The 49945-nt window shown below is 72.7% G+C and carries 37 protein-coding genes; 25 read left to right on the top strand and 12 right to left on the bottom strand.

What is annotated here, in order from left to right; all coding sequences use genetic code 11:
• Nucleotides 1-61: 61 nt before the first annotated feature.
• The 6 genes from MPTA5024_RS21870 to MPTA5024_RS21845 all read left to right on the top strand — a co-directional run bounded on the left by MPTA5024_RS21870 (nucleotide 62) and on the right by MPTA5024_RS21845 (nucleotide 11738).
• On the top strand, nucleotides 62-3274 hold the full coding sequence (locus tag MPTA5024_RS21870; protein WP_198167322.1) for a BTAD domain-containing putative transcriptional regulator: 3213 nt from the start codon (nucleotides 62-64) through the stop codon (nucleotides 3272-3274).
• 192 nt (nucleotides 3275-3466) lie between these two features.
• Complete coding sequence (locus MPTA5024_RS21865) at nucleotides 3467-4372, top strand: TauD/TfdA dioxygenase family protein (protein WP_036327494.1); 906 nt, start codon at nucleotides 3467-3469, stop codon at nucleotides 4370-4372.
• Nucleotides 4373-4618: 246 nt separating this feature from the next.
• Nucleotides 4619-6766, top strand: a complete 2148-nt coding sequence (gene glgX, locus MPTA5024_RS21860; protein ID WP_036327492.1) for a glycogen debranching protein GlgX — start codon at nucleotides 4619-4621, stop codon at nucleotides 6764-6766.
• Between the two features lie 142 nt (nucleotides 6767-6908).
• Nucleotides 6909-9089 carry a malto-oligosyltrehalose synthase gene (gene treY / locus MPTA5024_RS21855; protein ID WP_036327489.1) on the top strand — a complete coding sequence of 727 codons (2181 nt, stop codon included), beginning with the start codon at nucleotides 6909-6911 and terminating at the stop codon, nucleotides 9087-9089.
• Between the two features lie 58 nt (nucleotides 9090-9147).
• Nucleotides 9148-10851 (top strand): malto-oligosyltrehalose trehalohydrolase, encoded by a 1704-nt coding sequence (treZ, locus tag MPTA5024_RS21850; RefSeq protein WP_198167321.1) that lies wholly within the window; start codon nucleotides 9148-9150, stop codon nucleotides 10849-10851.
• Nucleotides 10852-10979: 128 nt separating this feature from the next.
• A complete protein-coding gene (locus MPTA5024_RS21845) occupies nucleotides 10980-11738 on the top strand; it encodes a sensor histidine kinase (protein ID WP_051458499.1) in 759 nt (252 codons plus the stop codon).
• A 4-nt stretch (nucleotides 11739-11742) separates the two neighbouring features.
• Here MPTA5024_RS21845 and MPTA5024_RS21840 read toward each other — a convergent pair whose 3' ends face one another.
• Entirely contained in the window at nucleotides 11743-12615 is an 873-nt protein-coding gene (locus MPTA5024_RS21840) for a helix-turn-helix domain-containing protein (protein WP_051458498.1), read from the bottom strand.
• 159 nt (nucleotides 12616-12774) lie between these two features.
• Here MPTA5024_RS21840 and MPTA5024_RS21835 point away from each other — a divergent pair, with 159 nt between their 5' ends.
• The 4 genes from MPTA5024_RS21835 to MPTA5024_RS21820 all read left to right on the top strand — a co-directional run bounded on the left by MPTA5024_RS21835 (nucleotide 12775) and on the right by MPTA5024_RS21820 (nucleotide 16615).
• The gene (locus MPTA5024_RS21835; RefSeq protein WP_036327485.1) at nucleotides 12775-13710 is read left to right on the top strand and encodes a hypothetical protein; all 936 of its coding nucleotides are present in this window, start codon (nucleotides 12775-12777) and stop codon (nucleotides 13708-13710) included.
• Between the two features lie 120 nt (nucleotides 13711-13830).
• Nucleotides 13831-14763: an NADP-dependent oxidoreductase gene (locus tag MPTA5024_RS21830; RefSeq protein ID WP_036327483.1), complete on the top strand. Its 933-nt coding sequence runs from the start codon at nucleotides 13831-13833 to the stop codon at nucleotides 14761-14763.
• A gap of 38 nt (nucleotides 14764-14801) precedes the next feature.
• Nucleotides 14802-15761, top strand: coding sequence for a hypothetical protein (locus MPTA5024_RS21825; protein ID WP_157099640.1), 960 nt, complete (start codon nucleotides 14802-14804; stop codon nucleotides 15759-15761).
• A gap of 74 nt (nucleotides 15762-15835) precedes the next feature.
• Nucleotides 15836-16615, top strand: coding sequence for an SAM-dependent methyltransferase (locus tag MPTA5024_RS21820; RefSeq protein WP_036327481.1), 780 nt, complete (start codon nucleotides 15836-15838; stop codon nucleotides 16613-16615).
• 376 nt (nucleotides 16616-16991) lie between these two features.
• On the opposite strand, the gene MPTA5024_RS21815 is transcribed toward MPTA5024_RS21820, so the two are convergent.
• From MPTA5024_RS21815 to MPTA5024_RS21790, 6 genes are all read right to left on the bottom strand, one after another.
• Nucleotides 16992-17351: a hypothetical protein gene (locus MPTA5024_RS21815; RefSeq protein WP_036327479.1), complete on the bottom strand. Its 360-nt coding sequence runs from the start codon at nucleotides 17349-17351 to the stop codon at nucleotides 16992-16994.
• Nucleotides 17352-17374: 23 nt separating this feature from the next.
• The gene (locus MPTA5024_RS21810) at nucleotides 17375-18052 is read right to left on the bottom strand and encodes a uracil-DNA glycosylase (RefSeq protein ID WP_036327475.1); all 678 of its coding nucleotides are present in this window, start codon (nucleotides 18050-18052) and stop codon (nucleotides 17375-17377) included.
• Nucleotides 18053-18277: 225 nt separating this feature from the next.
• The gene (locus MPTA5024_RS21805) at nucleotides 18278-19171 is read right to left on the bottom strand and encodes a carbohydrate ABC transporter permease (protein WP_036327472.1); all 894 of its coding nucleotides are present in this window, start codon (nucleotides 19169-19171) and stop codon (nucleotides 18278-18280) included.
• Complete coding sequence (locus MPTA5024_RS21800; RefSeq protein WP_036327470.1) at nucleotides 19168-20604, bottom strand: ABC transporter permease; 1437 nt, start codon at nucleotides 20602-20604, stop codon at nucleotides 19168-19170. The genes MPTA5024_RS21805 and MPTA5024_RS21800 overlap by 4 nt, the downstream gene beginning before the upstream one ends.
• Before the next feature lie 12 nt (nucleotides 20605-20616).
• The gene (locus tag MPTA5024_RS21795; protein WP_198167320.1) at nucleotides 20617-21939 is read right to left on the bottom strand and encodes an ABC transporter substrate-binding protein; all 1323 of its coding nucleotides are present in this window, start codon (nucleotides 21937-21939) and stop codon (nucleotides 20617-20619) included.
• A 2-nt stretch (nucleotides 21940-21941) separates the two neighbouring features.
• The gene (locus tag MPTA5024_RS21790) at nucleotides 21942-23204 is read right to left on the bottom strand and encodes an ABC transporter substrate-binding protein (RefSeq protein ID WP_036327468.1); all 1263 of its coding nucleotides are present in this window, start codon (nucleotides 23202-23204) and stop codon (nucleotides 21942-21944) included.
• Between the two features lie 132 nt (nucleotides 23205-23336).
• On the opposite strand from MPTA5024_RS21790, the gene MPTA5024_RS21785 reads away from it, so the two are divergent.
• Complete coding sequence (locus MPTA5024_RS21785) at nucleotides 23337-23843, top strand: PadR family transcriptional regulator (protein WP_036327466.1); 507 nt, start codon at nucleotides 23337-23339, stop codon at nucleotides 23841-23843.
• A gap of 71 nt (nucleotides 23844-23914) precedes the next feature.
• Nucleotides 23915-24736, top strand: coding sequence for a helix-turn-helix transcriptional regulator (locus tag MPTA5024_RS21780; protein WP_157099639.1), 822 nt, complete (start codon nucleotides 23915-23917; stop codon nucleotides 24734-24736).
• A 7-nt stretch (nucleotides 24737-24743) separates the two neighbouring features.
• Here MPTA5024_RS21780 and MPTA5024_RS21775 read toward each other — a convergent pair whose 3' ends face one another.
• Entirely contained in the window at nucleotides 24744-25964 is a 1221-nt protein-coding gene (locus MPTA5024_RS21775; protein ID WP_036327463.1) for a cytochrome P450, read from the bottom strand.
• A gap of 205 nt (nucleotides 25965-26169) precedes the next feature.
• Here MPTA5024_RS21775 and MPTA5024_RS21770 point away from each other — a divergent pair, with 205 nt between their 5' ends.
• Complete coding sequence (locus MPTA5024_RS21770; RefSeq protein ID WP_036327460.1) at nucleotides 26170-26916, top strand: ABC transporter ATP-binding protein; 747 nt, start codon at nucleotides 26170-26172, stop codon at nucleotides 26914-26916.
• 5 nt (nucleotides 26917-26921) lie between these two features.
• Nucleotides 26922-29276, top strand: a complete 2355-nt coding sequence (locus MPTA5024_RS21765; RefSeq protein WP_232326590.1) for an FtsX-like permease family protein — start codon at nucleotides 26922-26924, stop codon at nucleotides 29274-29276.
• 18 nt (nucleotides 29277-29294) lie between these two features.
• On the opposite strand, the gene treS is transcribed toward MPTA5024_RS21765, so the two are convergent.
• On the bottom strand, nucleotides 29295-31007 hold the full coding sequence (treS, locus tag MPTA5024_RS21760; protein ID WP_084369904.1) for a maltose alpha-D-glucosyltransferase: 1713 nt from the start codon (nucleotides 31005-31007) through the stop codon (nucleotides 29295-29297).
• A gap of 174 nt (nucleotides 31008-31181) precedes the next feature.
• Complete coding sequence (locus MPTA5024_RS21755; protein ID WP_036327458.1) at nucleotides 31182-32879, bottom strand: hypothetical protein; 1698 nt, start codon at nucleotides 32877-32879, stop codon at nucleotides 31182-31184.
• Between the two features lie 276 nt (nucleotides 32880-33155).
• Between MPTA5024_RS21755 and MPTA5024_RS21750 the strand changes: the two genes are divergently transcribed.
• Nucleotides 33156-33977: an NPP1 family protein gene (locus tag MPTA5024_RS21750; protein WP_084369903.1), complete on the top strand. Its 822-nt coding sequence runs from the start codon at nucleotides 33156-33158 to the stop codon at nucleotides 33975-33977.
• 46 nt (nucleotides 33978-34023) lie between these two features.
• Here the strand turns inward: MPTA5024_RS21750 and MPTA5024_RS21745 are convergent, their stop codons facing one another.
• Complete coding sequence (locus MPTA5024_RS21745; protein ID WP_232326589.1) at nucleotides 34024-35286, bottom strand: ATP-binding protein; 1263 nt, start codon at nucleotides 35284-35286, stop codon at nucleotides 34024-34026.
• 252 nt (nucleotides 35287-35538) lie between these two features.
• Between MPTA5024_RS21745 and MPTA5024_RS21740 the strand changes: the two genes are divergently transcribed.
• The 7 genes from MPTA5024_RS21740 to MPTA5024_RS21710 all read left to right on the top strand — a co-directional run bounded on the left by MPTA5024_RS21740 (nucleotide 35539) and on the right by MPTA5024_RS21710 (nucleotide 45033).
• Nucleotides 35539-37563 carry a glycosyltransferase gene (locus MPTA5024_RS21740; protein WP_036327456.1) on the top strand — a complete coding sequence of 675 codons (2025 nt, stop codon included), beginning with the start codon at nucleotides 35539-35541 and terminating at the stop codon, nucleotides 37561-37563.
• Nucleotides 37564-37592: 29 nt separating this feature from the next.
• Nucleotides 37593-38324, top strand: coding sequence for an anticodon-binding protein (locus MPTA5024_RS21735; protein WP_036327455.1), 732 nt, complete (start codon nucleotides 37593-37595; stop codon nucleotides 38322-38324).
• Between the two features lie 74 nt (nucleotides 38325-38398).
• A complete protein-coding gene (lysA, locus tag MPTA5024_RS21730; protein ID WP_036327454.1) occupies nucleotides 38399-39808 on the top strand; it encodes a diaminopimelate decarboxylase in 1410 nt (469 codons plus the stop codon).
• A gap of 46 nt (nucleotides 39809-39854) precedes the next feature.
• Nucleotides 39855-41156 carry a homoserine dehydrogenase gene (locus MPTA5024_RS21725; RefSeq protein ID WP_036327453.1) on the top strand — a complete coding sequence of 434 codons (1302 nt, stop codon included), beginning with the start codon at nucleotides 39855-39857 and terminating at the stop codon, nucleotides 41154-41156.
• Between the two features lie 117 nt (nucleotides 41157-41273).
• Complete coding sequence (locus MPTA5024_RS21720; protein WP_157099638.1) at nucleotides 41274-42191, top strand: polysaccharide deacetylase family protein; 918 nt, start codon at nucleotides 41274-41276, stop codon at nucleotides 42189-42191.
• Nucleotides 42192-42286: 95 nt separating this feature from the next.
• Nucleotides 42287-43396: a glycosyltransferase family 2 protein gene (locus MPTA5024_RS21715; protein ID WP_036327452.1), complete on the top strand. Its 1110-nt coding sequence runs from the start codon at nucleotides 42287-42289 to the stop codon at nucleotides 43394-43396.
• Nucleotides 43393-45033 (top strand): glycosyltransferase family 2 protein, encoded by a 1641-nt coding sequence (locus tag MPTA5024_RS21710; RefSeq protein ID WP_036327443.1) that lies wholly within the window; start codon nucleotides 43393-43395, stop codon nucleotides 45031-45033. Before MPTA5024_RS21715 ends, MPTA5024_RS21710 begins: the two co-directional genes overlap by 4 nt.
• A gap of 121 nt (nucleotides 45034-45154) precedes the next feature.
• Here MPTA5024_RS21710 and MPTA5024_RS21705 read toward each other — a convergent pair whose 3' ends face one another.
• On the bottom strand, nucleotides 45155-46789 hold the full coding sequence (locus tag MPTA5024_RS21705; protein WP_232326588.1) for a glycosyltransferase: 1635 nt from the start codon (nucleotides 46787-46789) through the stop codon (nucleotides 45155-45157).
• A gap of 193 nt (nucleotides 46790-46982) precedes the next feature.
• Between MPTA5024_RS21705 and thrC the strand changes: the two genes are divergently transcribed.
• The 3 genes from thrC to MPTA5024_RS43690 form a co-directional block, all read left to right on the top strand.
• Nucleotides 46983-48041, top strand: a complete 1059-nt coding sequence (thrC, locus tag MPTA5024_RS21700) for a threonine synthase (protein WP_036327441.1) — start codon at nucleotides 46983-46985, stop codon at nucleotides 48039-48041.
• A gap of 73 nt (nucleotides 48042-48114) precedes the next feature.
• Complete coding sequence (gene thrB, locus MPTA5024_RS21695) at nucleotides 48115-49038, top strand: homoserine kinase (RefSeq protein WP_036327439.1); 924 nt, start codon at nucleotides 48115-48117, stop codon at nucleotides 49036-49038.
• A 413-nt stretch (nucleotides 49039-49451) separates the two neighbouring features.
• The coding region (locus MPTA5024_RS43690) for a Rho termination factor N-terminal domain-containing protein (protein ID WP_036327437.1) at nucleotides 49452-49945 on the top strand (494 nt) is incomplete at its 3' end.

Raw genomic sequence — 49945 nt, 5'->3', positions numbered from 1 at the left:
CCGGAGGTTCCGGCCTTCCCGGGCGGATACGCTCGCGGGAGACGCGGACGAGGGAGACGTGGTGGAGTTCCGGCTTCTCGGACCGGTGACCGTCCTCGACGAGGAGGGAACGCCGCTCGACGCCGGGCCGTCCCAGCAGCGCGCCGTGCTGGCGCTGTGCCTGCTCGCCGCGCCGCGCCCGGTCAGCACGGCGGCCGTCATCGGCGCGCTGTGGCCCGGCGGCGCCCCGCGCGGCGCCGTCACCACCGTCCAGGCGTACGTGTCGAAGCTGCGCCGGGTCCTCGAACCGGGGCGCACCCGCAGGAGCGCGTCGTCCGTGCTGGTCAGCAGGCCGGGCGGGTACGCCATGGAGATCCCGGCGGGCGCGCTCGACCTGACCAGGGCGACCGCGCGGCTCGCCGAGGGCAGGCGGCTGCTGACCGCGGGCGACCATGCCGGCGGATCCCGCGAGCTGCGGCTGGCCCTCAGCGAGTGGCGGGGAGAGCCGCTGACCGGGTTCGAGAGCGAGGCGTGGGCCCGCGACGAGATCACCCACCTCACCGAGCTGCGGCTGACGATCCTGGAGGACGCGGCCGAGGCGGACCTCGCGCGCGGGCTCGGACCTGAGCTCGTGCCCGAGCTGGCCCGGCTCACCGGGGCCCACCCGCTGCGTGAACGGCTGCGCCGCCTGCACGCCCACGCGCTCTACCAGGCCGGACGGCAGGCCGAGGCGCTGGCGTTCCTGGCGGAGGGCCGCCGCGTGCTCGTGACGGAGCTGGGGCTCGACCCCGATCCCCGTTCCCGCGAGCTCGAACGGCGGATCCTCGCGCAGGACCCCTCGCTCACGCCCCGGGCCTCCGCCGCGCCCGTGGCGGCGGACGGCCGTCTGGTCGGACGCGCGGCCGAGCACGAGGTGCTGCGCCGGGCGGCCGGGGCGGGGGAGGACCGGATCGTCCTGCTCGCCGGGGAGCCCGGCATCGGCAAGACGGCCCTCGCCGATGAGGCGGCCCGCCTGGCGCCCCGCTCCGCGACCGGCCGCTGCTGGGACGGCCCGGGCGCGCCGCCCTTCTGGCCCTGGGCCCAGGCCGTACGGCGGCTCACCGGGCGCCGGGGCGAGCTGGCCGAGATGCTGGGGGCGAAGGGGGAGTTCGCCCTGTACGACGCGTTCGCCCGGCTGATGGGCGACGTCGGCCGGGTGCTGGTCGTGCTCGACGACATCCATTGGGCCGACCCGTCGTCGCTCCGGCTGCTGGAGTTCCTGGCCACGACCAGACCGTGCCCGGGGTTGACCGTGGTCGCGACGTACCGGGACACCGAGGTGGGCGCCTCGCTGGCGCGGACCCTCGGCACGCTCGTCCGGCTCCCGCAGGTCGAGCGGGTGACGCTGGGCGGCCTGGGGGAGGACGACGTCGCCGAGTACCTGCGCAGGGCGGGCGCCGACGCCGCCCGGGCGGCGGAGGTGGCCAGGCGGACCGGCGGCAACCCGTTCTTCCTCGGCGAGGTCGCCCACCTGGGGGAGGACGCGCCCGGCGCGGTCGCCGACGTGGTCGCGGCCCGGGTGGCGGCGCTGCCGCCGGGCGCCCCCGAGGTCCTGGCGGCCGCCGCGCTGCTCGGCCGCGAGGCGGGTCTGGACGTCCTGCTCGACGTGGCCGGGGTGCCGCGCGACGCGGCGCTCGACGTGCTCGACGCGGCGGTCCGGGCGCGGCTGCTCGTCGAGCGCGACCTGGTGTACCGGTTCGCTCACGACATCGTGCGCGAGGCCCTGCGCGACGGCCTCCCGCCGCTGGGCCGGCGCAGGGTCCACGCCCGGATCGCCGCCGCGCTCGAACGGCGCGGCGCCCATCCCGCGGAGCTGGCCCACCACTACCGCGAGGGGCTGCCGGTCTCCGGCACGCCGGAGGTGGCGATCGCCTGCGCGCGCCGGGCCGCCGCCCACGCGACCGCCCAGTTCGCCCACGAGGACGCCGCGGGGCACCTGCGGGAGGCCGTCGCGCTCGTCGACCGGCTCTCCCCGGCGGACCCGGCGCTCCACTGCGACCTGCTGCTGGACCTGGCCGACGCCCTGGCGGCGGCCGGGTCGACGGGCCGGGCGCACGCCGCGCTGCAGGAGGCGGCCGGGATCGCCGCGCGCCTCGGCGACGACGAGCGGCTCGCGCGCGCCGCCCTCGGCCGATCCGATCCGCTGTCCTGGGCCGGGTACGAGGAGTGGGCGGCGGGCGGCTCCCTCGCCGCCGGGATCGAGGCGGCCCTGCGGGCTCAGCGGGACGACCGCTCGCCCTGGCGGGCTCAGCTCCTCGCCGCCTCCGCGGTCACCGGCTACTTCTCCCGTCCCGTCGAGGAGAGCGTCGCCCTCGCGTCCGAGGCCGTACGACTGGCCCGGCGGCGCGGCGACGACCGGGCGCTGCTGCGCGGGCTCAGCGCGTACGAGATCCTGTCGCGCGGCGTGGCCGCGCACGCCGAGCGGCAGGCCGCGATCGACGAGATGGCCGAGGTCGCGGCGCGGACGGGCGACCTGGTCGCCGAGTGGCTGGCACGGGAGGCGGAGTACTTCGAGCTGGTCAAGCAGGGCGAGACGGCGGCGGCCGACCCCCTTCTTGAGTGGCTGACGGACACGGCCCGCAGGGTGCGGCAGCCCGCCCTGCTCAGCCTCGCGGCCTGGCTGTCCGCCGTGCGGGCCTACCTGGGAGGCGACCTCGACCGGGCGCTCGCGGAGGCCGTGGAGTCCGCGAGGGTCCATCCCGAGGGCGGCCTCGGGCGCGACGACGCCGAGCTGCGCGCTCGCGTCTTCCGCTGCGTGGTCGCACGGGCGCGCGGCGACGCGGCGCGGGCGCTCGACCTGGCCGGCCGCGCTCTGGAGGACCGCCCCGGCCAGCCGGGCTGGCGGGTGCTGCGCTGCGCCGCGCTGCTCGACCTCGGCAGGCGCGCGGAGGCCGCGGAGGCGTTCGCCGCACTGGCGCGCGACGGCTTCGCCGACGTGGAGGGCGACCTGGCGTACCGGTTCATCCCCGACCTGCTCAGCGAGGTCTGCCTCTCCTTGGCGTCCGCGGACGATCCGGCGGTCCGCGCCGCCGTGGACGCGGGAAGGGCGGCCGCGGACCTCCGGGACCGGCTCGCGCCGAACGCGGGACGGCTGCTCGGGTGGTCGGTGGCCGACCTCTGCCTCGGCCGCCTGGCGCTGGCCCTCGGCGAGCGGGAGGAGGCGGCCGCCCGCCTGCGGTCGGCCCTGGGCTTCGTCCGCCGGTCCGGCGCGCTCGTGTACGAGCGGGCCGTCCTCGACCTGCTCGCCGAGCTATAACCACAAAACCTACTTGCTTTGCATGGAATGTCGGGTTAGCGTCGGTCCCATGACGCCATCCGAGGGGCTCACCCGGCGCGGCCACGTGGACTTCTGCCGCGTGGCCGGCGCCCTGTGTCGCACCGCCTGATCCCCGCTCTCCCCTTCGTACGGCGAGGCCGTACTGGACGACAAAGGAAAGGCGCTCAAGACATGTCCGCTGACCTGTACATCTCTCCTGTCGCCGGCCGCATCGGGGCGACAGTCTCCGGCGTGAAGCTCGGAGGCGACCTGGACGGGGCCACCCTGAAGGAGATCGGGAACGCGCTGCTCCGGCACAAGGTGATCTTCTTCCGGGGGCAGGACCACCTCGACGCCGAGGGGCAGGTGGCCTTCGCCGGGCTGCTCGGCCCGCTCACGACGGCGCACCCGACCGTGCCCGCGCTCGACGGGCACCGCAACATCCTCGACCTCGACTACCGCGGCGGCCAGAAGGTGGACCGCTGGCACACCGACGTCACGTTCGTGGACCGGCCGCCGCAGGCGTCGGTGCTGCGCGCGATCGAGGTGCCGTCCGCCGGGGGCGACACCCTGTGGGCCAACACCGTGGCCGCCTACCTCGACCTGCCGGCCGAGCTGCGCGACCTGGTGGAACGGCTGCGCGCGGTGCACACCAACGCCTACGACTACGCGCGCGTCGCGTTCGCCGACGACCCGGAGCGGGCGAAGGCGCACGCCGAGGTCTTCGCCTCCACCGTGTACGAGACCGAGCACCCGGTCGTCCGGGTCCACCCCGAGACGGGGGAGCGGTCGATTCTGCTCGGCGACTTCGCGCGGCGGATCGCCGGCCACCCCTCCGACGTGTCGGAGGCGGTCATCCGGCTGATCCAGCAGCAGGTGACCAAGGCCGAGAACACGGTCCGCTGGCACTGGGCGCCCGGCGACGTCGCGGTCTGGGACAACCGGGCGACCCAGCACCGGGTGATCCACGACTTCGGCGCCCAGCCGCGGCGGCTGCAGCGCGTGACCGTCGCCGGGGACGTGCCGGTGGGCGTCGACGGGCGCCCCTCGACCGTCCTGCGCGGCGACGCCGCGGAGTATTCCGAGGTCGCGGCCTGATCCCGAGGAGATCACTGGGGTGAACGCCCATTTGCGGCGTTCACCCCTTTCCAATACCCGCAGTTAACGTGGCGGGACTGTCGAAGGCTTTTCTGGGCAGGCACGATGTCTTGTGAACCACTGTCACCTACACGATCTTGTGAGCGGGCACCCTGGGAGGGGGCTCGGCAGCGAGCGCGACCATAGAGCCGGTGGGCGCCGGGACCTTCCCGTGTGGACCGCCGGGCCAGAGGGCGAGGAGGTCCCGTGAGGGAGATCTGGCCGGGGGACTCCTATCCCCTCGGAGCGACCTACGACGGCGCCGGCACCAACTTCGCGCTGTTCAGCGAGGTGGCCGAGCGCGTCGAGCTGTGCCTGTTCGACGACCACGGCAACGAGGAGCGGGTGGCGCTCACCGAGGTCGACGGCTTCGTCTGGCACTGCTACCTGCCCGGGGTGGGGCCCGGCCAGCGGTACGGGTACCGCGTCCACGGGCCGTACTCCCCGGGCGAGGGGCTGCGGTGCAACCCCAGCAAGCTGCTGCTCGACCCGTACGCCAAGGCGGTCGACGGCGCGGTCCAGTGGGACCAGGCCGTGTACGGCTACCGCTTCGGCGAGCCGGACAGCCGTGACGACAGCGACTCCGCGCCGTACGTCCCGCGGTCGATCGTGGTCAACCCGTTCTTCGGCTGGGGGCACGACCGGCCGCCGGCGACGCCGTACCACGACACGGTGATCTACGAGGCCCACGTGCGGGGCCTGACGATCAACCACCCGAGGATCCCGGAGCGGATCCGGGGCACCTACGCGGCGCTCGGCCACCCGGAGATCATCGACCACCTGACGAGCCTCGGCGTGACGGCGATCGAGCTCATGCCGGTGCACCAGTTCGTCACCGACCACATGCTGGAGAAGCGGGGGCTGTCGAACTACTGGGGCTACAACACCATCGGCTTCTTCGCGCCGCACAACGCGTACGCCAGCTCGCAGGAGCGCGGCGGGCAGGTGCTGGAGTTCAAGGCGATGGTCAAGGCCCTCCACGAGGCCGGCATCGAGGTGATCCTCGACGTGGTGTACAACCACACGGCCGAGGGCAACCACCTGGGCTCGACCCTGTCCATGCGGGGCATCGACAACGCCAACTACTACCGGCTCGTCGAGGACGACCGCCGCTACTACATGGACACCACGGGCACCGGCAACAGCCTGCAGATGCGCAGCCCGCACTCGCTGCAGCTGATCATGGACTCGCTGCGCTACTGGGTGCGCGACATGCACGTGGACGGCTTCCGCTTCGACCTGGCCGCCTCGCTGGCGCGCGAGCTGCACGAGGTCGACCGGCTGAGCGCGTTCTTCGACCTCGTCCAGCAGGACCCGGTCCTGTCGCAGGTCAAGCTCATCGCCGAGCCGTGGGATGTCGGGCCCGGCGGCTACCAGGTCGGCAACTTCCCGGCCCGCTGGACCGAGTGGAACGGCCGCTACCGCGACACGATCCGTGACCTGTGGCGGGGCGAGCCGGCCGCGCTGCCCGAGTTCGCCTCGCGGCTGACCGGGTCGAGCGACCTCTACCAGGACGACAGCCGGCGCCCGGCCGCGTCGATCAACTTCGTCACCTGCCACGACGGGTTCACCCTGCAGGACCTCGTGTCGTACAACGACAAGCACAACGAGGCGAACGGCGAGGACAACCACGACGGCGCCGACGACAACCGCTCCTGGAACTGCGGGGTCGAGGGCCCGGCCACCGGGCCGGTGGCCCAGTTGCGCGAGCGGCAGAAGCGCAACTTCCTGACCACGCTGTTCCTGTCGCAGGGCGTGCCGATGCTGTCCCACGGCGACGAGATCAGCCGCACTCAGGGCGGCAACAACAACTCGTACTGCCAGGACAACGACATCAGCTGGGTGGACTGGTCGGCGATCTTCGACGAGGGCGACGGCTCGGTGGACGACGCCGAGGTCAGGGAGAAGCGGCAACTGCTCGAGTTCACCCGGCGGCTCGCCCGGCTGCGCCGCGACCACCCGGTCTTCCGCCGCCGCCGCTTCTTCTACGGCAGGCCGGTGCGGGGCTCGCACGACCAGCTCAGCGACATCGCGTGGCTCACGCCCTCCGGGACGGAGATGGCGGACGCCGACTGGCACAACGGGTACGCCAAGGCGCTCGCGGTGTTCCTGAACGGCGCCGCGATCACCGAGCCCGACCGCCGCGGCAGGCGGATCAGCGACGACTCGTTCCTGCTGCTGTTCAACGCGCACCACGAGGTGATCAAGTTCACCGTGCCCAAGGACTACGGCGAGATGTGGGCGACCGAGCTGGACACGGCCACGCCGATGCCGGGCGAGTCGCGCGTGTGCCGGGCCGGCGAGGGCGTGCCGGTCGCCGGCCGCTCGGTCCGGGTCCTGCGCCGCGTCGAGTGACGCCGGGCGCCGGTTGTCCACAGGGCGGCCGATCTCGGTCGGGCGTCCGATGAAAGGCACGTAGCCTGGGCGGAGGTCCTGTCCCGCCGCGGTTTCCGGTGCGCGGGCGGGGCGCCGGCCAGTCGACTCGAAGGGCGGTTCCGTGACATCCACCTACCGTGTCCAGCTCACGCCGGACTTCGGCTTCGCGGAGGCCGCCGACCTCGTGGACTACCTGCGGGAGCTCGGGGCCGGCCGTCTCTACCTGTCGCCGATCCTGCAGGCCGTCCGCGAGTCGCGGCACGGCTACGACGTCGTCGACCACGCCCGGATCCGCGACGAGTTCGGCGGCGAGGAGGGGCTGCGGGCGCTGGCTGCACGGGGGATGCCGCTGATCTCCGACATCGTGCCCAACCACATGACGGTCCCGCTGCCGGAGTCGGAGAACGTCCAGCTCTGGTCGGCCCTGCGTGACGGACCCGAGTCGCCGCACGCCCGCTGGTTCGACTTCCAGTGGCCGGTGGCGCTCCCCGTGCTCGGCGACGAGCCGGGCGGCCTCGTGGTCGACGGGCAGGTCCTGCGCTACTACGACCACGAGTTCCCCATCCGCCCGGGCACCGGGCACCTGCCGCTGCCGGAGCTGCTGGAGGCCCAGCACTACCGCCTGGTCAACTGGCGGGAGAGCCCGGGATACCGCCGGTTCTTCGACGTGTCGTCCCTGCTGGGCCTGCGCGTGGAGGACCCGGAGGTGTTCCGGGCGACCCACGCCGTGACCTTCCGCCTCATCGACGAGGGGGTCGTCGAGGGCCTGCGCGTCGACCACCCCGACGGCCTGGCCGACCCCCGCGGCTACCTGCGCCGGCTGCGTCCCCACGTGCCCGGGCCGCTGTGGGTGGAGAAGATCCTCATCGACGACGAGCGGCTCCCGTCCGACTGGCCGTGCGACGGCACGACGGGATACGACGCGCTCAACATGATCACCCGGCTGTTCGTCGACCCGTCCTCGCGCGAACGGCTGATCGAGACGTTCGCCCGCCACACCGGCGTGCAGGACGGCTACGAGGACGTGCGGCACGAGTCGAAGAAGCACGTCATCGAGCTGTTCTTCCGCGGCGAGGTCGACCGGCTGACCGCGGACCTCGGCGACCCCGGCCTGCGCGACGCCGTCGCCGAGCTGCTGGCCGCCATGCCCGTCTACCGGGCGTACGTCAACCCGGGGGAGCAGCCGCCGGAGGAGTCGGTGCGGCTGATCCAGGAGGCCGCCCGCGAGGCGGCGGCGCGCACCGACCCCGACGCCGTCGCCAAGACCGCCAACCTCGTCCTGTACGGCCCGCCCGAGGCGGTGACGAGGTTCCAGCAGACCTGCGGGCCGGTGATGGCCAAGGGCGTGGAGGACACCGCGCTCTACCGCTGGTATCCGCTGGCCTGCCTCAACGAGGTGGGCGGCGAGCCCGACCGGTTCGGGGTGTCGCCGGCCGAGTTCCACGCCTTCGCCGCCGGGCTCCCGCCCCGGACGATGACCACGCTGTCCACCCACGACACCAAGCGCTCGGAGGACGTCCGGGCCCGCCTCGCCGTCCTGTCGGAGATGCCGGAGGAGTGGGCGCTCGCCGTCGACTCCTGGGCGGCGTCGGTGTCCTTCGACCCCCGGCTCGACTACCTCGCCTGGCAGTCGCTCATGGCGGCCTGGCCCATCTCGGTCGAGCGCTTCACCGACTACCTCCTCAAGGCGGCCCGCGAGGCCAAGACCACGATCTCCTGGATGAACCCCGACCCGGCCTACGAGGACGGCGTCAGGGAGTTCGCCCGCCGGGCGATCGAGGTGTGCGGCTACTCCGTGGCCTCGTTCACCGAGGTCGTCGACCGGTACGCCCGGGTCAACTCGCTGGGCCAGAAGGTCGTCCAGCTGCTGATGCCGGGCGTGCCCGACGTCTACCAGGGCAACGAGATCACCGACTTCTCCCTGGTCGACCCCGACAACCGGCGGCCCGTCGACTTCGGGCGGCGGCGCCGGCTGCTCGCCGCCCCCGACGACAGCTGGGACGGCCAGAAGCTGCTCGTCACCACCACCGCCCTCAAGCTGCGGCAGCGGTTCGATCCCGAGGCGCCGTACACGCCGATCGAGGCGGGGGAGCACGCGATCGCCTTCGCCCGCGGCGACCGGGCGGTCGCGGTGGCGACCCGGCTGCCGGTCGGGCTGGAGCGGCGCGGCGGCTGGGGGAGCGAGACCCTCGCGCTGCCGCCCGGCCGCTGGCGCGACCTGCTCACCGGGGCGGAGCACACCGGCCGGATCCCCATGGCCCACCTGCTGTCCTGTTACCCCATCGCGATCCTGGAAGGGTGAATATCGCCGCACATCAGGGAAAGTGGGTGGGTGCACGGTTACGGCAGGGGGAGTGAGCATGTTCGAGGTCTGGGCGCCCCAGGCGACGCGCGTCGAGGTCGAGTACAGGGGCGACCGGCACGACATGACCTCGGGTGAGGGCGGCTGGTGGACCGCCCCCGGCGACGAGCACGGCCTCGACTACGCCTTCTACGTCGACGGCGACGGCCCGTTCCCCGACCCCCGCACCCGGCAGCAGCCGTACGGCGTGAACGGGCCGAGCCGGGTCCACGACCACGGCCGGTACACCTGGGGCGACCAGGACTGGCACGGCCGCGACCTGCGCGGTTCGGTCATCTACGAGCTGCACGTCGGCACCTTCAGCCCCGAGGGCACGTTCCGCGGGGCGGCCAAGAAGCTCGACCACCTGGTCGACCTGGGCGTCGACTTCGTGGAGATCATGCCGGTCGCCCCGGTGCCCGGCACCCGCAACTGGGGCTACGACGGCGTCGACCTCTACGCGGTGTTCGAGGAGTACGGCGGTCCTGACGGGCTGAAGAGCTTCGTCGACACCTGCCACCAGGCCGGCCTCGGGGTGATCCTCGACGTCGTCTACAACCACCTCGGCCCCTCCGGCAACTATCTGGCCAAGTTCGGGCCGTACTTCCACGACGCGAAGGGGTCCTACTGGGGCGACGCGGTCAACCTCGACGGCCCCGGCTCGGACGGCGTGCGGCGCTACTTCATCGAGAACGCGCTGCAGTGGCTGCGCGACTACCACATCGACGGGCTCCGGGTCGACGCCGTGCACGCGCTGCACGACAAGCGCGCCGTCCACTTCCTGGAGGAGCTGTCAGCCGAGGTCGACGCGCTGTCCGCGATCGTCGGCCGGCCGCTCACGCTGATCGCCGAGTCCGACCTCAACGACCCCCGCATGGTCACCCCTCGCGAGGCGGGTGGCCTCGGCATGCACGCGAGCTGGAACGACGACGTTCACCACGCCATCCACGCCGCCGTCACCGGCGAGACCCAGGCCTACTACCGCGACTTCGGGGCGCTGTCGGCCCTGGCCAAGGTGCTCACCTCGGCGTACTTCCACGACGGGACCTACTCCAGCTTTCGCGGGCGCAGCCACGGCCGGCCGGCGACGGGCGTCCCGGGCTACCGGTTCGTCTGCTGCGTACAGAACCACGACCAGATCGGCAACCGGCCCAACGGGGACCGGATGGAGCCCGAGCACCTCTGGGTCGCCGCCGGCCTGCTGCTGACCTCGCCGTTCACGCCGATGCTGTTCATGGGCGAGGAGTGGGGCGCCAGCACGCCGTTCTACTTCTTCACCGACCACTTCGAGCCGCATCTGGCCGAGGGTGAGGGCGAGCGGCGCCGGAAGGAGTTCGAGGGCTTCGGCTACGACTGGAAGGCCCCCGAGCCGGGCGACGAGGAGACGTTCCTGCGCTCCAAGCTCGACTGGAACGAGCTGTCGGAGGACGGCCACGCCTCGCTGCTCGGCTGGTACCGCGACCTGATCGCGCTGCGCAAGTCGCACCCCGACCTCGCCGATCCCCGCCTCGACCGGGTCGGGGTCCGCGTCGACGAGGACCGCCACTTCGTCGTGGTGGAGCGCGGCTCGCTGCGGGTCGTCGCCAACGTCGGCTCCCTCCCCGTCCCCGTACGGCTCTCGCCGGGCGCCACCCGGATCGTCCTCGCCTCCGACGAGGCCGTCCGCACGATCGACGGCGACGTCTACCTGCCCGCCCAGTCCCTCGCGATCGTCCAGGTCTGACGGAGCCGCTCCGGACCCTCGCTCGACCCGTCGTGCCGTCTGTGGCTTGCCCGCGAAAGCGGCAGAAGAGGCGGGTATGTAGCCCTTTGGGGTAATTCCTCTTGCCGGTCGGGGGAAGGAGCCCGGTGATGACATCACTCCGCCACCTGCGCGAGTGCCTCTGCGAACTCGATGAGCTGGAACGCAGCATCAAGCGCGGCATCGACACCATGTCGGGCAGGCTGTACCGGGCCATCGACTGGCAGCGGCGGTTCGAGGCCGACGTGTCCCACGAGCTGCGCACGCCCATCGCGGGGCTGCGGGCCCAGCTGGAGGAGGCCCGCCTGCATCCGGGTGAGATCGACGTGGACGACCTGCTCGAACGGGCGCTCAACGACGTGGAACGACTGCAGTCGCTGGTCGACGACCTCTACCTGCTGGCTCAGCTCCAGGCCGCCGCCCAGCCGGCCGAGCCCGTCCTGCTGGATCTGGGCGAGCTGGTCCGGACCGAGCTGGCCCGGCGCGCCGACCGGATCGACGTCAAGGTGCACGCCGAGCCGGGAGTGCTGGTGCGAGGCATGGTCGCGAGGCTCAGGCGGATGATCGCGGAGCTGCTCGACAACGCGCAGCGGCACGCGAGGACCCTCGTGCTCGTCCATGTCTGCCCCACCGGCGCGGCGGCGCAACTCGTCGTTGCGGACGACGGGGAGGGGATCGCCGAGGCGGACCGGGAGCGGATCTTCGACCGCTTCACCCGCCTGGACGCCGCCCGCTGCCGCGAGCGCGGCGGGACCGGACTCGGCCTGGCGATCGTGCGCAACATCGTGTACGGCCACGAGGGCGACGTGCACGTGGAGCGGTCGACGGCGGGCGGGGCGGCCTTCGTGGTCCGGCTCCCGCGAGCCTGACCGCTCATCTGCGGGGGCGGTCCTCGTCCCGTACGCGCTCCTCACGGGAGGCGGCGAGGGTGCCGAGCAGCGCGAGGGCGTCGGCTGAGGGGGATGCGGGCTCGGCCTGGTACACGACGAGCTGCTGTCCGGGGGAGCTGTTGACCGCGAACGCCTCGTAGTGGAGGTCGAGGTCGCCGACCTCGGGGTGGCGGAAGGCCTTGGCCTCGGACGTCTTACAGGTGAGGTCGTGGCGCCCCCACAGGCGCCGGAACGCACTGCTCTTCATCGACAGCTCGCCCACGAGCGCCGTGAGGCGGGGATCGTCGGGCATCCGCGCGGCCGGCGGGCGCAGGGCGGCCACCACGGATTGCGCGGCGCGCTCCCAGTCGCGGTAGAAGTCGTGGGCCGCGGGGTCGAGGAACACCATCCGGGCCAGGTTGTCGGCCTCGGCGAAGCAGCCCAGGAGCATGGCGGCCAGCCGGTTGCGGGCCAGGATGTCGTACGCGTGCCCGAGGACGAAGGCCGGGTGACGTGCCAGGTCGTCCATGAGCCGCAGCAGATGGGGGCTCACCTTCTCGCCGCGCGGTCGCACGTTCCGTGTGAGGGACCGGGCCAGCATCTCCAGCTTGGCCCGTGAGGGCTCGTCGAACCGGAGCGCGTGGGCCACGGCCCGCAGCACCTCGGGCGAGGGGTTGCGCTCCCGCCCCTGCTCCAGTCTCGTGTAGTAGCCGGTGCTCAGCCCGGCGCGCATGGCCACCTCCTCGCGCCGCAGGCCCCTCACCTGGCGGCGACCCTGGGAGACGATGCCGTACTGCTCCGGCTTGGCGAGCGCGCGCCGCTCCCGCAGGAACGCGCCCAGCGCATTCTCGCCACCGGCAACGTCCGGATTGTCCATGAATCCGAGGGTAAAGCGGTCGACTTGGTTGAAGGGGTCGCAAGGGAGGGTGCGCTTCACCCAGGATGCGTACCGGTTTTCCACAGAACCGTGTTCGGCGGGGAGGGGCCGGGAGCCGGAGAGGCACTCTGAGGTCTCCAGCGAACGGAGGAGGCCCGCATGAAGATCAGCTACTCGGTTCCGGCGGAGACGACGTCCGTGTTCGTCGTGGCCGCGGACCGCACGCCCACGGAGCTGTCGTCCATCGTGCCGTGGCGGATGGGACGGGCGCACCGGCGCCGGGCCATGGACGCGCTCGGCACGCCCCGGCTGGAGATCGAGGCGTACCGGCAGAGCCGGTCGCCCTGGCGCGGGACGGACCTGCCCGCCGGTCCCCATGAACAGGTCCACCGGGCCCGCTACCACGTCGTGGTGTCGAGCACCGCCCCCGTGACCGAGCAACCCGAGGCGGCACAGGCGGCCAGGGCGGCCGCCCGCGGGGTCGCCGAAGCCTACGGCGGGGTGATCGTCGATCCATTGACGGGAGCCGTGGTGGACCACTGTCCCGACTGCCCGGGGGAGCGGCAGGAGTTCCGGGTCGGCGACGACTGGCTCGGCTGGGCCGTGGACGTCGACGAGAGCCGCTCGGGCGCCGCCTGCGACCCGCTCGGCGCCGGCGTGTGCACGTGCCTGCGGGTGGCGAGCCGGGGTCTGAGCCGGTTCGGCCTCCCGGAGGTCGTCCTGGACGGCGGGCCCTGCCCGCACAGCCTGTGCGCCGTCGCGACCCTGCTCCCCGTCGCCGAGCACCTGCTCTCCGGCCATCTGGCCTGGCTCGCCCGCGAACCGCACACCCGCCATCCGCACGCCCGTGAACCGCACGCCCGTGAACCGCACGCCCGTGAACCGCACGCCCTCCTCCGGACGATCGACCGGCGGATTCGGTTGGCCGGCCGCGAGGTGGCCGAGGTCGCCGGGTCGCCCGATCCGGAGGGAGACCCGTTCCTGGTGCGGCTCACACCCGCCGTGGCCGGCCGCGCCTGCCTGAGGGTCGATCTCCCCGCCGAGGGCACCACAGGCGACCGCCCCCACCACACGCCCGGTCTCCTCGCCGCCTGACGCAGCCGTGGCATGGTTTCCCTGAGGTACCTATACCACCAAAAGGTGGCTTCTTTCGATTGGATACCGCGATCGCGCACGATTGACGCCGGCAGAGTTCCCTCACTCGAGGAGTTCGAGATGCGAGCCATCACGCAGTCCGCCTTCGGCGACCCCTCCGTCCTGCGGGCGGAGGAGACGGACCGGCCCGAGCCCGGTCCCGGGCAGGTTCTGCTCAGAGTCGGGGCCGCCGCCTACAACCCGGTGGACGCCGCGGTGCGGTCCGGCTACTACCCGCTGCTCGGCGACCCGCCGTTCGTCCTGGGCTGGGACGCCGCGGGCACGATCGAGGAGACGGGCGCCGGCGTGTCGGCCTTCGCCACCGGCGACGAGGTCCTGGGCCTGCTGGCCTATCCGGCCGAGGCGGGCGCCTACGCCGAGTACGCGGTCGCCTCGGCCGACGAGATCGTCCGCAGGCCGTCGGGCCTGGCCGTCGAGCAGGCGGGCGCGCTCCCGATGGCGGGCCTCACCGCCTGGCAAGCGCTCGTCGGGATCGCCCGGCTGGAGGAGGGGCAGCGCGTGCTCATCCACCGGGCCGCCGGAGGCGTCGGCCACCTGGCGGTCCAGATCGCCAAGGCGCGTGGCGCCCACGTCATCGGCACCGCCAGGGCGGCCAAGCACGACTTCCTCCGCGGCCTCGGCGCCGACGAGCTGATCGACTACACGACGGCCGACTTCGTCTCGGAGACCGGCCCGGTGGACGTGGTGTTCGACCTGGTCGGCGGGGAGTACGGCGAGCGGTCGGCCCGGCTGCTGAGGCCCGGCGGCCTGCTCGTGGGCGCGCTCCCCGCCAATCTCGGGATCACGCCCGAGGAGGCCGCGGAGCGGGGAGTGCGGGTGGAGGCCGTCAGCGTCCGGCCCTCGGCCGCGGACCTCGCCCAGCTCACCGCCCTCGTCGAGGCCGGGCGGCTCACCCTCCACGTCGACCAGGTGATCCCGCTCGACGAGGTCGCCAAAGCGCACGAGCTGGGCGAGACCGGGCACGTGACCGGAAAGATCGTTCTCGTGCCCTGACACCCCCTCCCGGACATGGGGAACGTTCCGGGCGGGCCGTGCGTCTGGAGATTGTGACCGACTTCGCCGCGATCGACGATGAGATCCGTCAGGCCCGCGACCGGGCCCGCCGCCGGGACCAGCTGACCCGGCAACGCGTCACCCTGCTGGGGCAGATCGACGAGGTCGGGAACCTCCTCGTCGGGCTGGAACGCCAGCTGGCCAAGGAGGACAGGGACGTCGTGAAGCTGGAGCAGGGCGGCTTCTCGGCCTTCCTGTCCGGGCTGACCGGGAACAAGGAGGAGAGGCTGGCCAGGGAGCGGGCGGAGGCGGCGGCCGCGCGGCAGCGCGTGGCCGGCCAGCGGTCCCGCCTGGAGTGGCTCACCTCCGACCTCCGGACCACCGACCAGGAACTCGCCGCGCTGGGCGCCCCGCAGCACGAGCTGGAGGTGCTGCTGGCCAGCAAGGAGCGGATGCTGGTCGAGTCGGGCGACCCCCGGGGCCGCGACCTGGCCGACCTCGCCGCCCGCCTCGCCGACACGGCGGCCGACCTGCGCGAGCACCAGGAGGCCCACCAGGCCGGCATGGCCGCGAGCCAGGCGGTCGGGTACGTCCTGCGGCATCTGGGCAGCGCCCGGGGTGCCTCCACGTTCGACATGTTCGGCGCCGGAGGCGGCTTCGCCGACATGGTGGAGCACGGCCACCTTCGGCAGGCGGACGAGGCGGCCTGGCACGCACAGCGCGAGCTCGACCGGTTCTCCCGGGAGCTGGCCGACATTGGCGTGGCCGCCTCCCCGCAGCTGCCGAAGGTGGACACCCGCTGGTTCGCGGACGTCTTCTTCGACAACATCATCACCGACGCCCTGAAACACCAGCGGATCGCGCGCACCGCCGAGGCGGTCCGGGAGGTCGCCGAATGGGCCGGCGGCATGGTCGACCAGCTCGGCGCCCGCTGCGCGGACCTCTCCCGCCAGCAGGAACAGCTCGCCCAGCGGCGCGAGCAGCTGCTGAGCTCGTGACGGAACCGAGGATCATCGGGCCTGGTGCCCGGAAACGCCCCTCTCCGCCGGTCCGGTACGAATATGATCCGGGCATGGCGGACCGTGATCCCCCTCGGGGCATAGACGTCTCTACGCCCAACGCCGCCCGCATCTACGACTACATGCTGGGTGGCAAGGACAACTTCGCCGCCGACCGCGAGGCGGCGGAGAAGATCCTCATGATGTTCCCCGAGTCGCGCGACGGGGTGCGGCACAACCGCCGCTTCCTTGGGCAGACGGTCCGTCATCTGGCGGGGGAGGCGGGCATCCGCCAGTTCCTGGACATCGGGGCGGGACTGCCCACGCAGGACAACGTGCACGAGGCCGCCCGGTCGGTGAACCCCGCCGCCCGCACCGTCTACGTGGACAACGACCCTGTGGTGTGCGTGCACGGACGCGCCATCCTGGCGGGCTCGCCGGGTGTCGCCGTCCTGGAGGGCGACCTCCGCGAGCCTGAGAAGATCGTGTCGGAGGCGGCCGCGACGGGGCTGGTCGACTGGGCGGAGCCGGTCGCCGTCCTCCTCGTAGCGGTGCTCCACTTCCTGCCCGATCCGTACGAGCAGGTCGCCCTGCTGCGCGACGCGATGGCCCCGGGCAGCCACCTCGTCATCACCCACATGACGCGCACCGAGCAACGGGCCCTCGACACCGAGCAGGTCCAGGACGTCTACGCCGCGAGCTCGTCGAACCTCTTTCCCCGTACGGTCGCCGAGGTCGCCGGGTTCTTCGGCGACTTCGAGATGATCGACCAGAGCGGGTTCATCGAGCCGGCGATGCAGCGGAAGTTCGCGGTCCTCGGGGTGTCGGGCGTGGCGCGCAAGACCGCTCCCTGACGCGAGCGCACCCCAGGCCCGCGCCCGCGTTCAGGTGCGACCCCGCACGGCACCGCCCCGCAGGTGCGCGCCCGGACGGGCTGCGTCACCGCACGCCATGCCCCGCAGGTCCGCGCCGGGACGGGCTGCGTCACCGCACGCCATGCCCCGCGGGTCCGCGCCGGGACGGGCTGCGTCACCGCACGCCATGCCCCGCGGGTCCGCGCCCGGACTTGGGGCTGCGGCCCCGCACGGCACGCTTCGCGGGGCCCACCACCAGCGCACGCGGCCCCGCGCGGTACGCCGCGCGGGGCCGTGAGCGGACGTCGCGGACGCGTGCCGGTGACGGAGGAGGCCGCCCCGGCACGCGTCCGGACAAGGTATACGGGGGGAAGAGTCAGGCGAGGTGGCCAGGGCCGTCGTGATCGTGATCGTGATCGTGGCCGTCCTCGTCCTCGTCGAGGACGCCGTCGGACGGCTCGACGCCCAGCATGGCCTCGCGGGGCTCCACCTCGGTCACGTGCTCGACCAGGCCCAGCACGTGGTCGGGCTCGATGAGCCACTGCAGCGCAGCGGCTCCGGTCTCATCGGAGTTGACCAGCTCGATCTGCTCCTGGCGCTCGGCGTCGTCCAGTTCGGTCTGGGGGTCGCGGATCTCGCTCAGCGCCGCCGCCTGCAGCGCGCCGACATCGAGGACCTCGACCACCAGGTCGACGGTGAGGCGGAGATAGCGAGCCGTGTCCGTTCCATCGCTCATGGTGGTGATCCTATCGGCAGCCATCAGGGCAGTTTCCACTCGACGGGAGCCGCGCCCTGCTGCTCCAGAAGCTGGTTGGCGCGGCTGAACGGCCGGGAGCCGAAGAAGCCGCTGCGCGCCGACAGCGGGCTCGGGTGGGCCGACTCGATGCACGGCACCTGACCGAGCATGGGCCGAAGGTTGCGGGCGTCACGGCCCCACAGGATCGCCACGAGCGGGCCGCCGCGGGCGACCAGCGCCGTGATGGCCTGCTCGGTGACCTCCTCCCAGCCCTTGCCCCGGTGGGAGGCGGGCTTGCCCGGCATGACCGTCAGCACCCTGTTGAGCAGCAGGACGCCCTGCTCCGTCCAGGGGGTGAGGTCGCCGTTGGACGGCGGGGGGTAGCCGAGGTCGGCCATGTACTCCTTGAAGATGTTCACCAGGCTGCCCGGCAGCGGGCGGACGTCGGGGGCGACCGAGAAGCTCAGGCCCACCGGGTGCCCGGGGGTGGGGTAGGGGTCCTGGCCCACGATCAGCACCCGTACGTCGGACAGCGGCTGCTGGAACGCGCGCAGGACGTTCGGGCCGGCCGGGAGGTACTGCCGGCCCTCGGCGATCTCCTGCCGGAGGAAGTCGCCCATCGCGGCGATCCGCTCGGCGACGGGGGCGAGGGCCTCGGCCCATCCGGCTTCGACGACTTCGTGCAACGGACGTCCTGCCATGGTCGCGCACTCTATCGGCTTTTCCAGTCTCGCACGGCGTCGCTCACGAAAAGATCGGATGCCCGCCTACCCCCGTGAAGGCGGGCATCCGACGCCTCATCCCCGGAACCCGCTGAGGTTGCCGATCTCGGGACAACGCGGGTTCCAGCCGTACAGAATGGGGCCTAGTCCGGATGCGCGCTTATTCCCCCGTGAAGCGCGCATCCGGACACCATTCAGGCGCCCCTACTTGACCGAGCCCGCGAGCAGGCCCTGGACGAAGTACCGCTGGAAGGCGAAGAACAGCACCAGCGGGATGATCAGCGACAGGAAGGCTCCCGGCGCGAGAATGTCCACGTTGGTGCCGAACTGCCGCATCTGGGATTGCAGGGCCTTGGTCATCGGCTGGTTGTCCGTGTCCGCGAAGACCAGCGCGACGAGCAGGTCGTTCCAGACCCACAGGAACTGGAAGATCCCGAGCGACGCGATCGCCGGCTTGGCCAGGGGGAACACGACGGTCGCGAAGATCCGCCACTCCGGGGCGCCGTCCATCCGCGCCGCCTCCAGCAGCTCACGCGGGATGCCCACGAAGAAGTTGCGGAGCAGGAAGATCGCGAACGGCAGGCCGAAGGCCACGTGGAAGAGGACCACGCCCAGGATCGAGCCGAAGATCCCGAGGAACCCGTAGAGCTTGGCGATCGGGATCAGCGCGATCTGCACCGGGACCACGAGCAGGGCGATGACCACGAGGAAGACCGCGTCCCTGCCGGGGAACTCGATCCACGCGAACGCGTACGCCGCCATCGCCGCGATGCCGATCACCAGCAGCGTCGCGGGCACCGTGATCAGCACGGTGTTCCAGAACGACTGCCCGAACCCCGACGCCAGCAGGTTCGAGTAGTTCTTGAAGGTGATCTCCGCCGGCTTCGTGAGCAGCGTCCACCAGCCCGTGGAGTTGTTCGCCGTCTCGCTGCGCAGCGACACGACGAGCAGCCCGAGCGTCGGGACCAGCCAGAACACGGCGACCAGGACCAGGAAGACCTGGACGACCCCGCCGCCCAGGCGGTCGATGACCCTGCTCGCGAGGCCGCGTTGGATCGCCATCGCGTGCCGCGGCTGCCCGGCCACGGTCGTCGTCATGACTCGTCCCTCCTGAACCGGCGGATGTTGAAGATCATGAACGGCACCACCAGCAGCAGAAGGAAGATGGACAGGGCGCTGCCGAGGCCCTGGTTGCCGCCGCCGCCGAACGACACCCGCCACATCTCCAGGGCGATGACGTTCGCCTGCGGCTGCACCGAGCCGGGCGCGATGATGAAGACCAGGTCGAAGACCTTCAGCACGTTGATGACCATCGTGACGAAGACCACCAGCAGGACCGGCGCGAGCAGCGGCACGGTGATCCGGCGGAACACCTGCCACTCGGTGGCGCCGTCGATCCGCGCGGCCTCCAGCGCGTCCCGGGGGATCGCCGACAGGCCGGCGGCGATCAGCACCATGGCGAACCCTGCCCACACCCAGATGTACGCCCCGATGATCGCGGGCGTGATCAGCGCCGGGCCGAGCCAGGTCACGCCGTTGAACGGCGCCGTGAAGTTCGACTGCGGCAGCCGGATGACGTAGGACCCGGCGGGCAGGCCGGAGAAGCGGAAGGTTCCGTCGTCGGCGGTCTCGGTGGTCGCCTTGACCGTGCTGCCGGAGACGGCCTCGACCGTGATCCCGGCCAGTCCCTTCTCCTGCGGGTCGACCTGGTTCAGCGTGCCGCCGCCGCCGCGGACGACGTCGAGCCACACCGTGCCGCCGATGCCGTCGGCCGGGGCCGCCTTGGCGGGGGCCGCGTCCTTGACCAGGTCCTGGCTGAGGCCGACGAGCGGGATCAGCACCGGATGCCCGGGCTGGGCCTGCTGCTTGGCCACCACCGCGCCGCCCTGGACGGTGGCGGGCGCCTGGTCGTTCTCGCGGGGCCGGGCCCCGGGGTAACCGGTGCTGGAGGAGAACGTGTCGTGCACGGTGGTGATGATCGCGTTGGCCACGCCCTTGTCGGGGTCCTGCTCGTAGACGAGGCGGAAGATGACCCCGGCCGCGAGCAGGGACACCGCCATCGGCATGAACAGCACGAGCTTGAACGCGGTGGCCCAGCGGATGCGCTCGGTCAGCACGGCGAAGATCAGGCCGAGCGCGGTGACGACGACCGGCGCCACCACGACCCAGATGACGTTGTTCCTGATCGTGGTCAGCGTCGAGGAGTCGGTGAAGATCGACCCGTAGTTGCCGAGCCCGACGAAGCGGCTGCCGCTCGCGTCGAACAGGCTCCGGACGAGGGAGTAGATGAGCGGATAGATCATCCACGCGGCCAGCAGGAGGACCGCGGGGAGCAGGAACATCACCGCCAGCCGCGGCGACGGACCGAGGCGCGGGGGAGCCGCGCCCTCGGCCGGAACCGCGGCCGTCGCGGGGGCCGCGGCGGCCACGGGGGCGGTGACGCCGGCGGGAGGGGTTTCTCGCGGACCGGGGGGTTCCCCGGCGGCGTCGCCGCCGCCGGGGGCCTGCGGGCCGTCCAACCGTTCGGTCACGGCCGTCCTTCCTTACTTCTCGAAGGCCTTCGCGGCGTCCGCCTCGAGCTTCTGCTGGGCGCCCTTCACGTCGGAGGGGTTGCGGAGGAAGTCCTGCAGGTCCTTCCACTCGCCCTTGCCGTCGGTGCCGCCGAAGGCGCTGGGCGCGAGGTCGGACATGTCGTACCGCACCGACTCGCCGGCCGAGATGATCGTCTGCGCGAGCTGCTTGGTCAGGTCGTCCGGGTAGTTGTCGGGGGAGACGTTGCGGTTGGGGGACAGGTAGCCCGGCTGCTTGGCCCAGACCTCGCCGCCCTCCTTGGAGGCCAGGTACTCCAGGAGCGCCTGCGCGCCCTTGGAGTCCTTCATCACCACGGCGACGTCACCGCCGAGGATGACGGGGGCCGTGTCGCCCACCTTCGGGAACGGCATGATCTTCGCCTCCTCGCCGACCTTCGCGCCCGACTGCGGCACGGAGGCGGCGACGAAGTCGGCCTCGATGACCATGGCGGCCTTCTTCTGGCCGTACACCTGGGTGACGCAGGTCGGGAAGTCGGTCTGCAGCGCGCCCGAGGGGCCGCCGAGGATGAACTCCTTCTTGCCGACGACCTGGGCCATCTTCTGCAGCGCCGTGGTGACCGAGGCGTCGGTCCAGGGGATCTCGTGCTTGGACAGCTTGTCGTAGTTGTCCGGCCCGGCGGAGGAGAGGTAGATGTTCTCGAACAGGTCGGTGAGCGTCCATCCGGAGGCCGCGCACAGCGCGAACGGCGTGGTGCCGGAGTCCGACAGCGTCTGCGCGGTCTTGCTGACCAGGTCGTCCCACGTCGTCGCCGGCTGGGCGCCCGCGTCGTCGAAGGCCGACTGGCGGTACCAGATGAGCGACTTGTGCGCCGCCTTCACCAGCACGCCGTACACCTGGCCCTTGGCCGAGCCGAGCTCCTTCCAGTACGGGGTGTAGTTCTGGTCGATCTGCGCCTGCACCTCCGACGACAGCGGCTTGAGCGCGCCCTGGTCGGCGTACTGCTGGACGAGGCCCGGTTGGGGCAGGATCGCGACGTCCGGCGGGTTGCCGCCCTCGATGCGGGGGCCGAGGTAGGCGCCGGTGTCCTCGCCGGTCGAGGCGTAGGTGACGCTGGCGCCCGTCTTGGCCTCGAACGCCTTGAGCACCTTCTCGAAGTTGGCCTGCTCGTCGCCGGTCCACTTGGCCGCGACCTCGATCTTCACGCCGGCGAGCGGCTTGGCGCCTCCGGCGCCGGGGGCGCTGCTCGACCCGGCCTGGGTGCCCCCGCCGGACGAGGTGCCGCATGCCGCGGCCGCGACGCCGAGAAGAGCTACCGCGATGGGGAGTTTCCGCATATCTATCCTCCGGGCTGGATCACCTCGCCGAGCTGCTGCTTCAGATCGGCGACGGTCTCGTCTACTGGCTTGCTGAGGTTGAGCGCGCCGGACACGGCGCTGGAGATCACCAGGCTGACCTGGTTGTAGTCGGCCGTGACCGGCCGTGGCCGCGCCGAGAGGATGGCCTCCTTCAGCACGGGCAGATAGGGGAACCGCTTGATCAGGGCCGGGTCGTCGTACAGCTCGGCCCAGACCGGCGGGAAGGAGCCCTCGGTCAGCACCAGCCGCTGGTTGTCCCGGCCGGTGAAGTAGCGGATGAAGTCGAGGGCCGACTTCTGCCGCTTGGAGAAGGCGCTGATGGCGAGGTTCAGCCCGCCGAGCGAGCTGGACCCGGGGCCGTTCAGGCCGGGCAGGCGGGTGACCGCGAACTTGCCCGCCAGGGGGGAGTGGGTGGCGGGGCCGTACGCGTGCGGCCAGTTGCGGGCGAAGACCAGCCGGCCCTCCTGGAAGGCCAGGCGCGACTCCTCCTCCTTGTACGTCAGGGCCTCCCTGGGGATCCACCCGTCCCTGACGCCGCCGACGAGGAAGTCGAGCGCGGTCCGCGCCGTGCCGAGGTCCATGGTCACCCGGCGGGCGTCGGGGCTGATGATCGACCCGCCCGCCGACTGCACGGCCTCGGCGAAGTTGACGGTCAGTCCCTCGTACGGGAGGAACTGGCCGGCGTAGCCGCCGATCTTGTACTTCGCGCTCAGCCGCGTGGCCTCGTCGCGCAGCTCCGCCCATGTCCTGGGCGGCTTCATGTGCTCCTTCTTGAGGATGTCGGAGCGGTAGTAGAGCAGCCCCGCGTTGCTGAGGTACGGCGCCGCCCACAGCTTGTCGCGGTAGATCGCCGTGTCGGCGACCCCCTTGAGCAGCTTGTCGAGCGGGAACAGGCTGCGGTCGAGCGGCACGATCCAGCCGGCGTCGGCGAACTCGGCCGTCCAGACCACGTCGAGCCCGAGCACGTCGTAGACGTCGCTGTGCGCCTGGAGGTTGGCCACCATCTGGGCGCGCTGCTCGTCGGCGGCCTCGGGGAGCTCCAGGAGGGTCACCCGTTCGGACGGGTGGGCCCGGTTCCACCGGTCGAGCAGCGGCCCGAGGTAGGCCGTGGTGTCCCGGCCGATCGCGAGCGTGATCGGGCCGGTCCCGCCCGTGCCGGGGGAGGGGGCCCCGCCGGTGTCCGCCATGCCCGAGCACCCGGCCACCAGCAGGGCGGCCAGCGCGGCGAGGGCTCGGCGAACCACATGGCCTCCGTATTAAGTGCCGGTTACATACGTGTTAGGTAGGTGCATGCATGTTATGCATAGCGATAATGTGAGCGTCAACGGATGAGCCGGTAACGCTCCGGTAACCGCTTCGAGGCAGGGGGTGGGCGCGTGCGGCAGCCGCTGCTGGCGCTCCTTGCGAAGGAACCTGCCCACGGGTACGAGCTCAAACAGGCGCTGGAGACCATCTTCGGCAGCGCGTACCCGTCGCCCAACATCGGCCAGATCTACGTCACGCTGGGACGACTGGAAAAGGACGGCTTCGTCAGGTCGGTCGACGTCGAGCAGTCGAACCGGCCCAACAAGAAGGTCTACTACATCACGGCCTCCGGCCGGGAGGCGCTGGAGACCTGGGTCGACGAGCCCACCGAGGGCCCGCGGGTGCGCGACGAGTTCTTCATGAAGCTCGTGCTCGCCCCGATGACGGGCCTGTCGGACCGGATGGCCCTGGTCAACCGGCAGCGCCGCCACTACCTGGGGCTGATGCGCGACCTCGGCGAGCTCGCCGAGCGCACCGACCCCGGCAACCGGGTGGCCCTGCTGCTCATCGAAGGGGCCATGCTGCACCTGCAGGCCGACCTCGACTGGCTGGAGCGCTGCCAGGAGGAGCTTCCCTGACGGCCCGGGCGTGGGCGGCACGCGGGGCGGGTATGCCCCGGGGGTAGCCGTCGCCAGTCGCAGGGTGCCCCATGCCGCAGCCGTCCGCCCGTGATTACGACCGCATGCTCGAGCTCGCCTCGGCGCTCCTCCAGTCCCCCGAGCCGAAGGCCGCGTGGAGCCTGATCGGCCGCCAGCTGCTCGGCCCGCTCCTGCGCGGCGACGTGTTCACCCGCGTCGACGTCGACTACACCCGGTCGGCCGGGCGGATGCTCGACATCGAGCCGGAGCCCGCGGCCCGGCAGACGCCTCCCGGGTCCGACGTGCACCGGACGATCATCGCCGAGCATCCGCTCGCGGTGCACTACGGCAGGACCGGCACGCTCGCGCCGCTGCGCGTGAGCGACCTGATGCCGTCGCGCGCCTGGCGGCGCACGGTCGCCTGCGCCACGATGCGGGAGGTGTTCGGGACCACCCACGCCCTGGGTGTCCCGCTGCGGAGCCGGCCCTTCCGCGGCCTGTCCGTCCAGCTCGCGGACGGCGACTTCTCCGAGAGGGACGTGGCCGTGGCCCGGCGGCTCCAGCCCCTGCTGGTCGCGCTCGACCGCCACGAGCGCCATCTCGCGCGCTGGCGCGAGGTCTCCGGAGGCCCCGGCGCGGCCGGCGCGGCCGCCGGCCTCGGGATCACCCCGCGGGAGCTGGTGGTCCTGACCGCGATGGCCGACGGTCTCACGGCCGCCGGCATCGCCCGCCGCCTGAACATCGCGGTCCGGACGGTCGGCAAGCACCAGGAGAACCTCTACCGGAAGCTCCGGGCCTCCGACCGCCTCGGCGCGGTGCTCACCGCCCAGCGTCTGGGGATCCTGCCGGTCCCGCGGTCCGGGGAGGGCGGGGACGCCGGACCGCGGGGATGAGGCCGGGTCAGACCGCGGGGGTGAACTCCACGAGGAGCCGTTCGGGAGCGCGGGTGAAGACCCCGGTGTCCACCGGGGTGAAGCCGGGGGCAAGACGCAGGTCGGGGGCGACGTCGAGCAGCCGGCCGACGCCGACGTTCACCTCGGCGCGGGCGAGCTGGGCCCCCACGCAGAAGTGCCGCCCGAGGGCGAAGGCGGTGTGGTTGGCCCCGGCGGTGAACGCGCGGGCCACGTCGAGGTCGGTGCGGAAGATGTCGAACTCGTCCGGCCGTTCGTAGCGGGCGGGGTCCCGGTTGGCGGAGGCCAGCAGGCAGGTGACGGTGCTGCCCGCGGGGATCGTCCCCCCGCTCAGCTCGACGTCCGCGTCGGGCTGGCGCATCACCATCTGGACCACCGGGGAGTACCGCATCGTCTCGGCGAACGCCCGGTCGATCAGGGACCGGTCGGCGCGCACGGCGGCGAGCTGGTCGGGGTGGTCGAGCAGGTTGCGCACGAGGCACGTGATCGCCTTGTCGGTCGTCTCGCCGCCCGCGGCCAGCAGGAGGCTCACGAACGACTTGATCTCCTCGTCGCTCATCCGGACACCGTCGATCTCGGCCGTGCAGAGGGTGGACAGCAGGTCGTCGCCCGGTTCCGCCCGGCGTCTCTCGACGATGGGAAGGACGTGGGCCTCCAGCTCCTCCTTGGTTCTCAGTCCTGCCTCGGCCACCTCGGGGTCCTGGGCGAGGTTGGAGATGAAGGCGACGATGGCGGTGTACCAGCGGTGGAACAGCTCGTGGTCGCCGGGCGGCAGGCCCAGCATGTCGACGATCACCCTGATCGGGAACCGGGTCGAGAAGCCGTCCACGAGGTCGACCCGGCCGTCGGCGGCGAACGCCCCGATCAGCTCGTCTCCGACGCGCTCGATGACGGGCATGAACCGCTCGGCCAGGGCGCGTCCGCGGAAGGCCGGCGTCACCAGGGCGCGTTTGGCCGCGTGCTCGCGGCCGTCCATCTGCAGGATCGTCCGGCCGTGCACCGGTTCGAGCTGCCAGTCGTAGTTCCTGTTGGTGAAGACCGGGTCCTTAAGGGCGCGCTCCACGTCGGCGTACCGGCTGATGACGTGGCTCCGCGTCGCCTCGTGCCACAGCAGCGGGAAGTCCGAGCGCAGCACCTCGTACGCGGGATAGGGGTCGGCGGCGAACTCGGGGGAGAGGATGTCCGGAGCGCCGGCGGCGTCACTGGCCACGGGGCGGGCTCCCTTCCGGGGCGTTGACGAGGGGGAGGACGCGCCGGGCGCCCGGCCCGTCCTCCGTGACCGTAAGATCCGGCGACCCCGGCGGGATATGCGGAAAACTACGTAGGGCGCCCGTCGCCGCCGTTCCGCGGACGCTTGCGGAGATTCCGGTGAGCTGCGAGCATGCGGGCGTGACCCGGCGCCAAGGACCAACCGCATGACGGGGACGCCTGTGGTGCGAGCGGTCAACCTGGTCAAGATCTACCAGACCGGGGGCCTGCCGGTGCCCGCCGTACGCGGGGTGGACCTCACCGTCCAGCCGGGGGAGTTCGTCGCCATCATGGGCCCGTCCGGGTCGGGCAAGTCGACGCTCGTCCACATGCTCGGCGGTCTCGACGTCCGCACCAGCGGGGAGATCTGGCTCGACGGCAGACGGGCCGACACGCTGTCCGAGAGCGGCTGGGCCGTGCTGCGCCGGCAGAAGGTCGGCTTCGTCTTCCAGTTCTTCAACCTGGTCGCCAACATGACGGTGGCCGACAACGTGGAGCTTCCCGCCCTGCTCGGCGGCGCGTCCCCCAAGCACGCCCGGGAGCGGCGGGAGTACCTGCTCGGCGAGCTGAGCCTGACCGACCGCGCAGGGGCGTCCCCCGCCCAGTTGTCGGGCGGGGAGCAGCAGCGGGTGGCCCTCGCGCGGGCCCTGGCCAACCAGCCCCGCCTGCTGCTCGCCGACGAGCCGACCGGCAACCTCGACAGCCGCAACACCAGGGACGTCCTGCGCCTGCTGGGCCGGGTGCACGGCCAGGGGCAGACGATCGTGCTGGTCACCCACGACGCCCGGGTCGCCAGCATGGCCGACCGGGTGGTCAGCCTGCTCGACGGGCAGATCGTCGACGACGGCGCCATCGGCAGGACGCGGCGGCGCCCCGGCGGCACCGCGGGCGACGTGGTGGAACTGCGGGGCTGACCACCGTGACCGACCACCGTGGGACGGCCGACGATCATGGGGAGGAGCGCCGGCCGGCCGCGATCACCCCGCTGGGGCGATCCGTGACCGGCGCCTGGCACGGCGCCGCGGGCAGGTGGGTACGGGCCGACCTGCGGGCCCGAAGGGGTCAGGCCGCACTCACGATCATGGCGGTGGCCGGGATCGTCACCGCGCTGATCGTGGCGGCCACGCTGCTGGAGGACGGCACCAACCCCTGGCGCGGCCTGTTCGAGCGCAGCCACGGCGCGCACATCTGGATGCACACCAAGGACGTGCCCGACGTGGCCGCGCTCAGGGCCCTGAACGGCGTGACCGACGTGGCCGGGCCGTACCGCAGCGCGCCGGCCACGCTCGTCGACCACGGCCGCCGGGTGCCGATCGCCCTGCAGGAGGCCCCGGCGGCGTTCCCGCCCGTCGCGCGGCCGCTGCTGCGCGAGGGCCGATGGCTCGACGCCCGCCGGCCGGACGGGGTGGTGGTCGAGCGGTCGTTCGCCCGGGCGCTCGGGCTGCGGCCCGGCAGCCCGTTCACGGTCACCGGCCTGAACGGCGCGACCCACACGCTGACCGTCGCCGGGCTCGCCGAGAGCGGCGACCAGGGCTTCTACCCGGAGTGGACGCCCGGCCTCGCCTGGACGCTGGGCCAGACCCTCACTCTGGTGGAGCCGGCGCAGGGCCGCACCGAGATGGTCACCGGTCTCCGCCTGGCCGACGCCGCCACGACCGACCTGGTCGTGCAGCGGGCCGTCTTCACGCTGCGCAACCAGGTCCAGCGGGTGAGCACCTGGCGGGAGGTGCGGGCGTCGATGGAGCTGGACAACCGGCTGCTCGGCCTGCTGCTCGCGCTGTTCGGCGTCGCCGGACTGGTCGCCGCCGCGCTGGCCCTCGCCAACGCCGCCGGCGGCCGGGTGCTGACGCAGTTGCGCGACATCGCCACGCTGAAGTCGCTCGGCTTCACCCGCGGCCAGGTCACCCGGATGCTCGTCGCGGAGCACGGCACCCTGGGCCTGGTCGGCATCGTCCTCGGCCTCGTCGCCGCGCGCCTGATCACGGCCACCGCGCTGTCGGAGACCGTGGCCGTCCCGCTGTCTCCCGGTCCGCTCGCCGCGATCGCCGCCGGCACGGCCGCGATGGTGCTGGTCGCGGTCTGGCTGCCCGCGTGGCGGGGCGGGCGCACCCCGCCGATCCCCGCCACCCCCGCGGCGCCGCCGCGCGGCCACCTGTCCCGGCTGGCCCGGGTCGCCCTGCTCGTACGGCTCCCGCCCGCGCTCGTGCTCGGGGCGCGGGACGCCTTCACCCGGCGGACGCCCGCGCTGCTCACGATCTGCGGCGTGGCCATCCCGATGATGATGATCACGATCGGGCTGGGGTGCTGGGCGACGCTGGACGACTTCGCCCGCCGCCCCGAGAGCGTCGGCCAGGCCGCCGCCCTGTCCGTACGGCCGGGGAACCTCACGGCCGTGGAGGCCCACGACCGGGCGATGGCCGACCCCGACGTGGTGGCGGCCTACCCGGGGGTGGAGCTGGACGCGCTCGTGCCGTGGCAGACGCGGACCGTGCGGGCCAGGGCGCTCGGGACGTCCACCGAGCCGTACCCGTTCCCGGTGGCCGAGGGCCGGATGTTCCGCGACGCGGGCGAGGCGGTGGCCGGGCAGGGGCTGCTCGACCTGCTCGGGGTGCGCATCGGCGACCGGGTGCGGATGACGATCGGCGGCACCCCGCTCATCGTCCAGATCGTCGGCCGGGTGATCGAGCCCGAGCAGGACGGCGAGGTCCTGTCGGTCGGCATCGACAGCCTGGCGGCCAAGGACGCGGTGCCGCCGCAGTTCTACGCCCTGGCGCTGCGCCCGGGCGCCGACCCGGCCCAGGTGCGGGCCCGGCTGCAGGCCCAGGGCCTGGAGGTCTCCCAGGCGGTGAACCCGGCCGACCGGCTCTCGGTCATCCGGGTGATCATCGTGGCGCTCGTGGTCGTGCTGGCGTTGATCGGCCTGGCCAACCTGCTGACGGCGATCGCGCTGGGGCTGCGCGACCACGTGCTCGACCTGGCCGTGCTGAAGGCCATGGGCCTCACGCCGCGCCAGGTCATGGCGACGCTCGTCACCGGGACCGGGCTGCTCGTCACGGCGGGGGCGCTGCTCGGCGCCTCGGCCGGGGCGTTCTGGTCGAGGAGCCTGATCGACATGGAGGGCCGCGGCAGCGGGGTGGGCGCCGGGATCGGCCGGGCCCCGACCCCCGGCATGTTCGCCGCCGCCGTCCTGGTCGCGGTCGGGGCCGCGCTGCTGGTCGCGCTGATCCCGGCCCGGCGGGCGGCCCGGGCTCAGGTCCCGGTCACCGCCCGCTGAGCCGGGCCGGTCACCGGATCACTGGATCGACAGCCAGTAGAACCCGTGAGCGGGCAGCGTCAGCAGATACGGCATGTCGCCGATCGTCGGGAACGGCACGCCGCCGCGGCACTCGACCGGGGTCATGCCGCTGAAGCGGCGCAGGTCGAGCTCGACCGGCTGGGCGAACCGCGAGAGGTTGTTCACGCACAGCACCCGGTCGTCGTCCTCCTCGCGGATGAACGCGAGCACGCTCGGGTTCGGTGTCCACAGCTCGGTGTAGCTGCCGGTGCCGAAGATCGGGTGCTCCCGCCGGATCTGCAGCATCCGCCGGGTGAAGTGCAGCAGCGACGACTCGCTCTTCGTCTGCGCCTCGACGTTGACCGACTGGTAGCCGTACACCGGGTCCATCACCACGGGCAGGTACAGCCGTCCGGGGTCGGCCTCGGAGAAGCCGGCGTTGCGGTCGGGGCTCCACTGCATCGGCGTCCGGACCGCGTCGCGGTCGTCCAGCCAGATGTTGTCGCCCATGCCGATCTCGTCGCCGTAGTACATGACGGGGGAGCCCGGCATGCTCAGCAGCAGGGCGGTGAACAGCTCGATCTGGTCCCTGTCGTTCTCCAGCAGGGGCGCCAGGCGCCGCCGGATGCCGAGGTAGGCCCGCATGCGCGGGTCCTTGGCGTACTCGGCGTGCATGTAGTCGCGCTCCTCCTCCGTCACGGTCTCGAGCGTGAGCTCGTCGTGGTTGCGGAGGAAGATGCCCCACTGGGCCGACTCGGGCAGCTTCGGCGTGCGCGACATGATCTCGGAGATCGGCTCGCGGCTCTGCCGGCGCACCGCCATGAAGATGCGCGGCATCAGCGGGAAGTGGAACGCCATGTGGCACTCGTCGCCGCCCACGGTGGGGTCGCCGAAGTACTCGACCACGTCCTCGGGCCACCCGTTGGCCTCGGCCAGCAGCACCCGGTCGGGGTAGAGGCGGTCCACCTCGGCGCGGACGCGCTTGAGGTAGTCGTGCGTCTCCGGCAGGCCGGCGCACGAGGTGCCCTCCCGCTCGAACAGGTACGGCACGGCGTCGAGCCGGAACCCGTCCACGCCCAGGTCGAGCCAGAACCGGATGACCTCCATCATCGCGTCCTGCACGGCCGGGTTGTCGTAGTTGAGGTCGGGCTGGTGGTGGAAGAACCGGTGCCAGTAGTACTGCCCGCGGACCGGGTCGTACGTCCAGTTCGACTCCTCGGCGCCCACGAAGATCACCGGGGCCTGGGCGTAGGTGGAGGGGTCGTCGGTCCACACGTAGAAGTCGCCGTACGGGCCCTCGGGGTCCTCGCGGGACGCCTGGAACCACGGGTGCCGGTCACTGGTGTGGTTCATCACCAGGTCGGTGATGATGCGCAGGCCGCGCTCGTGCGCCGCCTCGATCGTCTTGACGAAGTCGCCCAGGTCGCCGAACTCGGGGAGGATCTTGAGGTAGTCGGCGATGTCGTAGCCGCCGTCGCGCAGCGGGGACTCGTACAGCGGCAGGAGCCACAGGCAGTCGACGCCCAGCCACTTCAGGTAGTCCATCTTCTCGATCAGCCCGCGCAGGTCGCCGGTGCCGTCGCCGTTGGAGTCCTTGAAGCCCCGGACCAGCACCTCGTAGAAGACGGCGCGCTTGTACCAGCGCGGGTCCTGTGGTGTGAATTCTGTGATCTCCTGGACGCCGCCCGGTGCCGAGGGAACCGGGTCAGGGCAGGGCGCAGCAGCGTTCATCTGGTCTCGCTTGGAAAGGAGGGGCGCGTTGTCAGGTCACACCCGAGCTTCGACGCTCACGCCATGGTGTTTGGCCTCTATTTGACCGAAAATACCACTTGAGCAGGGCTGACCGAAAACCCTGACCTACTCCTGACATGCGTTTTTTGCCTGTTTTTGAATGATCACACGCTGCTATCTCACGGGCGCGGCGGCGGTCTGTGCGGCCCAGGGCGGCGTGAGGCCGTCCAGCGTGTCCTCGTAGTCGGACAGCCACGCCCCGAAGACCACGAGCCCGCGCAGCCAGAACCGTGAGTTCCACGACCCGAACGCGGTCAGCGCGTCCGGCCCGGCCGCGACCACGTCGAGCATCTGGGGCGACATCAGGCCGGGGATCGAGGCGGCCTTCACCAGCATCCGGTGGTTCCACTCGCGGGCGACCGGGCCGTTCGACCGCAGCGGCACGCGGCGGTGCGGGAGCGCGCCGTTCGTCGAGGGCAGCGCGGCGACCCGCGGGTCGGCGGCGCGCAGGATCTCCCGGTAGAACCGGCCGCCCTCCTTGCGGTCGACCGGCACCGACAGGGCGGCGTCGAAGAACTCCGGGTGCAGGAACGGGAAGACCGGCGTGGCCTCGGGGCCGACCAGGTTGACGGGCGAGCGGGCGATGCCCCGCACCGTGCGGGTGTGCAGGACGCTCAGCGGAAGCTCGGCCCGGTGCCCGTGGAGGGCCGAGGTGGCGGCGTCGAAGGCCGTCCTCACCTGGTCGTCCATCCACGAGGAGGCGGCCTCGCCCAGCACCGGGATGTGGGCGTCGCCGGTGGCCAGCGAGGCCAGCAGGGCCTCCCGCCGCGAGGCCCCCGACCCGGCGCCCACGGCGTCCGAGCTGATCAGGAAGTTCTTCATCAGCGGGCCGCCGGCCAGGCCGTCCACCACGGGCCGCCCCGCGGCGTGGACCTCACGGGCGAAGGGGGAGTACCACGCGTGGTGGCTGGTCAGGTACTCCAGCCGCCGGGCCGCCCACAGCGCCTCGCCGGGGAACCGCGCCGGGTCCTGCGGGACGATCTGGTGCGGTATCCCCAGCTCGCGCGTGATGTAGCGGGCGAAGTCGATGTCGTTGTCGAGGCCGTCGTCCGGGCTCGTCGTCCAGGACTCGACGTCCATCCTCCGGGCCACGGCCACACTGGCCAGCAGCCGGGAGTCGTACCCGCCGCTCACCGGCACCAGCACCCGGTCGTACGGCTTCAGCGCCTCGTGCAGGAGGGCGACCAGGTCGCCGCCGGTGACGCCGCGGTCGACCGGCTCCTCGCGCACCCACCGCGGGGCCCGCCTGTCGACCCTGAGCCTGCGGCCGTCCCGCGACCAGGTCAGCGCCGTGGCGCCGGGCAGCCGTCTGACCTCGCGGTACGGCGTGTCCTCCAGCAGCGGGTAGGTCAGCTTCAGGATGGCCGCCCAGGCCGCCCAGTTCACCTCGTACGGCCGGCGGGCCAGCGCGAGCAGCGGCTCGATCAGGCTCGAGAAGTAGACGGCCTCGCCGTCGGACAGGTAGTAGACGTCGACCAGGCCGAAGCCGCCCGTGTGCAGGGTCACCGCGCCGGGGTCGACGACGAGGCCGGGCGCCTCACAGGTCTCCGCGACCGCCAGCCAGTCGCCGGCCGCCGTCGCGCCCTCAGGCCGCCGTTCCCCCCAGGCGTACGCGACCTCCTCGGGGTCCTCCTCCGCGCGGTACGGCCGGAGCGGCGCCGAAGCGAGCAGGGCCACGTCCGGGCCGTCGTGGACCGGCCGCACGGCGGGCCCCGACCGGGCCAGCAGGCCGAGCCTCGCCGGGTCGAACGGCCCGATGGCGCCGCACACGTACGGCCTGGCCTCGAAACGCGGCCACTCACCCTTGCGCACAGTCTCGCCCTCCCTCGAACGCCGCCGCCGAGTCTACGGACACCGCCGCCCCGGGGCCGCACCCGTTCGCGACCGGACCGCGGCGGCCGGTCCGGAACGGTGGACGGCCGCACCGGGGTCAACGGATCGGCGCGGACGTCGCCGGCCCTTTCCCCATGGATCTCAAGACATGTGAGCCGCTGTTTCCCCGGCCGTTGACCGGGTGTGCCGGCCCGTTTAGCGTGATCGGCGATCAAGGTGTGGAATCGCCTCTCCCTCCGCCCCCCAGGAGGCTCCATGCGAACCGTGTCGCCCGGAAGGCGCCCGGACCGGGCTCGCGTCAGGGGCCAGCGCCGCTCCAGGACGATGACGGTCGCCCTGCGCGCGCTCGTGGCCGCCGTCGTGATGCTGGTCGTCTTCCCCGGCGTCGCCCACGCCGACCCGCCCGCCGCTCTCGACTGGTCGGCCCCGTGGCCGGACCGCATCTACGAACCGGGCTTCGACTACGACGGGGACGGCTGCTACCCCACGCCGGCCATCGGGCGTGACGGGACGATCGCCCCCGGCCTCAACCCGACCGGCGCCCTGAACGGCCACTGCCACGACCCGTGGGACCTGGACAACACCAACGCCTATTCGCGCGTCAAGTGCAACAACGGCTGGTGCGCGTACATGTACGCCCTCTATTTCGAGAAGGACCAGGCCGTCGCGGGCAGCGGTATCGGAGGGCACCGCCACGACTGGGAGCACGTGGTGGTGTGGGTGCAGGGCGACTGGGGCATGTACGTGTCCGCGTCCGCCCACGGCCAGTACCAGATCCGCGCGAGAAACGACATTCCCTGGGACGAGACCGGGAAGCACCCGCTGATCGTTTACCACAAGGACGGCATCGGCACGCACTGTTTCCGCTTCGCCGACTTCGGCGAGCAGCCGGAGAACGACAAGGGGTGGTGGCAGTGGCCGCCCCTGATCGGCTGGGACGGCTACCCGCCGGGCCTGCGCGACCGGCTGGCGAACGCCGACTTCGGCGCCGCCCAGCTCGGGATCCGCGACAGCTGGTTCGCCGGCGAGCTGGCCAAGGCCAAGCCCGCCGCGATCCCCTTCGACCCCTACGCCTGACGGTCGCACCGGACGGGTGACGAGTGCGGCCACACCCGCACGGACGTCAGACCTGCCAGAGGGCGCTCACGGGAACGGCGCGCATGCGGGGGCCGAAGGGAAGGGTCTGGGCCCCCGTGTAGAGGACGACGCCGGCGAGGAAGTCGTCTCCCAGGCGGGCGGCGAGATGCCGCAGGCCGCGGAAGTCGTCCGGCCTGACGGTCGAGGAGGCCTTCACCTCGAGGCCGACGACCTGTCCCCGCCGGTTCTCCAGCACCGCGTCCACCTCGACCTTGTCCTTGGTCCGGTAGTGGAAGAGCTCGGCGCGCTCGTCCGACCACGTCAGCTGGCGGGCGAGCTCCATCAGGACGAAGCCTTCGAGGAGCGGTCCGAACGGGCTCTCGGGGCGGACGAGGCTCCTGGCGTCCGTCCCGAGGAGGTTCGCGGCCACACCCGAGTCGACGAAGGCCACCTTGGGAGTGCCGACGGCCCGGTTGCCGAGGTTCCGGGAAAAGGCCGGGATCCGTTTGATCAGGAAGACCTCTTCGAGCAGGCTGAGATACCGGTGGACGGTGGCGGCCGACAGCCCGATCGCGGCGCCGAGCGAGCTCCCCACCAGCAACTGGCCCGACCGGGCGGCGACGGAGCGCACCAGCGCGCGCATCTCGGCCGTCCGCTCGATCTCCGACAGCCGGCTCACGTCCCGGGCGACCAGGTCCGAGACATAGGAGTCGAGGAAGCGCTCGCGTCTGCGAGGGGTGGTCCGGGCCACGGCCTCGGGGAACCCGCCGCGGACGACCCGTTCGGCGTAGTCGGCGCGCGACAGCGCGGACGTGTGGCGCATCTCGGCGCCCTCGGCGAAGATCGCGTCCACGAACCGGTCGGGGGATCCGTCGATCTCCCCCTGCGCGAACGGCCACAGCTCGATCGTCTCCATGCGACCGGGCAGGGCGTCGGGCAGGGCCCGCAGCCCCAGCACGCGCGCGGACCCGGTGAGCAGGTAACGCCCCGGCCTCGGGTCGGTGTCGACCTGCTCCTTGATGGCCAGCATCAGCTCGGGCACGCGCTGGATCTCGTCGATCACCATGAGATCGGGAAACGCCACGAAGCCCGCCGGGTCCTCCAGCGCGGCCTGCCGCACGGCCGGGGCGTCGAGATTGCGCCACTCCGCTGTCCGCTCCCCGGCGAGCAGGCGGACCAGCGTGCTCTTGCCGCTCTGCCGGGCCCCGTTGACCAGGACGACGCGGGTGTCGCTCAGTGCGTCCGCGGCGGGCTTCAGCGCGTGCCTGGGGACCACCCTGCCAAGAGGGGTCTGGGAGACGCTTTTCACCAGCTCAGGATGGCATGCACGGTGCCGCCTGTGAAGCGTTGGTCGCTCGTCCGCTGACGGGCCGGTCGCATGTTGGCTGATTGAGTGGTCGGAGTCGTGCTGACGATTCGGTCGCATGATCGGTGAGGGGACGGCCGCTCGGGTCCGTGGCGGATGGGACGGACGAGGTGTGGCCTCTGCCTGAGATGGATCAGGGTGATCTGCGAATATTGTGACTCTCGTCCTTTCGGCCTACCGCGCGGAGTTACCCCCATGAGTGAGCGAAGCGAGTTGGCTGCCCTTCGGCAGGCGCTGGCCCGGGCCGTCGAGCAGGCGTCGGGGGCCGCGGAGCTCGCCCGCCTGCTGACCGAGCACCGGCGGCGGCTCGACGAGGCGGCCCGGTCGGAGGCGGAGGCGCTGACGCGGCTGCGGGAGGTCGAGGCCCGGCTGAAGACGGTCGAGCGCCAGAACGCCCAGCTCGCCAAGAACCTGGCCGAGCAGCGGTACCAGACCGAGGTCGCCAACTGGCGCCTGGCGTCGGTGCAGGAGAGCCGCTGGATCAAGCTCGGCGACGCGCTGCACACCAAGAACCCCGGGGCGGTGGCGAAGACGCTCAAGGCGCCCGTCACGAAGCCCCCCGCGCCCAAGCGGTCGGAGTTCAAGCCGGAGGTCCCCGCGGTGCAGGAGGCGGCGCCCGCGCCGGCCCAGGCCGACCCCCGCGCGCCGCAGGTCTCCGCGCCCATGGCCGAGGGCTTCATGGTGCCGAAGGGCCCGCTGGCGCGGCCGTACCTGACCGTCGCCGGCGTGATCGACCGGCAGACCGAGGCGCTGCTGCGCTACGAGTGGCGGCTGGTGACCAACTTCGGGCCGGACAACTGGGAGGCCATGCTCGACCAGCAGCAGCCGCACGTGCTGTTCGTCGAGTCCGTGCGCCCCGGGCCGCGGCAGGGCAACGGCGGACGCTGGCTGGAGGCCCTGGCGGGGGAGACGAGGGCGCTGCGCGACCTGGTCGAGGGCTGCCGCAAGCGGGGGATCAAGACGGTCTTCTGGCACTCGGGCGGCCCGGTGTCGCGGGCGGTACCGGCGGCCGAGCACTTCGAGTACGTCCTGACCACGAACGAGGCCCGCGCCCGCGAGTGGCGGGCGGCCCTGCGGCACGACCGCGTGGGCGTGCTGCCGCACGGGATCCAGCCGCGGGTGCACAACCCGGTGCCGGCGGCGGGCGGCCGCAGCGGCGAGGTGGTGACGCTCGGGACGGTCTCCCCGCCGCCCGCCCCGCAGCCGGGCCCCGACGGCGAGGCCGCGCCGCCCCGTCCCTGGACGGCCCTCGCCGGGCAGGGTGACGACAAGACGTCGTACGACGACCTGCTGACGGCCTACCGGCGGCCGGCCCTGGTGATCGCGGCCGCCGACGCCGACCCCCGGGTGATAGGGGAGGTCGCCGCTTGTGGCACTCCGGTGCTCCAGGTGCGCGCGGGCGCGAAGGGCGAGGAGATCGTCGCCGCCGCCGAGATCCTCATGGCCGACCCCGAGCGCCTCGCGCGCGAGGCGCACCTCGCGTGGCGGGCCCGCACCGCCGTCACCCCGCTGTTCGACCCGATCCTCGACGTGCTCGGCGTCCCGAGCGTGCGCAACTCCGGCGCGATCACGGCCATCGGCGCCGTCGCCGGCCCGGCGGAGCTCGACCACCTGCTCGCCCAGATCGTCCGGCAGGTCCACCGGCCCGGGCAGCTCGTCGTCGTCGCGGACGGGATGGACGCGGGGCTCGTCGAGAAGACCGCCCGGCAGGCGCTCCCCGAGCTGGACGTCGTGGTGCGCGCGGCGGACGAGCCGATCACCCGCGGCGCGGGGCTCGACCGGGCGCTGCGGCTCGCCGACGGCGACCACGTGGCCGTGCTCGACTCCCGCGACCTGTACGGCGAGCACTACCTGGCCGACCTGGTCCGGCACTTCGACTCGACCGACGCCGAAGTGCTGGGGAAGGCCTCGTTCTACGCCCACCTGCCGAAGACCGGCACGACGCTGCTGCGCCAGCCGGGGGCCGAGCACCGGTTCCTGCCGGAGGTCGCCGGAGGCACCCTGCTCGCGCGCCGCCAGACCCTGATCGACCTGGGCTTCGCCGACGTCTCCGAGGAGTGGGGCGAGGTCGTGATGCGCCAGTGCCGTACGGACGGCGTCCGCGTCTACTCGGCCGACCGGTTCTCCTATGTGTGCGTCCGCGACTCGGCCGAGGGCGCCCTGCTCGCCTCGTCGCGGCTGGAGGGCTACCTCCCCGCCGAGCCGCTCGCCCTGCTCTGACGGCCCGCCCTGCTCACTAGGGTGGGCGTGTGACGCCCGCCCGCCTCACCCGGCTCCTGGGCACGCCGCCCGTGCCCCGGGGATCGTGGGCCGAGGAGGCCGTGCTCGCCTCCGCGGCCGCGCTCCGGACCACGACCGGGCCAGGCGCCGTACGGGACGCGGCCGAAGCCGGCGCCGTACGGGACGCGGCGGAGAGGGCGGAGCGGATCGCGGGACGCCTGCGCGGGGAGGACGGGGTGGCGGAGGTGCGCGTCGGGCGGGACGGCTTCCTGTCGATCGTGCTGGCCGAGCCGGGCGAGATCGTCCGCGAGATCGTGGAGGGGCGGCCGGAGGACGCCGGGGCGCCCACGGCGCCCGTGGTCGCGCCCACCACCTGGCCCGACGCCCCGTTCACCTGGGACAACCCCGGCTTCGCCGTGCGGTACGCCCACGCCAGGGCCGTCGCCGTCCAGCGGTGGGCCGCCGACCTCGGCGTGCCGGCCGCCGGCTTCCGGCCTGGGCTTCTCGCCGACCCGGGGGAGCGGGCCGTCCTGCGGCTGCTGGCCGAGCTGCCCGGCCGTGCGGCGAGCCGCGAGCCCGCGTGGGCCCTGTACGCCGAGCGGCTCGCGCTGGCCTACCACGACGCGCACGAGCGCGCCCCGGCCGTGCCGAGCGGGGACCGGCCGGCCGAGCGGGTCCACACGGCGAGGACGTGGCTGGCGGCGGCCGTACGGGACGTCCTGCGCGCCCTGATCGGCCCGGGGCTGCCCGACAGGGTGTGAATCGCCCCGGGCGTCCGTCTCGCCACGTGGGCGGCTGTCTCATGAGGGGGGCGGGGTCGGATAGCCTCGTTCGGGTGAGTCGATTCGCCCACCCTGCCGGCGACATGCATGCCGCCTCCGCCATCGTCGCCGTGACCGGCGGCGCGGCGCCCGAGGAGCGTCCGCCGCACACGCCCGCCGACCTGAACGCGCTCGAACCGGCGATCTGGCCCAGGACGTCCGGCCGGATCGAGGGGGCCGTCACGATCGGCGGGGTCGACGTCAGGGACCTCGCGAAGGAGTACGGCACGCCTCTGTACGTCGTCGACGAGGAGGACTTCCGCTCCCGCTGCCGCGACTACCGGACGGCGTTCCACGACGGCGAGGTCCACTACGCGGGCAAGGCGTTCCTGTGCCGCGAGGTGGCCCGCTGGATCGACCAGGAGGGCCTCGGCCTCGACGTGTGCAGCGCCGGGGAGCTGGCCGTGGCGCTGAGCGTCGGTTTCCCGCCGGCCCGCATGACGCTGCACGGCAACAACAAGTCGCTGGCGGAGCTGGAGAAGGCCGTCGAGGTCGGCGTCGGGCACATCGTCGTCGACTCCTACGAGGAGATCGCCCGCCTCGGCTACCTGGCCGAGCGGCACGGCGTCCGGCCGAAGGTCATGATCCGCGTCACGGTGGGCGTCGAGGCGCACACCCACGAGTTCATCGCGACGGCCCACGATGACCAGAAGTTCGGCCTGTCGCTGAGCAGCGGGGCCGCCGCCGAGGCCGTGCGGCGGATCCTCGCGCTCCCGCAGCTGGAGCTGGTCGGCCTCCACTCGCACATCGGGTCGCAGATCACCGACACCGCCGGCTTCGAGGTCGCGGCGCGGCGCCTCGCCCGGCTGCTCGTCCAGATCAAGGAGGAGCACGGCGTCGTGCTCCCCGAGCTCGACCTCGGCGGCGGGTACGGCATCCCGTACGTCGCGGGCGACGAGGCGCCCGACATCAAGGTCATCGCGGACGGCCTGCGCGAGATCGTGACCAAGGTCTGCGAGTCGGCCGGCCTCCCCGTGCCGCATCTCACGGTGGAGCCGGGCCGCGCGATCGCCGGCCTCGCCGGGATCACGGTCTACGAGGCGGGCACCGTCAAGGACGTCGAGGGCCTGCGCACGTACGTCAGCGTCGACGGCGGCATGAGTGACAACATCCGCACCGCCCTGTACGGCGCGGACTACACGGCCGTGCTGGCCTCCCGCGACAGCGACGCCCGGCCGATGCTGTCCCGCCTGGTCGGCAAGCACTGCGAGAGCGGCGACATGGTGGTGCGCGATCTGTGGCTGCCCGCCGACCTCGTCCCCGGCGACCTGATCGCCGTGGCCGGGACCGGCGCCTACTGCCGCTCGCTGGCCAACAACTACAACTACCTGCCCAAGCCCGCCGTGGTGGCGGTGTCCAAGGGGCGGGCGCGGGTGATCGTCCGCAGGGAGACCGAGGAAGACCTGCTCAGGGGGCAGCTGTGAGCCGTCCTGGGCGCGAGCGTGTCCATGTCCCAAGCGAGGAGGGGTCGTGAGCAAACCTGCGCTCAAGGTGGCGCTGCTGGGCTGCGGCGTCGTCGGGTCGCAGGTCGTCCGGCTGCTCGACGAGCAGGCCGACGACCTGGCCGCCCGCATCGGCGCGCCGCTGGAGCTCGCGGGCGTCGCCGTCCGGAGGCTGGGGCGCAGGCGTGACACGGAGATCGACCCGGCGCTGCTCACGACCGACGCCGAGGGGCTGGTGAGCCGCGACGACCTGGACATCGTCGTCGAGGTGATCGGCGGCATCGAGCCCGCGCGCTCGCTGATCCTCACCGCGATGTCGCGCGGCACGTCGGTCGTCACGGCCAACAAGGCGCTGCTCGCCGAGGACGGCGCGACCATCCACCGGGCCGCCCGCGAGAACGGCGCCGACCTGTACTTCGAGGCGAGCGTCGCCGGCGCTATCCCGCTGCTGCGCCCGCTTCGCGAGTCGATGGCCGGCGACCGCGTCCGGCGGGTGCTCGGCATCGTCAACGGCACGACCAACTACATCCTCGACAAGATGGACTCCACGGGCGCCTCGTTCGGCGACGCCCTGGAGGAGGCCCAGGCCCTCGGGTACGCCGAGGCCGACCCGACCGCCGACGTCGAGGGCTTCGACGCCGCCGCGAAGGCCGCGATCCTCGCCGGGATCGCGTTCCACAGCCGGGTGACGGCGGCCGACGTGCACCGCGAGGGGATCACGGAGATCACCGCCGCCGACGTGGCCTCCGCCAAGGGCATGGGCTACGTCATCAAGCTGCTGGCCATCTGCGCCCGCTCCGACGACGGCCGGTCGGTCGGGGTCCGGGTCCACCCGGCCATGATCCCGAGGTCCCACCCGCTGGCGGGGGTCCGGGAGGCGTACAACGCCGTGTTCGTCGAGGCCGAGTCGGCCGGGCGGCTGATGTTCTACGGCGCGGGCGCGGGCGGCGCCCCCACGGCTTCGGCCGTCCTCGGGGACATCGTGGCCGTGGCGCGCAACCGCATCGCCGGCACCCGCGGCCCCGAGGAGTCGACCTACGCCGACCTCAAGGTCCACCCGATGGGCGACACGGTCACCCGCTACCACGTGTCGGTCGACGTGGCCGACAAGCCCGGCGTCCTGGCCCGGGTGGCCGACATCTTCGCCCGGCACGACGTGTCGATCCAGACGGTGCGGCAGGAGGGGCGCGGGGACGACGCCCAGCTCGTGCTGGTCACCCACCGGGCGAGCGACGCCGCGCTCTCGGCCACGATCAAGGACCTCCGCGACCTCGACATCGTCAGGGCCGTCGCCAGCGTCATGCGCGTGGAGGGCGACGACACCCCCTGACGGTGCCCCTGACTCGCCTCTGACCTGTCATGTCACGATCGCCGTGACCGCAGCGACCGCGTTCCGTTATGAGGCATGAGGGCGGCACCGCACCAAGCTTTAGTAAAGTGCTGCCCCATGCCCCCTATGACGCTCATCAAGAGCCTTGTGCCGATCTGTGCCGCCGCTGCGACACTGGCCGCCGGGCTCATGACGCCCGCCGCCCAGGCGAGCGCGCGCGACGCCTCGGCCGTCTCCGCGGGGGCACGGTCCGCCTCGATCCGCGTGGAGGCCGGGCGGGCCCGCCCGGCGCAGGCCGCGCCGAAGAAGAAGGCGGTCAGAAGGCCCACGGTCGTCCTCACCTTCGACGACGGGACGGCCGACCACGCGAAGGTCGCGAAGATGCTGTCGGCCCGGGGCCTGAAGGGAACGTTCTACATCAACAGCGCCCGATTCGGGCTGCCCGGCTACCTGTCGCTGACCGACGCGAAGGCGATCGCCAAGGCGGGCCACGAGATCGGCGGGCACACCCTGCACCACGTCCACCTGCCGCTCCAGCCCGAGGACGTGCAGCGGGCGGAGATCTGCGACGACAGGCGGACCCTGCTCGACCTCGGCTTCAAGGTCAGGTCGTTCGCCTACCCCTTCGGTGAGTACGACGAGTCGAGCCGGCGCATCGCGATGTCCTGCGGCTACACGACCGCCCGCGGCGTGTACGGCCTCCGGCGGCCCGTCGGCTGCAACACCTGCCCTCTCACCGAGAAGCTCCCGCCGGCCCACCCCGACTTCGTGCGGACGACCTCCCTGACGGGCATGGCGCGCACGGCCCGCAACTTCGAGGGCTTCGTCACCCGGGCCAAGGGCCGGGACGGTCTGCTGATCTTCGTCTTCCACCACATCAGGGACCACGCCACGGACGCCTACTCCACGAGGCCGAAGGAGCTGACAGCGTTCCTCGACTGGGTCGCCAAGCAGAAGAAGGCCGGGACGATCGTGGTGAAGCCGCTGGGCGACGCGATCGGCGGCCCGGTGCGGCCCTTCCCCGCGGACGCCTAGCCCCCGGGCGCTGACTCAGGGTTTTACCAGAATCATGTGATAACTGTTCAGGACGTTCAACGGGCCGTGCACGACCGGGAGGGAGCGGGGTCGCCATGACGACGGACGTCTGCTCGCCGCTCGGGTTCGTCCGCTCGCCGTCCGCGGGCACCGCGGTCCTGTCGTGGCAGGACGGCCGGCCCGAGGTCGACGGCAGGCCCCTGACGCTCCCGCCCGCCGCCGAGGAGATCGCGTCCCTGCGCCCGGCGCGGGCGCTGCGCGTCGAGTGGCCGTCCGCACCCGACGGGTGCGCCCTGGCGCTCGTGACCGATCTCGCCGCCGCGGGCGTCCCGCTCACCGCGGATCCCGCCCCGGCGTGGGCGCGGGAGGCCGACCCGGAGCTGACCGGCCTCGTCGAGGGCTGGGCCCCGCGGACCGGTGACGACGTGCCCGCGTCCGTGGCCGACCTGTGGCGCGAGGAGCACAGCGTCCGCCTGCGCCGGCACGCCCTGCGCCGGCGCGGCCTCGTCCCCGGCACGCCGCGCGTCTCGGTCGTGATGGCGACGCGCCGGCCCCACCTGCTGCCCTCCGCGCTCACCCAGATCGCGCGGCAGCGCGGCGTGGACCTCGACCTGGTCCTGGCCCTGCACGGCTTCCCCCTGTCCCGCGTACGGGAGGCGGTCGACGCCTTCCCCCTGCCGGTCACCGTGCTGGAGGCCGACGCCGCGACGCCGTTCGGCGAGGTGCTGAACCAGGCGGCCGCGCGGGCGGAGGCGGGCCTGCTGGCCAAGTGGGACGACGATGACTGGTACGGCCCCGAGCACCTGAGCGACCTGCTGCTGGCAAGGGCCTACTCGGGCGCAGGAGTCGTCGGGATGGCCCAGGAGTTCTTCTACCTCGAACCGCTCAAGGTCACGGTCCGCCGGACCGACTACACGAGCGAGGTGTGGACCGACCACGTCGCCGGCGGCACGATGCTCGTCGACCGGGCGCTGTTCGACGAGGTCGGCGGCTTCGGCCCGCACGCCAGGGGCGAGGACGCGCACCTGCTGCGCGCCGTCGTCGCGAGCGGCGCCGGCGTCTACCGGACCCACGGGCTGGGGTACGTGCTGCGGCGCTCGCTGGGCGCGGATCACACGTGGCAGTTGCCGCTCGCCCACTTCCTGAGAGTCGCGGCATACCAGTGGCGGGGGTTCCGGCCGAGTGTGATCCTGGAAGCGCCATGACGCCACGCATCCGGAGAAACGACTACACAGTCCTCAATCCGCCCGCGCTGGGAGCGTCGTGGACGCCCCGCCTCCGGGTGAGCGTGATCGTGCCCGCGTACGGCAGCCAGGACAAGCTCGACCTGACGCTCGCCGGCCTGGCCGTCCAGACGTACCCGTCCGACCTGCTCGACGTGATCGTGGTGGACAACGGCAGCGTCCCGCCGCTCCGCCTGCCCGAGATCCGGCCGCACCGCACCCGGCTGATCGTCTGCCCGGTCCCCGGACGGGCCAACGCGCGCAACGCGGGCCTGGCCGCGGCCACCGGCGACGTCATCCACTGGATGGACTCCGACATCGTGCCCGAGCGCGAGGAGGTGGAGGCGCACATGCGCTGGCACCACCTCGCGCCGTACCTGTCGGTCACCTCCTACCTCCGCTTCACCACCGCCCCGCTCCCGGCGGCCTCCGACGTGGCCGGGGCGGACGACCTGGCCAAGTTCTTCGAACCGGCCGAGCCGCACACGTGGATCGAGGAGCTCGTCGAGAGGTCGCAGGGCCTCACCCGGACCAGCAGGCCGTTCAGCATCCACATCGGCGGCGCGGCGTCGGTCAGCGCGAAGCTCCTGGAGCGTGCCGGGCCGATGGACCCCGAGATGATCCTCGGCCAGGACACCGAGATGGGGTACCGGCTCGCCCAGGCCGGCGGCGTGTTCATCCCCGATCCCCAGGCGCGGGCCTACCACCTCGGGCCGTCCATGCGCATGCGCGACTCCGAGTCGATCAACCGGGTCAGCCACGCGCTCGTGACCGGCCGCATCCCCGCCTACCGCTGGCTGCGCACGCACCCGCGCCGCCAGTGGAAGGTTCCCGCGCTTGAGGTCGTCGTCGACGCGGACGGCGGGAGGTACGACGACGTCCGCGGAACCGTCGACGCCGTCCTCGCCGGGACGCTGACCGACCTGGAGGTCCTGCTCACCGGGCCGTGGGACGCGATCAGCCCGGAGCAGCGCACCCCGCTCACCGACCCCCGCCTCGACCTGTCGCTGCTGCGCGCCCACTACGCCCACGAGGGCCGCGTACGGCTGGTCCCGGAGGCCCCCGACACGGTCGCGCCGTTCCGGCTGCGCCTGCCCGCCGGATGGGCGCCCGGCGAGGACAGCCTGTCCCGGCTGCTCGCGCTGGCCCGCAACGAGACGCTCGGGCTGGTCAGCGTCCTGCTGGACGAGGGCAGCGAGGACGTCGTCGTCGCCCGTCTGGAACGCACCGAGGCCTTCGCCCGCGCCGACATGCTCGTGGCGGAGGGCGAGGACGTCGACGACGCGGTCGACGAGATCTTCGGGACGTTCTGGGTCGACGGCGAGACCTACGAGTTCGTCCGCTGGCCCGACGCCGGTCCGTTCATGAGCGTGCGGGACGCCTACAAGGCCAGAATCGAGGCCCAGGCCGAGGTCGAGCGCCTCACCAAGGAGGTCGAGCGGCTCCGCGGCCAGGTCGACAGGTGGCGCGGCGAGGCCGCCCGCTGGCGCAAGTCGGCCGTCGAGTTCCGCCGCGAGATCGGCGGCCTCCGGCGGCAGGTCTCGGCGCTGCGCCGGGAGCAGGGCCTCAAGGGACTGGCCAGGGGACTGGCCCGGCCCTTCACGTTCAAGAGGTCCTGAGCCCGCCCGGCTCGGGCGCGGCGGTGCGCGCTCGCCCGAAGCCGGGGGTGTGGCGATGCGCGCTCGCCCGGAGCCGGGGGTACGGCGGTGCGCGGGCCCGAGGCCCGGGTGCGGCGGCGGCTCAGGAGCGGCGGAACAGGCCGCGCCGTCCGCGACGCTCCGGTTCCGGTTCCGGCGCCTGCCCCGGCCCGCCCCCATCGGCGCCGTTCCGACCACCCGCCGCCCGGCCCTCCGCCCTGTTCCGATCGGCCGGCGCCCGGCCCGCGGCGCCGTGCGCCCGATCGCCCGCGTCCGCGCCGTTCGCCCGATCCCCTGAGGCGGCCGCGCGGGCCGGGCCGTCCTTCTGGGGGGCGCGAAAGTCGCCGGGCCGGGCCCTGCGGACGCCGTGGGTCTGCGCGATCACGTCCTCGGACGCCTCGCCCGGACCGGCCAGCAGGCGCGCCCGCGCCGCCGCCTCGGTGCGCTCCAGGAGGGCCGTCCGCCCGTCGGAGTCCTCCACCACCAGCAGGCCCAGCCGCTCCTCAACCATGGCCGCCGTCATGCGGGCGAGGGCGTCGCCCGACGGGGCGAGGGCGAGCGGCGCCGTGTAACGGAACGGGACCGGCGCGGCGGTCGGCGCCGCCTCCTCGGCGAAGCGGACCCGCCCGTCGGGGCCGTAGACGTCCCTCACGAGCGCGAGGTCGAACGCCGGCGTCCCAGGGGCGGGCCGCACCCCGTCCAGCGCCGTCCAGGGCGCCAGGAGCGTGACCGCGACGTCGGACGGCGCTCCGCCCAGCACCCCGTCCACCGCGGCCCGGATCTCCGCCTCGCCGGCGCCGGCCACGTCCAGCACGACCTCGACGTACGGCACGAGCCAGCGCCGGGCCGGGTTCTTGCGCAGGTCGCGGCGGAGCGGCACCTTGTGGGCCAGGTGGGTCTCGACGAGCCGGACGACGGCCTCCCGGTGCTCGCCCCGCTGCGCGGGAAGGCCGAGATGGACGGCCCGCGCATCCATGTCCGGCACGAACACGGCCCCCGCCTGGGCCAGCCGGTACGCGAACTCGGTGTCCTGGCCGCGGACCACGTCCGGGTCGAACCCGCGGACCTCGTCGAGCAGCGCGCGCCGCAGGGACACGGTGGGCCCGGTGCAGACCTGGTAGGGGTTGCGGCTGGCCCGCAGGCCGTCGAGCCGGCGGATCGTCTCCTCCGTCGAGCTGGACACCAGGTCGCCCGGCGGGAAGAGGGAGTCGAGCGTGCCGGTCCCGACGGCCTCGAAAACCGCCTCCGGCGTCGGCAGGGACCCGTCGGAGAACTTCTTGCCGCCGATCGTCACCACGTAGTCGGTGAGGTGGTGCCAGCGGAACAGGGCTTCCAGGTGCTCCCGGCCGATCACCATGTCCGCGTCCAGCCGCTGCACGATCTCGCCCCCGGCGGCGGCGATGCCGGCGTTCACGGCGTGCCCGGCGCCCCACCCGCCGGACGGGCTGACGATGAGCCGGGTGTTCGGGGGTCGCAGGGCGGGCAGCCGCAGGGGCTGGTCGCTGCGGTCGTCGACGACGACGACCTCGGTGAGCGACGACGGGTACGTCTGGGCGGCCAACGCCGCGAGCGTCAGGTCGAGCGCCCGCTGGCGGCCGTGGGCGGGGATGACGACGGTCGCCGTCAGGGAGGGGGTCCACGCCCCCAGGGGCGCGGGCGTGAGCGGGGAGTAGTCGTTGTGCCGGATCCTCGGCCGGCTCGCCCCTCCCGCGGAACCGCCCGTCACACTGACCGTCACGTTGCCGCTCCTCAACCGTCGACGCGGGTGCAAGAACCGGCCAACCCTAGCGAAAGATTCCGGGAGATGACCGCAGAGGATGCCCAAAATGTCCAGCTGATGGACATCGGATCCCGCATTTCAAGCGGTTGGCCGTAGACTCGGTGCCCTGCAGCCTGGTGACACGCGTGACACGCGCGTGGGAGGAGCGATCATGTTCAGGGCTTGGCGTGGCCTCATCGAGGAGTACCGTGACCGCCTCCCGGTCTCCGCGACGACGCCCGTGGTGACCCTGCTCGAGGGCGGCACGCCGCTCGTGCCCGCCAGGCGCGTCTCCCAGCTCACGGGCTGCGAGGTGTTCCTCAAGGTCGAGGGGCTCAACCCGACCGGCAGCTTCAAGGACCGCGGCATGACCGTGGCCATCAGCAAGGCCGTGGAGGACGGCGCCAAGGCCGTCATCTGCGCCTCCACCGGCAACACCAGCGCCTCGGCCGCCGCGTACGCCGTACGGGCCGGGCTCGCCTGCGCCGTGCTCGTGCCGCGTGGCAAGATCGCGATGGGCAAGCTGGCGCAGGCGCTGGTCCACGGTGCGAAGCTGCTCCAGGTCGAGGGGTCGTTCGACGACTGCCTGGAGATGACCAGGAAGCTCGCGGAGAACTACCCGATCGCGCTCGTCAACTCCGTCAACCCGCATCGGCTGCAGGGCCAGAAGACGGCGGCGTTCGAGATCGTCGACGCGCTCGGCGACGCCCCCGACGTCCACTGCATCCCGGTCGGCAACGCCGGCAACATCTCGGCGTACTGGATGGGTTACAGGGAGTACGCCGACGACGGGGTGGCCACCCGGCGGCCCCGCATGCTCGGCTTCCAGGCCAGTGGGGCCGCGCCCCTGGTCGGCGGGTCCCCGGTCACCCATCCGCAGACGATCGCGACCGCGATCCGCATCGGCAACCCGGCCTCCTGGCGGCTCGCGGAGGCGGCCCGCGACGAGTCCGGCGGCGCCATCCAGGCCGTGACCGACCGCCAGATCGCCGCCGCGTACCGGCTGCTCGCGCAGGAGGAGGGCGTCTTCGTCGAGCTCGCCTCGGCCGCGAGCGTGGCCGGCCTCCTGCAGGCGCACGAGCAGGGGCTGGTGGAGCAGGGGCTGCGCGTGGTCTGCACCGTCACCGGCAACGGCCTGAAGGACCCCGACTGGGCCATCTCCGGGGCCCCCGCCCCCGTGACGATCCCGGTCGACGCCTACGCGGCCGCCTCCGCCCTCGAACTGGCCTGACGGCGGCCCCGCCGCACTCCCCGTGACCGCGCGCCGGGGTGCCCCGGCCGACGACCGTGAAGTCAGGTGACCGATGACGCACAGTGACGGCGTTCTCGTCCGCGTGCCCGCGACCAGCGCCAACCTCGGCCCCGGCTTCGACAGCCTCGGCCTCGCGCTCGACTTCCACGACGAGGTGGAGGCCGCCCTGCTCGACGTGCCGGAGGTGCGGATCGAGATCGAGGGCGAGGGCGCCGGCGAGCTCGACCCGGGCGAGGGCCATCTGATCGTCTGCACGATGCGCGCGGCGTTCGAGCGGATGGGCGCGCCGCAGCCGGCCGGGATCGCGCTGCGCTGCCGCAACCGGATCCCGCACGCCCGGGGCCTCGGCTCGTCGTCCGCGGCCATCTGCGCCGGCATCCTCGCCGCCCGCGCCCTCGCGTCCGGCGGCGCCGTCCCCATGGGCGACGAGGAGGCGTTCGCGCTCGCGACGGAGATCGAGGGACACCCCGACAACGTGGCGCCGTGCCTCGCCGGCGGTCTCACCATCGCGTGGACGCACCGCTCCGGAGCAGCGAGTATGGTGAAACTGACGCCACACGAGGACGTCCGGCCGGTCGTTCTGGTACCGGGGTTCCGGTTGTCCACGGAGGAGGCGCGGGGGCTGCTGCCGAAGGACGTTCCGCATTCCGACGCGGCGGCCAACGCGGGACGGGCGGCGCTGCTCGTCGCGGCTCTCACGCAGAGACCGGAACCCGATCTCCTGCTCGCCGCGACGGAGGACCGTCTGCACCAGGACTACCGCGCCCCCGCCATGCCGCGGACCGCCGACCTGGTACGACGTCTGCGGACGGCGGGCGTCGCCGCCGTCGTCTCGGGGGCCGGTCCCACGGTTCTCGCGTTCGCCACGCGGGACACCGAGGATTTGATCGCACCAGAAGTGGGTAATGACTGGCACATCCAGCCAATGAACGTCGACCCGCTTGGTGCGTACGTTCGGTTTCCCGAGACACGCTGATGTTTCTTCGACCTTCAGGGAATAGCTGTGCGCGCTGGTGATGTTAGGCTGATAGCCGCACCAGGTGCCCCCGTGTTGGGTGCGTGCTTGTCATTCGCACATCGCTGCTCTTCGCTTCGCGTCGTCCGACGCGGGCAAGGCGATTTCCCCGAAACCGTTACCTCCAGTCCTTCCATCCCCGGATGGCGCGGCGGGAGGCGGCGTTCTCGGCGACATGCGCGTTCGAACCACCAAGACATCTGGTCGGTGGCGGCAATCCGGGGGTTGTCCCCCGGGCACCTACCGCTCGCGGATCCCGAGGGTCATCGACACATGAGATTCGCGAAGCCCGACCCGGTCTGTCCCGCCGGGTCGCATCACCGGGACGCCTGGACGCACGATTCTGGCGCCCGACCCCTGGGAAGGACCCTTAGTTGAGCGACACCACCGAACTCCTCTCCGACGGCCAGGCCGCCGGCGACACCCCCACTTCCGCCCCGGCCCGACCGCGTCGTCGCTCCGGCACCGGCCTCGCCGGCATGGTGCTCCCCGAGCTTCAGGCGATGGCCACCAGCCTTGGCATCACCGGGACCGGGCGGATGCGGAAGAGCCAGCTCATCGCGGCGATCCAGGAGAAGCAGGGCGGCGTGGCCGAGGCCCCCGCCGAGCCGAAGACGGCCGCCGCGGCCCCCGCCGTCGCGGAGCGCCCCGCCCGTGGCCGCAGGGAACGTTCCCGCGCCACGGCCGCCGCGAGCGCGCCCGCCATTGAGCAGACCATCGCCGCCGAGCCCGCGCCGATCCGGGAGGAGCGCCCGTCGATCGAGGCCGCGGCGCCCGCCGCCGCAGCGCCGGCCGTCACGGAGGCCCCGGTCGTCACCGACCAGCAGGGCGACGCCGGCCAGGGCGACAGCCGCGCCGACGGCCGTCC

The sequence above is a fragment of the Microbispora sp. ATCC PTA-5024 genome (assembly GCF_000511135.2).
GTDB classification, from domain to species: domain Bacteria; phylum Actinomycetota; class Actinomycetes; order Streptosporangiales; family Streptosporangiaceae; genus Microbispora; species Microbispora corallina.
The sequence above is the reverse complement of the archived record's forward strand: the minus strand, read 5'-3'. Positions and strand labels throughout refer to the sequence as shown.

Excerpts from the sequence above, each read along its gene's own strand:
- MPTA5024_RS21770 (WP_036327460.1), top strand. The coding sequence starts at position 26,170 with ATGACGGGGACGCCTGTGGTGCGAGCGGTCAACCTGGTCAAGATCTAC.
- MPTA5024_RS21780 (WP_157099639.1), top strand. The coding sequence starts at position 23,915 with ATGCCGCAGCCGTCCGCCCGTGATTACGACCGCATGCTCGAGCTCGCC.
- thrC (WP_036327441.1), top strand. The coding sequence starts at position 46,983 with ATGTTCAGGGCTTGGCGTGGCCTCATCGAGGAGTACCGTGACCGCCTC.
- MPTA5024_RS21815 (WP_036327479.1), bottom strand. The coding sequence starts at position 17,351 with ATGAGCGATGGAACGGACACGGCTCGCTATCTCCGCCTCACCGTCGAC.
- MPTA5024_RS21740 (WP_036327456.1), top strand. The coding sequence starts at position 35,539 with ATGAGTGAGCGAAGCGAGTTGGCTGCCCTTCGGCAGGCGCTGGCCCGG.
- MPTA5024_RS21750 (WP_084369903.1), top strand. The coding sequence starts at position 33,156 with ATGCGAACCGTGTCGCCCGGAAGGCGCCCGGACCGGGCTCGCGTCAGG.
- treS (WP_084369904.1), bottom strand. The coding sequence starts at position 31,007 with ATGAACGCTGCTGCGCCCTGCCCTGACCCGGTTCCCTCGGCACCGGGC.
- MPTA5024_RS21840 (WP_051458498.1), bottom strand. The coding sequence starts at position 12,615 with ATGGACAATCCGGACGTTGCCGGTGGCGAGAATGCGCTGGGCGCGTTC.
- MPTA5024_RS21830 (WP_036327483.1), top strand. The coding sequence starts at position 13,831 with ATGCGAGCCATCACGCAGTCCGCCTTCGGCGACCCCTCCGTCCTGCGG.
- MPTA5024_RS21845 (WP_051458499.1), top strand. The coding sequence starts at position 10,980 with ATGACATCACTCCGCCACCTGCGCGAGTGCCTCTGCGAACTCGATGAG.
- treZ (WP_198167321.1), top strand. The coding sequence starts at position 9,148 with ATGTTCGAGGTCTGGGCGCCCCAGGCGACGCGCGTCGAGGTCGAGTAC.
- MPTA5024_RS21835 (WP_036327485.1), top strand. The coding sequence starts at position 12,775 with ATGAAGATCAGCTACTCGGTTCCGGCGGAGACGACGTCCGTGTTCGTC.
- MPTA5024_RS21805 (WP_036327472.1), bottom strand. The coding sequence starts at position 19,171 with ATGACGACGACCGTGGCCGGGCAGCCGCGGCACGCGATGGCGATCCAA.
- MPTA5024_RS21715 (WP_036327452.1), top strand. The coding sequence starts at position 42,287 with ATGACGACGGACGTCTGCTCGCCGCTCGGGTTCGTCCGCTCGCCGTCC.
- MPTA5024_RS21865 (WP_036327494.1), top strand. The coding sequence starts at position 3,467 with ATGTCCGCTGACCTGTACATCTCTCCTGTCGCCGGCCGCATCGGGGCG.
- MPTA5024_RS21720 (WP_157099638.1), top strand. The coding sequence starts at position 41,274 with ATGCCCCCTATGACGCTCATCAAGAGCCTTGTGCCGATCTGTGCCGCC.
- MPTA5024_RS21820 (WP_036327481.1), top strand. The coding sequence starts at position 15,836 with ATGGCGGACCGTGATCCCCCTCGGGGCATAGACGTCTCTACGCCCAAC.
- MPTA5024_RS21710 (WP_036327443.1), top strand. The coding sequence starts at position 43,393 with ATGACGCCACGCATCCGGAGAAACGACTACACAGTCCTCAATCCGCCC.
- MPTA5024_RS21810 (WP_036327475.1), bottom strand. The coding sequence starts at position 18,052 with ATGGCAGGACGTCCGTTGCACGAAGTCGTCGAAGCCGGATGGGCCGAG.
- thrB (WP_036327439.1), top strand. The coding sequence starts at position 48,115 with ATGACGCACAGTGACGGCGTTCTCGTCCGCGTGCCCGCGACCAGCGCC.
- MPTA5024_RS21795 (WP_198167320.1), bottom strand. The coding sequence starts at position 21,939 with ATGCGGAAACTCCCCATCGCGGTAGCTCTTCTCGGCGTCGCGGCCGCG.